The organism is Lysobacter sp. Soil_C_59 (assembly GCF_057656415.1).
In genome coordinates, this window is sequence record NZ_JBDGKK010000001.1 from 741,303 (window position 1) to 791,945 (window position 50,643).

Genomic DNA, 50,643 nt, shown 5'->3' on the forward strand with positions numbered 1-50,643 from the left:
CCGCCTCCCCTGCGCCAGCCGCAGGGGAGGCAGTACCACCCATGCTTACCCTGTCCGACATCGATTCCGCTCCGGTCGCCACCCTGCTCGCCCGCTACGGCCTGCAGCTTGAGCGCGTGGCCGATGGCCAGCCCATTCCGGGCAGTTACTGGGGCGAGTGCGAAGCCGGCCTGATCGGCCACAACGTCTATGCCCGCGGCGACACGCCGGTGCATTCGCTGCTGCACGAAGCCGCGCACCTGATCGTGTTGCCACCCGAACGCCGCGCGCAGGTGCACACCGACGCCACCGACTCGATCGAGGAAGAGGACGCGGTATGCGTGCTGCAGGCGCTGCTGGGCGATGCCCTGCCCGGCGTCGGCCGCGATCGCATCCTGGCCGACATGGACGGCTGGGGTTACACCTTCCGCCTGGGCTCGGCCCGCGCCTATTTCGAGCACGACGCCGACAACGCCTGGCAATGGCTGCACGAACGCGGCCTGGCTGACGCGGCGACCCGCACCCTGGGCCCCGCGTAGGAGCGAGCTTGCTCGCGAATGGCCGCCGGTGCCGCCTGGTTCGCGAGCAAGCTCGCTCCTACGCCATCCTGAAGGCCCCGGGCGGGACATCCGCACCTTGCACGACCGCGGACGGGCCACTAGCCTTCGGGGGCCTCGACGCAGCAGCGCGGGCCCTACCCGGAGAGAACGATGATGAAACCTGTACGCGCCCTGCTCGCGCTCGGCATTACCGCCGCCGTGATCGGATTGGCCGGTTGCAAGAAGGAACCGACCCCGGCCCCGACCACCACGGGCGGAACCGCCGCCACCGCGCCCGCAGGCGAGACCGCCGACCAGTTCATCGCCCGCGTCAACGACGAGTACCGGAAGATGTTCCCGGAGATGACCGCCGCACAATGGCTGTCGTCGACCTACATCAATGACGACAGCCAGCTGGTGGCCGCCAAGGCCAACGAGCGCTACCTCGCCCAGCTCAACAGCTGGATCGAGCAGTCGGCGCGCTTCGAAGGCCAGCAGATGTCGCCCGAGACCGCGCGTGCCATCCAGCTGCTCAAGCTGGGCACCTCGATGCCGCCGCCGAAGGATCCGGCCAAGCTCGAAGAGCTGACCAAGATCGCTTCCAGGCTCGAAGGAATGTACGGCGCAGGCACCTACTGCACCGGCGACGGCGACGCCAAGAAGTGCCGCCAGCTCGGCGAACTCGAGGACGTGCTGCGCAGCAGTCGCGACTACGACACCCAGCTCGATGCCTGGCAGGGCTGGCACTCCATCGCCCAGCCGATGCGCAAGGACTACACGCGCTTCGTCGAGCTGGTCAACGTCGGCGCCCACGATCTGGGCTTCGCCGACACCGGCGAAATGTGGCGCTCGGGCTACGACATGAGCCCGGCGGAAATGTCGGCCGAAACCGATCGCCTCTGGGGCCAGGTCAAGCCGCTGTACGAGCAGCTGCACTGCTACGCCCGCACCCGCCTTGAAGCCAAGTACGGCGACGACAAGGGCCACGTCGCCGGCAACATGCTGCCCGCCCACCTGATGGGCAACATGTGGCAGCAGGACTGGGGCAACCTCTGGGACATCCTGGCGCCGTACCAGAACGCCGGCGACCTCAACATCACCGCCGCGCTGGAATCGCAGTACCAGGCCGCGTATGACGCGCAGCTGGTCAAGCACGCCGGCCAGCGCACGCCGGCCGACCTGGCGCAGATCGAGCAGGACGCCAAGCTCGCTTCGGCCAAGCTGATGACCGAACGCGCGCAGGACTTCTATACCTCGCTGGGCATGCAGAAGCTGCCGGCGAGCTACTGGGACAAGACCCAGTTCATCAAGCCGCGTGACCGCGACGTGGTCTGCCATGCCAGTGCGTGGGACATGAACATGGCCGGCGACGTGCGCACCAAGATGTGCATCAAGCCGAACGAGGAAGACTTCACCACCATCTACCACGAGCTCGGCCACATCTATTACGACCTGGCCTACAACAAGCAGCCGCCGCTGTTCCAGCAGGGCGCGCACGACGGTTTCCACGAAGCCATCGGCGACACCATTGTCCTGTCGATGACGCCCAAGTACCTGCAGTCGATCGGCCTGGTCGGCGACCAGCAGCTGAGCAACGAGGCGCTGATCAACAACCAGATGCGCATGGCCCTGGCCAAGGTCTCGTTCCTGCCGTTCGGCCTGATGATCGACCGCTGGCGCTGGGGCGTGTTCGACGGCTCGATCAAGCCGGGCGAGTACAACAAGGCGTGGTGGGACCTGAAGGCCAAGTACCAGGGCGTGGCACCCGTCTCCGCGCGCGGCGAGGACTACTTCGACGCCGGCGCCAAGTACCACGTGCCGGGCAACACGCCGTACACGCGCTACTTCCTCTCGCACGTGCTGCAGTTCCAGTTCTACAAGGCGCTGTGCGATTCGGCCGGCTACAAGGGCCCGCTGTACGAGTGCAGCTTCTACGGCAACAAGGAAGCCGGCGCGCGCTACCAGGCGATGCTGAGCAAGGGCGCCAGCCAGCCGTGGCAGAAGACCATGAAGGAGCTGACCGGCGGCGAGAAGATGGACGCCTCGGCGGTGCTGGAATATTTCGCGCCGCTGCAGACCTGGCTCAAGCAGCAGAACGAAGGCAAGAGCTGCGGCTGGCAGGCCAGCGGCACGGCCGCGGCTGCGCCGGCGGCGAAGCCCGAAGCCAAGGCGGAGCCTGCGAAGAAGGGTTGAGTTCCTTCTTGTGCGATGAAAAGAGGCCGGCGCTTGCCGGCCTTTTTTTTCGGCGTATCTGGTGGGGGGAGGAGGTGGGGTGTATTCCGCGAACCTGCGCTTCGCTCCGTTTATTGTTCGCGAAATACACCCCACCCCCTCCTTCCGGAAGCTGTCGCTGTTTTATTGACCTCGACTGTTGCCGGGAGCGCAGTGCCCGCGTGATGCGTCTGCGACGGTCGGACTCGCACTGTGCCGGCCCTGGGCGGTGTCCGTGCCCTCGCTCATTCGCACGTCTGCTCGGTGAGCTCGGTCCCGGACGCCCGCGAAAGGAATTGGTTGTTCCGAAACCACTTGCGCCCTTGGCCCCTCTCCCTTGTGGGAGAGGGGTTGGGGAGAGGGGCCGCCGAAGACCGTGAAGCGTCGTCCCGGCCGGCGGACGACGCCACACCGCAGCAACAAGCCGTCGCGGGACATTTGCTACGGTTACGCCTCCCTCACAGCGCAGGAAACGACCATGCCACTGGTACGTGTAGACCTGATGGAAGGAAAGGATGACGCCTTCCTGCAAGGCATCGGCGATGTGATCCACGCTGCCATCGAGGACGTCCTCAAGGCACCCAGGGACGACCGCTTCCAGGTGTTCACCCGGCATCCTCGCGGCGAGTTGTCGATTGACCGCACCTATATGGGCATCGAGCGCAGCGACGACTGCATCCTCATCCAGGTCACGATCAGCCAGGGTCGCAGCGTCGAGACCAAGCAGGCCTTCTATCGCGCCGTGGCCGACGGCCTGCATGCGCGGCTGGGCATGCGCACGCAGGACGTCTTCATCAACCTGGTCGAAGTCGTGAAGGAAAACTGGTCGTTCGGCGACGGCATCGCCCAGTACGCCTAGCGAGCGGACGGCGGACTGCGCTATATAGGGGGCTATATAGCGCCAGATTTCGCCCGGAGCAGCCCCATGTCCGCCCCGCCCGTGCTTCGCCGCCTTGCCCTGATCGCACTGCTGGCCCTGGCCGGCCCGGCCGCCGCCGAGGAGCGGGTCCGCATCTTCGCCGCCGCCAGCCTCACCAACGCCCTCAACGATATCGGTGTCGCCTGGGAAAAGGCCGGCCATCCCAAGCCGAGCCTGGCCTACGCGGCCTCCTCGGCCTTGGCCAAGCAGATCGAAGCCGGCGCGCCGGCGGACGTCTTCGCCTCGGCCGACCTGACCTGGATGGATTACCTCGACCAGCGCGGCCGCATCGCCGCCGGGACCCGCGTCGACCTGCTCGGCAACAACCTCGTGCTGATCGTGCCGAAGGGCAAGACCGTCGCGGTCGAGATGAAGCGCGGCTTCGACTTCGGCGGCGCCTTCAAGGGCAAGCTGTGCACCGGCGAACCGGGGGTGGTGCCGGTCGGCATCTATGCCAGGCAGAGCCTGGAAGCGCTTGGGTGGTGGGCGTCGCTTAAGGGCCGCATCGTCGGCACCGATGACGTGCGCACGGCGCTGGCCTTCGTCGAGCGTGGCGAGTGCCCGCTCGGCATCGTCTACGCCACCGACGCGAAGGTCAGCAGCAAGGTCGACGTGCTCAAGGCCTTCCCTGCCGACACACACAAGCCGATCGTGTACCCGTTCGCGGTGGTCAAGGGCGCGCGCCCGGAGGCGCAGGCGTTCGTACGCTTCGTGCAGACCTCCGCCGCCGCTGCGGATATCTTTGACCGCTACGGGTTCACCGTCCTCAAACCCTCCGCCCGCCTCAAACCCTGATCCGCATGTGGCTGTCGCCAGAAGAGTGGGATGCATTGCGCCTGTCGGCGAAGGTGGCGCTGTGGTCGACCGCTGCCTGCCTGCCGTTCGGCATCGCGCTGGGCTGGTTGCTGGAGCGCCGGCGCTTCCCCGGCAAGTTCTGGATCGACATGCTCGTGCAGCTGCCGATGGTGCTGCCACCGGTCGTGCCCGGCTACCTGTTGTTGCTGCTGCTGGGCACCAACGGTCCGCTCGGCGCGTGGCTGCAGGCCACGTTCGGAATAGTCGTTGCCTTCACCTGGAAGGGCGCGGTGATCGCCTCGGCGGTGATGGCATTTCCGCTCATGGTGCAGCCAATCCGGCTGGCATTCCGCCTCATCGATCCGCGTCTTGAGAATGCCGCGATCACATTGGGCGCGCGACCATGGAGCGTGTTCTTCAGCGTGACGCTGCCGCTGTCGGTACCGGGGATCATCGCCGGCAGCTTCCTGTGTTTCTCGCGCAGCCTGGGCGAGTTCGGCGCGACGATGGCCTTCGTCGGCAACATTCCCGGCGAGACCCGCACCCTGCCGCTGGCGATCTACAGCCTGACCCATGTGCCCGACGGCGAAGCGGCGGCGATGCGGCTGTCGTTGCTGTCGATCGTGCTGGCCGTGGCCGCATTGTTGCTGAGCCGCTGGGTCAGCCATCGCGCGGAACGCAAGCTGGGCTTCCAGGACCACAGGCACCAGCATGCTGAGCTTTGACGTCGACTTCGCCCGTGGCGATTTCACGATGGAGGCGCGTGCCCAGGTCGGTGCCGGCGTCACCGGCGTGTTCGGCCCGTCGGGTTCGGGAAAGAGCACGCTACTGGCGTTGATCGCCGGATTGTTGCGGCCCGCACGCGGCGTCATCCGCGCCGAGGGCGACGTGCTGGTCGATACCGCCAGCGATCGCTTCGTACCGCCGTGGGATCGGCATTTTGGCCTGGTGTTCCAGGACGGCCAGCTGTTCCCGCACCTGACCGTGCGCCGCAACCTGCTGTACGGCCACGACCGCATCGCGCCACAGATGCGCCGGCATGATCTGCAGTCGGTGGCCGAACTGCTCGAGATCGTGCCGCTGCTCGACCGCCGCCCCGCCCTGCTGTCCGGCGGCGAACGCCAGCGCGTCGCCCTCGGCCGCGCACTGCTTTATTCGCCGCGCCTGCTGCTGCTCGACGAGCCGCTGTCGTCGCTGGACGAACGCCTGAAGCAGCAGATCCTGCCGTTCCTGCGCCGCATCAAGGAAGAGACACGCGTGCCGATGCTGTACGTCACCCACTCGCGCAACGAGATCGACTACCTCGCCGATGCCGTCATCACGATGGATCGCGGGCGGCTTGGCGTGGCGACTTAAGCGCCGACCGCGAGGATCACGCTGGAGGCCTTGAAGATCGCCGCGACTTCGACGCCTTCGGCCAGTTGCAGTGCCTGCGCGGAGGTGTTGGTGATGATCGCCGCGACGGAGTTTCCGCCACCCAGGTCGATCACCACTTCGGCATTGACGGCGCCAGGCTGCACGCGCGCCACCGTGCCCTGCAGCCGGTTGCGCGCCGACAGCTTCACGCCGGCATCGGCGCCGGTGGCGACGATCACGCTCGACGCCTTGACCAGCGCAACCGCGCTGGTGCCCACCGCCAGCGCCATGTGCTGCAGGCTCTCGTGGGTGATGATCGCGACGATGCGCGCGCCGCCCGACAGTTCGATTTCGACTTCATCGTTGACCGCGCCGGTGGCGATGCGTACGACCTTGCCGGCGAAGTGATTGCGTGCGCTGGTGAGCATGGCCAGTCTCCCGATGGTTTCCAGTTCCGCCGCCGCACCGGACATGCGCGCGTTGAGGCGCTCGATGAAACGTTCGTTCTCTTCCTCGACTGCCCGGTAGGTCGCAACCAGCCGCCGACCGTGATCGGTCAGGCGCGTGCCGCCACCGCCCTTGCCGCCGACCGCGCGTTCAACCAATGGCTGATCGGAGAGGTTGTTCATCGCATCGATCGCATCCCACGCCGCCTTGTAGCTCAGGCCGACGTCCCTGGCCGCTGCGGTGATGGACTCGGCATCGCCCAGCGCGGCCAGCAATGCCATCCATCGCCGGCCGCCGAACGGGCCGCGCCTGGATTCGACGGTCAGTGCGCTGTTGATGCGGAACGACGGGTCGGTCATGGCGGCGAGTCTGGCCACCTACACCACAAGCCGCAACCCCAGCCGCGCCAGCGCCGACCTCAACCGCAGCGCCCGCCCCGCGGCACCCTGCTGGCTTTGCGAGACGTGGATGCCGACCAGCCTCGCATCCGGCGTCATCCATGCCGCCCCCGAATCGCCGGCGGCGTAGGCGGCATAGCCGGTCGGCATGCCTGCTTCGGGCAATACCTGGAAACCCTCGGCATCGACCAGGCCGATGCGTGCCCGCGTCACCCCGGTCGCGAATCCCGACTTCATCACCACCATCCCGCTGACGGGCTCAACGACGCCCTGCCACGCGCCCAGTTCGAGGATGGCCGGCGTCGTGGCAACGGTGCGCGCGATGCGGAATGCAACCACGTCCAGGCCGGCGACGACCTTCATGTCGGTCAGCGATTCCGACACCAGCGCCCCGACCACGCGCAGGTCCGGCTGGAACACATCCATGCGCAGCGCATTCGTGCGCGTGAGCACGTGCCGGGCGGTAATGCCCCAGCGGTCCTGACCGTCGCTGGTCGCCAGGCAGCCCAGCGTGCCGAACGTGCCCAGTTCCGCCGACGAGATCGCAACGCCAGCGCGCAATGGCCGATAGCGCAGACGGTAGTTGGCGATCATGACCCAATCACCGCGTCCACCGGCGTCACGGCGAGTCGATCTGCCCGGCGCGCGCTTCCAGGCGCTGCGATTGCGCCGGCTCCAGCTCGGGCATGAAGTCGAGGCCCGAACGCTCCTCGATCCAGCGCACCGGCTTGATGAAATCGGCATGCGAATACGGCGACGGCGGCTTGGCATTGGCGATCACGAAAGCCACGGCCTCGACGTCGCCGTTGTCCTGCTCGCTAACCACGATCTTGAACAGGTGCGTGGGCACGGCCACGCCGGCGCCGATGGTGAAGTACTCGACCCAACCGTCGGCAGTGGCGGCCTGCTCCTCTTCCGGGTCGTAGAGCAGCGCGCCGGTGATCACCCAGGTCACGGCGCTGTCTGCGGCCATGGTGCGCACGCGTTTCTCGACCTGGCTCCAGACGCCGGAATTGAACCCGCCCAGCTGCGGGGACATGTTCGACAGGTAGAAGGTTTCGTCGAGCAGGCGCTTGCTCCAGGCGTGGTCCTCGGCCGGCGCATGATGGCCGCGCGCATAGCCCGAACCCTTGTAGTCGGTCAGCTCGGCATGCGGACCGGACAGCTCCGGGTCGGCGCGGAAGTTGTCCTTGCGCGGATAGCGGCTGGTGAGGTGCTCCGGCACCAGCCGCTCGCACACCCACAGCGGAATCCGGTACTGGCCGCTGTGCTCCAGCGCGTAGCCGTCGCGGACGACGAACTCGGTGAAGCCGTGGTCCCATCCGGGCGCATGCTGCGGCATGCCGAACGGGCACAGCTCGGCGACCTTGTCGATCTCCTGCGCGGTCAGCTCGCCACCCTGCAGCGCCTGGAAGGCAGTGTGCTGGGCGCGTTCCATGCGCCGGGTCGGCGCGTGCGTGGCGCACGATGCCAGCAACACGCACATTGCCACCACGGCCAGGCGCAGGTTCATGGTCCTTCACTCGCTCCAGGCGCACTCCACAGAGCAGACAACGCAGCGCTCGCGGCCCGACGGCCAGGCCTATGGCGGCGGCCCGTCGCTTCCCCTATGTTGTCGGCACACCCAACCATGACGGCCGCGCCACATGTCCGATTCATCCGTGCATCCGGATCACCTCAAGCGCAGCCTGTCCAACCGGCATCTCCAGCTCATCGCCATAGGCGGCGCCATCGGCACCGGCCTGTTCATGGGCTCGGGCAAGACCATCAACCTCGCCGGCCCTTCGATCCTGCTGGTCTACCTGATCATCGGCATCATGCTGTTCTTCGTGATGCGGGCGATGGGCGAGCTGCTGCTGTCGAACCTGGAGTACAAGTCGTTCATCGACTTCTCCACCGACCTGCTCGGGCCCTGGGCCGGATTCTTCTGCGGCTGGACGTACTGGTTCTGCTGGATCATCACCGCGATCGCCGATGTGATCGCCATCGCCGCCTACGCGCAGTTCTGGTTCCCCGGACTGGCGCCATGGATACCGGCGGTGATGTGCGTGGTGCTGCTGCTGTGCCTGAACCTGGTGACGGTGAAGCTGTTCGGCGAAATGGAATTCTGGTTCGCGCTGATCAAGATCGTGGCGATCTGCGCGCTCATCGTCACCGGCCTGGGCATGGTCGCCTGGGGCTTCCAGTCGCCGTCGGGCCATGTCGCCTCGCTGTCGAACCTGTGGAGCGACGGCGGCCTGTTCCCGACCGGCATCGCCGGATTCTTCGCCGGTTTCCAGATCGCGGTGTTCGCCTTCGTCGGCATCGAAGTGGTCGGCACCACCGCCGCCGAAACCGCCAACCCGGAGCGCAACCTGCCCAAGGCGATCAACTCGATCCCGGTGCGCATCATGCTGTTCTACGTGCTGGCACTGGTGGCGATCATGGCGGTCACGCCGTGGCGCGAAGTGGTGCCGGGCAAGAGCCCGTTCGTCGAGCTGTTCGTGCTCGCCGGCATCCCGGCCGCAGCCAGCCTGATCAACTTCGTCGTGCTGACCTCGGCCACGTCCTCGGCCAACAGCGGCATCTTCTCGACCAGCCGCATGCTCTACGGCCTGGCGCAGGAAGACCACGCGCCCAAGTCGTTCGCGCTGCTGTCGCGCGCGGCGGTGCCTTCGCGCGGCCTGCTGTTCTCGTGCCTGTGCCTGCTCGCCGGCGCGATGCTGGTGTACGTGATCCCGAACCTGGTGACGGCCTTCACCCTGATCACCACGCTGGCCGCGGTGCTCTTCATGTTCGTCTGGTCGCTGATCCTGTTCGCCTACATCGCCTACCGCCGCAAGCGCCCGCACCTGCACGAAGCCTCGAAGTTCAAGATGCCCGGCGGCGTGGCCATGTGTTACGCCTGCCTGGTGTTCTTCGCCTTCGTCCTGATGCTGCTGACCCTGCAGGCCGATACCCGCCAGGCGCTGCTGGCCAGCCCGGTCTGGTTCGTACTGCTTGGCATCGGCTACTTCTGGCGCCAGCGTCGCGGCGTCGCACTCGAGGCCGGCTCGGCCTGAGCATGCTTCGATGGGGGGCGCCTTGCCTCGCCCCCCTGTTCAGGTTTGCGGCAACCGTGCCGACCCTGCCAGCCAACCCGCCATCGTGACCTTCGACACCCCCCTGCAGAGCTGAACCAGTCTAATGTCCGCCGATGCCCCGCCCAGGGGACGTCGATCTATTTCCCATGCCTGACCGGCCGGAGCCATCAGTGAGCCTCAACAAACCGCAAGTCCTCGTACTTTCCCTTGCCGTCGTAACCGCGCTGGCCGCCTGCGCCAAGAAGGAAGAAGCCGCAGCGCCGGCTGCCGATGCCGCCAAGCCGGCCGAAGCCACCGCACTCAAGCTCGACGAGAGCAAGCTGCCCGGCGTGAACCGTTTCAACATCGCCGACCTCGACACGAGCAAGGACGCGTGCACGGACTTCAACGGTTACGTCAACGGCAAGTGGCTCGCCGCCAACGCGATCCCGGGCGACCGCACCTCGTGGGGCGCGTTCGAAATGCTCAACGAGCGTTCGATCGCCGTGCAGCGCCAGCTCGCCGAGCACGCCGCCGCCGACACCAAGGCCACTGGCGTCGAGAAGATCGTCGGTGACTTCTGGGCCACCGGCATGGACGCAGCCAAGATCAACGAGCAGGGCATCGCTCCGCTGAAGGGCCACCTCGACGCGATCGCCGCGCTCGACAGCCAGGAAAAGATCGCCGACTACCTGCGCACCAGCGCGGCCAAGGGTGAGAACTTCCTGTTCGGCTTCGGCGCCGAAGCCGACTTCAAGGATTCCAAGAACAACATCGCCTACGCCTCGCAGGGCGGCCTGGGCCTGCCGGACAAGGCGTACTACTTCGACGCCGACAAGAAGGACAAGCTGGCCGCCTACGAGCAGCACGTCGCCAAGGTGCTGGAGCTGAGTGGCGTTGCCGCCGCCGACGCCGCCAAGCAGGCCAAGGACGTGGTCGCTTTCGAGACCCGCCTGGCCAAGGCTTCGATCGACAAGACCACCCTGCAGCGCAACGTCGGGCTGTATTACAACCCGGTCAGCCCGGCCGACGCCGACAAGCTGGCGCCGAACTTCCCGTGGACGAAGTTCTTCGAGTCGCAGGGCGTCGCGGTGCCGAAGATGTTCTCGCTGGCGATGCCGGACTTCCACAAGGAAGTCAGCAAGATGCTGGCCGACGTGCCGGCTGCGCAGTGGCAGACCTACCTGCGCTTCCACACCATCGACAGCGCTTCGCCGTACCTCTCGGACGCGTTCGTCCAGGAGAACTTCGCGTTCTACAACCAGACCATGCGCGGCCAGAAGGAGCTCAAGGAGCGTGGCAAGCGCGTGCTGGCGACCATCGAGGACCAGGCTGGCGAAGCGCTGGGCCAGATGTACGTCAAGGTCGCCTTCCCGGAAGAGTCGAAGGCGCGGATGCAGACGCTGGTCAAGAACCTGTCGGAATCGCTGAAGGGCCGCATCGAGCACCTGGCCTGGATGGGCGACGACACCAAGAAGAAGGCGATGGAGAAGTGGGCCGCCTTCACTCCGAAGATCGGTTTCCCGGACAAGTGGCGTGAGTGGAACGGTCTGACCACCGGCCGCGACAGCTACATCGGCAACGTGCTGGCCGCCCAGGAGTTCAACTACAAGTGGAACCTGGGCAAGATCGGCAAGCCGGTCGATCGCACCGAGTGGGGCATGCCGCCGCAGATGGTGAATGCCTATTACAACCCGCTGCAGAACGAGATCGTGTTCCCGGCTGCGATCCTGCAGCCGCCGTTCTTCGATCCCAATGCTGACGACGCCACCAACTACGGCGGCATCGGTGCGGTGATCGGTCACGAGATGACCCATGGCTACGACGACCAGGGCAGCCGCTTCGGGCCGGCCGGCAACTTCGAGGTGTGGTGGACCGACGCCGATGCGAAGAGCTTCTCGGGTCGTACCGACAAGCTGGTGCAGCAGTTCAACGGTTACGAGGCGGCTCCGGGCATGAAGGTAAAGGGCGACCTGACCCTGGGCGAGAACATCGCCGACCTGGGCGGTCTGGCCACGGCCTACGACGCGATGAAGAAGGCCACCGACGGCACGCCGGATCCGAAGACCGACGGTCTGACCCGCGACCAGCGCTTCTTCCTCAACTGGGGCACGGTGTGGCGTCGCAACTTCACGCCGGATGAGCTGAAGCTGCGCGTGAACACTGACGAGCATGCTCCGGCGAACTTCCGCGCAATCGGCGCTCCGTCGAACCTGCCGGCCTTCGCTGCCGCGTTCTCGTGCAAGCCGGGCCAGCCGATGGTCCGCGAAGGCGACAAGCAGGTCGTGATCTGGTGATGTAACGCTTTACTCCTGGCCCTCGTCGGCAAGGCAGAAGGCCCGGGACCTCCCGGGCCTTCTTTTTTGCACCGTCATCCCGGCGAACGCCGGGACCCAGGCCGTCAACGCATCCGCTCCATCACGTCATCCCGGCGCACGCCGGGATCCATCTTGTTGCTGTTGGCCTCCCCAGGCTTCCGCCTTCGGAGCGGCGTCGTCCGCAGGGGCGGGGAGTGCCCCGTCCCTTAGTCAGACATCCTGTCTGATGCGGGACGCGGGACATCCATGTCCCGCTGCGGTGCACTCCCCGCCCCTGCGGCCAACGCTCTGGCGATTGGCTGCACGGTCTTCGGTAAGCGAAGAAAGTGAAGCAACGACACTGGGTTCCCGCCTGCGCGGGAATGAAGGGCAACTCACACCTCACCGTCATCCCCGCGCAGGCGGGGATCCAAGGACGTTGGCGTTGGACCGGCCTTCGGCCTTCGGCCTTTGACTCTGCCTCGCGCATTCGAGGTGAACCTCGCAGCCAGCAGCAGTCCCAGACCCGGAGGGCGCCGCACAGGACGTGCGGCGTTTTTCTAAGGGACATGGATGTCCCTTAGAAAAATCCCCTCGAGCACTCCGGTCGTAGGACTGGGTTGTCAGGGAGGCCGTTTCTTCTTGGTTACTTCTTCTTTGGGCCAGCAAAGAAGAAGTGACCCGCCGCTTCAGTGGCGGAAGCTGTTGATGTTGCTTCGCAAACCAAAGAGCAACAGCAAAATGGATCCCGGCATTCGCCGGGATGACGTGACATTGCTGATGGACTGCGGGCCTGGGTCCCGGCATTCGCCGGGATGACGGGACGTCGCGGTCAGGCCGCCCGCAGCGACCACGCACGGATGATCGCCGCGATTTCCCGCACACCATCGGTCAACGCCGCCGGACCCGGCTGCAGGATGATCGGCGACTTGATCTCGTGCAGCTCACCATCGCGCACCGCCGGAATCGCATTCCAGCCCGGCCGCGAGGCCACTTTCTCCGGACGGAACTTCTTGCCGCACCACGAGCCCAGGATGATGTCCGGCGCACGACGCACCACTTCGCCCGCATCCTCCAGGATCCGCTGCTTTGCCAGCGACTCGGCCGCGCGCTCGGGAAAGATGTCGTCGCCACCGGCAATGCGCACCAGCTCGGCGACCCAGCGGATGCCGGTGATAGGTGGCTCGTCCCATTCCTCGAAGTACACCTTCGGCCGGCGTGGCAACTTCGCTGCCTCCGCCGCGATCGCATCGAGTCCCCGCTGCAATTCGTCGGCATAGGCATTGGCGCGGTCGGCCACGCCGACCAGCGCGCCGAGCCTGCGCACGTAATCGACGATGCCCTCGACGCTGCGGTGGTTGCTGATCCACACCTCGACGCCACGACGGATCAGCTCACCGGCGATCTCGGCCTGGATGTCGGAAAAGCCGATGACGAAGTCCGGCTCCAGCTTGAGGATCTCGCCGATCTTGGCGCTGGTGAAGGCGCTGACCTTGGGCTTCTCCTTGCGCGCGATCGACGGGCGCACGGTGAAGCCGCTGATGCCCACGATGCGGTCCTGCTCGCCGAGGGCGTACAGGATCTCAGTCGGTTCCTCGGTAAGGCAGACGATGCGTTGCGGTCCCGCTGCCCCTGCAGATACGGAACTCACGGATACAGCATCCGCTGGTGCCACTCGCCGGCGCGATCGAGCTCGTAGGCCTGGCGTTCGTGCAGGCGGAAGTTGGCGCCGTACCAGAACTCGATCAGTGACGGGCGCACGCGCAGTCCGGTCCAGCGCGGCGGCCGCGGCACGTCGCTGCCATCAAAGCGCTTCTCGACCTCGGCCAGCCGGGCCTCGAAGGTCTCGCGCGAATCCAGCGTCTCGGACTGCTTCGACGCCCAGGCACCGAGCTGGCTGCCGCGCGGGCGCAGCGCGAAGTAGGCATCGGCTTCGTCGTCGTTGACGATTTCGACCGGACCTTCGATGCGCACCTGCACGCCCTCGCGGACGCGCGGCCAGTGGAACAGCAGCGCGGCGTGCGGGTTGGCCTGCAACTCGCGGCCCTTGCGTCCGTCCAGGTGGGTGTAGAAGACGAATCCGCGCGCGTCGTGCGCCTTCAGCAGCACGGTGCGGACCGACGGCCGCGCGTCCAGGCCGGCAGTGGCCAGGTACATCGCGGTCGGATCGGGTTCGCCGGCCTGGCCGGCCTCGGCGAACAGTTGCGAGAAGGTGGCGAGGGCGTCGCTGAGCAGGGCGGGGGTATCCATTGCGCTATTGTGGGCCGATGTCGCCACGGCTGCATCCCTCCGACAACGTGCCCGCGAAAACGTCGCCCGGCTTCGACACGGACCTGGTCGAAAAGGTGCTCCACGACGCCCTCGCCCACGGCAGTCGAATCCATGCGATCACCGGCCTGCAGGGTTCGGGCAAGTCGACGCTGGCCGCGCAGGTCGCCACGCTTGCGCGCGCTCGCGGCCTGCGCGTGGCGGTGTTGTCGATCGATGATTTCTACCTCGGCCGGCGCGAGCGGCAACGGCTCGGTCGCCAGGTTCATCCCCTGCTGGCCACGCGCGGACCGCCGGGAACCCACGACCTGGACCTGGCCTGCGCGACCCTCGATGCGTTGCGCGATGGCCGACAGGTGCAACTGCCCCGCTTCGACAAGCTCGCCGACACCCGGCTGCCGCCATCACGCTGGCCGTCGGCGCGCGCGGTCGACCTGACCCTGTTCGAAGGCTGGTTCCTGAAGACGCCGGCGCAGACCACGGAGGATCTGCGCGAGCCAATCAACGCGGTTGAACGCGACGAGGACCCGGAAGGCAGCTGGCGCCGGTACTGCAACGAGGCACTGGCGCGCGACTATCCGCGGTTGTGGTCACGACTGGACAGACTGCTGTTCCTTCAGCCGCCAGGTTTCGATACGGTCCCGCAATGGCGCTGGCAGCAGGAGCAGTCGCTGCAGGCCCGGGCGAAGGTGCCCGCGGCGCGGCCGATGAGTGCGGCCGACGTGCAGCGCTTCGTGCAACTGTTCGAGCGGGTCAGCCGCCAGGCGTTGCTGCGCCTGCCCGGCATCGCGGAATGGACGGTGCTGCTGGACGCGCAGCGACGGCCAATCACTGCACGACGAAGCTGACCCTCAGGTTGACCCGCCATTCGATGACATTGCCGCCATCGTCGGTGACCACCTTGATCTCGTTGACCCAGGCGCCCTTGATGTTCTTCACGGACTCGGCGCACTTCTTGAGCCCGACCTTGACCGCGTCCTCCATGCTGGTTTTGGACGCGGCGTTGAGCTCGATGACCTTGACGACCGACATGGCGGTTCTCCCGGGTTCGACGGTATGGGGAGCAATCGACCGTACGCCGCGCCCCGTCAAGATCACGCGAGCACGCGCGCGGTCGCGGCTGGCTACAATCGCTGGATGAACCCCGCCAGCAACCTCGTCCTGGTCGGCCCCATGGGCGCCGGCAAGTCGTGCATCGGCCGCCTCCTCGCCGATCGCTTCGGCCTGCGCCTGGTCGACGTCGACCGCGAGATCGAGCAACGCGCCGGCGCCAGCATCAATACGATCTTCGAATGCGAGGGCGAGGCCGGCTTCCGCGCGCGCGAGCGCAGCGTGCTGGCCGAACTGCTCGCCGACGACGGCATGGTGCTTTCGACCGGTGGCGGCGCCGTGCTCGATCCCGACAATCGCCGGCAGCTGCGCGAGCGCGGCTTCGTCGTGCACCTGCACGTCAGCGTCGAGTGCCAGATCGAACGCCTTGCACGCGACCGCAGCCGCCCGCTGCTTGCACGCGGCGACCGCGAGCAGGTGCTGCACGCCCTCGCCGCCGAGCGCGAACCGCTGTACGCGCAGGTCGCCGACCTGCGCCTGGACACCAACCACCACACCGCCACCGAAGTCGCCTCGCGACTGGCGCAGGAACTGCAGTCGCAGTGGCAACGCGGCGCCCCTGCCCCGGTCGACTCCGGCTTGCAGCGCGCGCACAGCAAGGAACCGTCATGAGCACCATGCGCACCGTCAGGGTCGAAGGCGAATCGCTTTACGACATCAGCATCGGTCCCGGCCTGCTCGCCGATCCGGTGCGGATCAGCCATGTGCTGCGTGGTCGCCATGCCCTCATCGTCAGCGACAGCAATGTCGCCCCGCTCTACGCCGACCGCGTCGAGCAGACCCTGCACGCCGCGCGCGCGGGCATGCAGGTGACGCGCTTCGTGATGCCGGCCGGCGAACAGGAAAAGACCCTGTCGCGCTTCTGCCAGTGCCTGGATGCGCTGGCCACGCTTGGCGCCACGCGCGATGCGACGGTGGTCGCGCTGGGTGGCGGCGTGATCGGCGACCTGGCCGGATTTGCCGCGGCCTGCTGGATGCGCGGCATCGACGTGATCCAGATGCCGACCACGTTGCTGGCCATGGTCGACTCTTCGGTGGGCGGCAAGACCGGTGTCGACCTGGCGGCGGGCAAGAACCTCGTCGGCGCCTTCCACGCCCCGCGTGCGGTGATCGCCGACACGACCGTCTTACGCACGTTGCCGCCGCGCGAGTTGTGCGCCGGCCTGGCCGAGGTGGTGAAGTACGGCGCGGTGTTCGGCGCCGACTTCCTGGGCTGGCTGGAATCGCATGCATCGGCGCTCGCGGCCGGTGACGACGTCGCCCTCACCGAGGCGATCGCGCGCTCGTGCCTGTACAAGGCCGAAGTGGTCTCGCGCGATCCCTACGAACACGGCGAACGCGCACTGCTGAACTTCGGCCACACCTTCGGCCATGCGATCGAGGCCGAGCAGGGTTACGCCGGTGCCGGCAGCCAGGCGCTGAACCACGGCGAAGCGGTCGCCGTCGGCATGGTCCTGGCGGCGCGGTTGTCGACCGCGCTGGGGCGTGCCTCGGCTGCCGACGCGCAGCGCCTGCAGACGCTGCTGCAACGCCTCGGGCTGCCGACCGCCATCCCGGCCGGGCTCGACCCGCAGGCCCTGCTGGCGCGCATGCGCCTGGACAAGAAGGCCGAAGCCGGCGGACTGCGCTTCATCCTGTGGGACCACGCCGGCCTGGCCAGCGTGGTCCGGGGCGTGCCGGATGAGCTGGTGCTCGACGTGCTGCGCGCCGCCTGAGCGGCGACGCCGGGCACGTCCGGCCTGCTGCCGCTCCCGTACAATCCGGCCATGCGCCTGCTACTGCAACAACGGCCGGACGGCCGAGAAGCACCACGCTTCGTGCAACTGATGCTGCAGCCCGACCTGCTCGGCGGCTGGACACTGGTGCGCGAGACGGGCCAGATCGGCGGTCGCAGCACGCTGCGGCGCGAGCAGTTCCTCGACCAGGCCAGCGCGCTGGAAGCACTGGAGCAGGCCCGCGACCAGCAGCTCAAGCGCGGCTTCCAGCTGATGTTCGTACAGGGCGCCGACGCCCCGAAGTAGCCCTTTGCCGCAACAGTCCGGTGCACGGGCGCCCGCGACGGGGTCGCCAGACAGGTGCCCGCAGCGGCGATAATGCCGCCCCGCGTGCCCGGCATGGCCGGACCACGCGCCCCCAGAACCATGCGCCCCACGCGCCCAGCGTTACCAAGGACCCGCAATGACCGCAGCCCCCACGCCCCCCAAGAACGACCGTTTCCTGCGTGCCCTGCGCCGCGAGCCGGTCGACGCGACCCCGGTGTGGCTGATGCGCCAGGCCGGCCGCTACCTGCCGGAGTACCGCGCCACCCGCGCCGCCGCCGGCAGCTTCCTGGCGATGGCCAAGAACCCGGAGCTGGCCTGCGAGGTCACCCTGCAGCCGCTGCGCCGCTTCCCGCTGGACGCGGCGATCCTGTTCTCCGACATCCTGACCGTGCCCGACGCGATGGGCCTGGGCCTGTATTTCGTCGAGGGTGAGGGCCCGAAGTTCGAGCGCCCGATCCGCAGCCACGACGACATCGCCCGCCTCGCCGTGCCCGACATGGACCGCGAGCTGCGCTACGTCACCGACGCGGTCCGCACGATCCGTCGCGAGCTGGACAACTCGGTGCCGCTGATCGGCTTCTCCGGCAGCCCGTGGACGCTGGCCTGCTACATGGTGGAAGGTGGCGGCAGCGACAACTATTCGAAGGTGAAGTCGCTCGCGCTCAACGACCCGGCGGCGATGCACAAGCTGCTCGACGTGGTCACCGACTCGGTGATCGCCTACCTCGATGCGCAGCGCCAGGCCGGCGCGCAGGCGCTGCAGGTGTTCGACACCTGGGGTGGCGTGCTGTCGCCGTCGATGTACCGCGAGTTCTCGCTGCGCTACCTCAAGCGCATCGCGCAGGAGCTGCCGCGCGGCGAGGAGAAGACGCCGCTGATCCTGTTCGGCAAGGGCAATGGCGTCTACCTCGAGGAACTGGCCGCCAGCGGCACCGAAGCCGTCGGCGTGGACTGGACGGTGGAGCTGGGCGATGCCGCGCGCCGCACCGGTGGCAAGGTCGCGCTGCAGGGCAACCTCGATCCGGTGACGCTGTACGCGCAGCCCGATGCGATCCGCCGCGAAGTCGGCCGCGCCCTGGACGACTACGCCGCCGGCAATGGCGGTTCGCGCGAAGGCCACGTCTTCAACCTCGGCCATGGCATGTCGCCGGACATGAGTCCGGACCACGTGGCCGCACTGGTGGCGGCGGTGCATGAGCTGAGCGCGCGCTAAGCGCACACTGCGGGCGTACCAGACCGGTACGCCCGTTGCCGCGACACGCGCTAGGGCAGCGTGAACTTGCGCGTCGAGCGCAACGGCCAGACTGACGTGAAGCGCGCGCCGCCGACGAGGCGGTATGCGCTGGAAACGCCCTTCACCAGACCCATGCGCTCCAGGACATCCCTGGCGCGCCGGAAAGAGTGTTTCGGGTCGGCGGTCACCATGAACAGATTGATCTCGTTCTTGCTGACGTCGTAACCATCGAGCTGGACGGTATCGCCCAGCGCCTGCTTCAACTCGCTCTCGATGGTCTCCAGGAACGTTTCGTCCTCGAGTGACCTGCGCCAGAACTTGATGACCAACTGATAATCCATCGAGTGATTGTAGACCCCTTGGTCGTTACCGAGGGAGGCAACCTGCAGATCGGCGACCCGAAGGGCGCCGCCGGTGGCTCACTTGGCGACGACGTTCGTGCCCTGCGGCACCAGGTAGCACGCAGTCGCCGCCTTGCACGCTTCGGCCTGGATCTCGGCCAGCTGGCGGGCAAGGTACAACTCGGGCGACAGGCCCATCTTGTTGCGGTAGGCGTTGTCTGCGTCGGCCTTGGCTTCCTGCTCGAGCTTGCGCTGCTGCTCGGCGATGGTGGCGGCGACCAGCGTCAGGTTGCGCTGCTGTTCGGCGGCGGTGTTGTTCATCTGCGCCAGCACGTTGTCGTTCGGTTTGGCCTTGCCGAGATTCACCGCCATCACTTCCACGCGAATGCCCGAGGCCTTGACCAGCGCGCGCAGCTGGTCGGTCACTTCCTGGTCGACCTTCTCGGCTGCCACCGGGTCGGACATCATCTGTGCCATCTTTTCCGACTTGACCGCCTTGCGGACGATCGAGTTGTACGGCGACAGCACGTTGTTCGCCCACCACTGCGGACCGAATCGCTTGAGCGTGTCCGCGGCATCGATCACGCGCAGCTGCACGCTGGTGTCGAAGTCGAGCAGGATGTTGTCCATCGACGACAGGTCCTGGAACGGCACGTGCAGGGTCTGCGGCGCGGTGGTGACGTAGATGACGTTGGTGGACCACCACGTGACGTCGCGGCCTTCCGTCAGCACCTCCGGCCGGATGCCTTCATGGCCGAAGACGTAGGGACGGTCCTGGTAGACCGCCACGTCACCCGGGTCTGGCTGGGCCACGGTGCAACCGACGGCATGGACGGTCATGCACAGCAGGGCGGCGAGCATCGCCAGACGACGAGCAGAAGGCTTCAACTGGTTTTCCCCTGGGAGTTTCTGGTTGACGCAAGCGAACTACAGTGACGGGTCGTCGATCTCGATGACGCCGTAACCCTCGCGCGCGCCCCGTGCAATCCGGCAACGGACCGCGACGTCGTCGCCGTGGACGCGCAACCTCCCCTCCACGTACAGGACATTGCTGCGGTCGTGGTATGAGGCGGACCACTGATAAGGCGTGATGTTCCGTGCGATGTAACGGGACTCCGCCTCCGACCGACACCAGGGAACCAGGTCGGATGCCTGGTCGATGGTCCGTTCGTGGCCATGGTCTCCGGCGTGAGCCGGAGCACCGAGAACCGCGGTCACTGCGATGCTTGCCAGAATTCCTGCCAGTCGATTCACGATTCCCCCTGCGTTGCGCAGCCCCTGCGTGGCCACGAGCGTAGCGCGCCGCACGCTCGACCATCAAGGAGCTGGCGAACCGCCCTGCCATACTCGGCGAATGGCGGCTTCTTCGTTGTCCCTGGCATCTTCTGACCGCAAGTCGCCGACCGGTGGATTGCGAACCTCCTGCCGATCGACCGATGGAAGCCGACCGGGCGGCGTCGCATCACGCCTGGGCGATCGGTAGTAGCGCTCGCTGGCGGCCTGCCGAAGCTCGGGCGGTGCGAAGGCCAGCGTGCAGTCCGCACTGGCGTGCGGACTGTGCAGCAATGCGGCGCACGCGCCGATGACGATGACGATCGGGGCTCTCATCCGGATCACTTCCAGCCAGGGCCCATGAGCGTCGCGACTGGCTTGTCGCCCCGCTATCCGGATCTTGCTACCGCCGCGGCACGCCTTCGAGCAGACCGGCCAGCATCGCTCCCGTCACCGGCTTGCGCAGGAAGCCATGGAAGCCCGCGGCAGTCGCCTGCGGTTCGGCATCGGCATCGGCGCGCGCGGTGATTGCCAGCAACGGCCGGCTGAAGCCCTGTGCGCGCAGGTGCTCTGCCAGTGCCAGGCCATCCATGCCGGGCAGGTCGAGGTCGAGCAATGCCGCGTCGAACGACGCTGTCGCCGCTTCGGTCAACGCCGACAGTCCATGCGCCGCATGCGTGACGCGATGACCTTGCGCGCGCAACAGGCCGGTGATGACTTCTGCAACGGTCGGGTCGTCCTCCACCAGCAGCAGCGTCAAGGGACCTCCGCGAGAGGCAAGCAACGCGTCGCCGCCATCGTGCGCGGCGGGCGCAGGTGCTTCTGCCAGAGGCAGGTCGACGATGAAACGCGCGCCCTCGCCCGGCGTGCTTTCGACACGGATGCCACCGCCCATCGCCTCGGCCAGTTCCTGGCAGATCGCCAGGCCCAGGCCGCTGCCGCCGTAACGCGCGGCGGTGCGCATGCCCTCGGCCTGCTCGAAGCGGCGGAACAGCCGTGCCAATTGTTCCTCGCTGATGCCCGGGCCGGTGTCGGCCACTTCAAAGCGAACTCCATGCGGCGACAATGCCGACACGCGCAGCGACACCGAACCCTTCTCGGTGAACTTGATCGCGTTGCCTAGCAGGTTGAGCAGGATCTGGCAGACCCGATTGGCGTCGCCGCGCAGTCCGGCCGGCGCATCCGTGCCGAGGTCGGTGTTGAATGCCAGCCCACGCTGCTGCGCCAGCGGCGCCATCAGCGAGGCGGCCTCGTCGACCACGCCGTGCAACGCAAAGGGAGCATCGGCCAGCTCGAGCCTGCCTGATTCGATCCGCGCCAGATCGAGTGCATCGTTGACCAGTCGAAGCAGGTGGCGTCCGGCGCGCCGGATCGAATCGACGTATCCGCGCTGGCGGCCATCGAGCGGTGTATCCAGCAACAACTCGCTCATGCCCAGCACGCCGGTCATCGGCGTGCGCACTTCGTGGCCGAGCGTGGCCAGGAACTGGGTCTTGGCCAAAGAGGCTTGCTTGGCCAGTTCGCGCTCCTGCTGCGCCAGTTGCCAGTCGTGCCGGCGCTTGAGCCGACGACGGTAGACGTCGGCAGCCCACCAGCCGAGCAGCGCCGCCAGCCCCACGAATCCGGCGATCGCGGCCCACGTCTGCCACCACGGCGCGGCCACGGTGAAGGCAATCGTCTGCGCCCGCGACCAGACGTTGTCGGCGGTGCGTGCGGCCACCTGCAGTTCGTATTGGCCCGGCTTGAGCTGCGAGAAGACGCGCTCGCCGACCGCGCCCACGTCGACCCAGTTGCTGTCGTAGCCGGCCAGTCGAAATCGATATGCGTGATTGCGGGCGTCGTTGAACGACAGCAGCCGCGCGACGATGCGCAGGTCGCGGTCGTCGTGGTTGATCTCGAACGGGCGCGCCGGGACGAAGGTGATGCGACGGTCGTTGCGACGGGCATCGATGCTCTCGATCACCAGGTGCGGCGCCTGCGTGTTCGGCCGCACCGTCGCCGGGTCGAACAGCACCAGTCCTTCGGGGCTGCCGACCAGGATCTTGCCGTCGCGCGGACTCGTCACCGGCGCGATGTCGAACTCCTGGCTGGGCAGGCCGTCGCGCACGCCGTACACCCGCACCGCGCGCCGCTCCGGATCGATCCGGGTGAGGCCGCGCACACTAGACATCCAGACGATGCCGGCGGCATCCACGCTCAAGCCACCGGCTGCGACCAGCGGCAGGCCATCGTCGGTGCCCATGCGCCATTGCCGCTGCAAGGTGCCACCGGCCCAGCGATAGGACTGCAGCTCGCCCAGTCGCGCCAGCCAGACCTGGCCGCGGGCATCCGCGGCGAAGCCGTGGACGCGGTCGCGTCCGGCACCCGGGATCGGCTCGAAACGGTGCTTGCCCGGATTCCAGCGCGACATGCCATTGCTGCCGGCCAGCCACAGGGCACCGTCGGGGCCAAGCCCGGCCTGTTCGATGAAGACGTCACTGTCCAGGCCGATAGCCGCACCGGGGACCAGCGATTCGCGGATGCTGCCGTCGGGCGAGCGCACCTGCATCACCCCGTCCTCGGTGATCAGCCAGATCATGCCGTCGCCGGTTTCCACCAGCTTGCTCTCGCCGGCCGGTGCCGGGTCGTTCTCCTCGTCCACGCTCCAGCGTCGCAGCCGGTGCGCGCCAGCTTCTATCCGCGCGATTCCGCCGACGTAACTCACCCAGATGGTGCCGGATCGATCCTCCAGCACGTGCGAAAGGATGTAACCGTCGCCGACATCGCGCACGACGTGGGTGACCGTGCCGCTGTCGGGATCGAGACGATCGAGCACGCCACCGCTGCCCACCAGCCACATCGCGCCGTCGGCGGAGGGAGCGATGCCGCGAACGTGCGCGTTGGCGAGCGAAGTGACGTCGTCGATGCGGCGCGACATCACCGCGAACTGTCGCCAGTTCGCGGCCAGGTACCACAGGCCGTTGCTGCTGCTGGCGAACCACAGCCCGCCCTCGCGGTCCTGGTAGGCACCTACCCAGCCCGGGCGCACCAGTCCCTGCGCGGTGCCGCTGTAGAGCGGCACGACGCTCAGCTTGCCGTGCTCGTCGCGCCCGAGTCCTTGCGGTACGTCGAACCAGTACATGCCGCTGCGGTCGCGCAGCAGCACATGCAGGATCGAGTCCTTCATGCCGACATCCGCCCACGGCGTCGCCGACACACTGCCGTCGACACGACGCACGCCGACGCCGCGCGGTGTCGCGAACCAGAGCGTGCCGTCGGATTCGGCGGTAATGCCGTTGACCAGCGGCGAACTCAGCGCGTTGGGCGGCAGGCGCTCGAAGTCGCGACCCGTCCAGCGTGCGACGCCGCCCTTGGTGCCCGCCCACAGGCTGCCATCGGGCGCGACCACCAGTTGCCCGACTTCGGCATCGGGCAGGCTGCGCGGGTCGCCGGCCTGCGGCATGAAGCGCGTGACCTTGCCATCGGCGTCGAGCCGATGCAGACCACCGAAAGAAGTACCGAACCAGATCGCGCCATCGGGTGTGGAGGTCACCGCCCATACCGTGTCGCTGCCCATGTGCGGCGTGTTGCTGCGGTTGAAATAGCGGAACTGCTTGCGGTCGGCGTCGAGCATCGCCAACCCCGCCTGGCTGGTGCCGATCCAGACGCGGTTGCGCGCATCGACGTGGACGGCCCAGACGAAGTTGTCGCGCAGGCCGTTTTCGGCACGCCAGATGCGGAAGCCGATACCGTCGTAACGCGCCAGCCCGTCACTGGTGGCGATCCACAGGTAGCCGTTGTGGTCTTCGGTGATGCCGTTGATGCGGTTCGACGGAAGGCCATCGGCCACGGTGATCTGGCGCGGCCTCGGGGTTTCCGGGATGGCGGCCTTGGCAGGTACCAGGGTTGTGCACGCCAGCAACAACGCAAGCATCACTGTCGGGATTGCTGGTGTCCGCATTGCCCCTTTCCGGCTTCCTGTCCCCGCCGCTAGGCTGGGCGAAGCGCTGTTGCAGCGCAAGTCCGTGGGCCCGGCCCGGTGGCTGCAACGATCCGTTGCGGCGGTCCACCGACCCGTTCACCCGCCTGCGCCTAGAATCGCTGCCTTGGATTCGCCTTCCGGAACCGCCCGCCATGCGCCCCTGCCCGATGCCGAGGATCTGCCCGATCAGCCTGGCCAGCGTGCTCGCCGTGCTTGGCATTGCGCCGGCGCTGGCAATGGCCGCGCCACCGCAGACCTGGTCGCTGGACCCGGTGCACACCCGCGTGATGTTCGCGGTCGAGCACGCCGGCTTCTCGCATGCGCTGGGCACGGTCTCGGGCAGCACCGGCACACTGGTGTTCGATCGCGACGACTGGAAGTCGGCACGGCTGGACGTGCAGGTGCCGCTGCAGCGCCTGGACCTGGGCGACGCCAAATGGAACAAGGCGGTGCTGGCGACCAACCTGATCGACGCCGAGCATCACCCGCAGGCGCACTTCGTCTCATCCAGCGTCGAGCCGGTCGATGCCGACCACGCCAAGGTATGTGGCGAGCTGACCCTGCGCGGGGTGACAAAGCCGCTGTGCATGGACGTGACGCTCAACGCGGTCAAGCGCCATCCGCTGCCGCCGTTCCATCGCACCGCCGGCTTCTCCGCGACGGCCACGCTCAGCCGCGCCGAGTTCGGCATGACCGCATGGAAGAACGTGATCGGTGATCGCGTCGACCTGCGCATCGAGGCCGAAGCCCTGCGCGACCGCAACGCAGGCGAGCCAGCCGATGAGGCCGCACCACCTGCCGACGATGCACCTGCGCCCGCCGAGCCGATCACTGCCGAACCTGCCTCGCAAGAGCCGGCCACCCAGGAACCCCCTCCGGAACCGACCCCATGACCCTGAAGAACACCGCCGACCGCTGGGGCTCTGTCAGCCAGTTCCTGCACTGGCTGATCGTGCTGTTGATCCTGGGCCTGGGCGTGATCGGCCTGGTGATGGTCGAACTGCCCAAGTCGCCTCGCTACTTCTGGGTCTACGACCTGCACAAGTCGTTCGGCATCACCGTACTCGCGCTGATGGTGCTGCGCCTGGTGTGGCGCCTGTTCGCCGGCGCGCCGCATGCCGTGAGCGGAACACCGAACTGGCAGCATCGCATCGCCACCGTCACCCATGGACTGCTGTACGCACTGACCTTCGCCGTCCCGCTGTCGGGCTGGCTTTACGACTCGGTCAGCGGACTGCGTCCGATGCGCTGGTTCGGGCTGTTCAAGATGCCCAAGATCGCCGCGCCCAGCCAGCAACTGCAACCGCTGGTGCGTGACTGGCACGAGTGGCTGTTCTGGATCCTGATCGCGCTGGTTGCCGTGCACGCGGCGGCGGCGCTGTACCACCACCTGTTCCAGCGCGACGACACCCTGTCCCGGATGCTCCCGGGCCGGCGTCGCGCCTCCTCCCCCGTTCCGGAGATCCGTTGATGTCGATTCTTGCCGTTAGGCGCTTCACCCTGGCCACCGCGACGGCCGCCACCCTGCTGGTCGCCGCGCCCTCGTTTGCCGCCGATTACCTTCAGGCCGCCGGCTCCACCCTCACCTTCGCCAGCAAGTACGAAGGCGAGGTATTCACCGGCCGATTCCCCGGCTTCGTCAGCAACTTCAGCTTCGACCCGGCGCAGCTGGCCACCGCCAAGCTCGACGTGACCATCCCGCTGGCGTCGGCGACCACGGCCAACACCGATCGCGACGATGCGCTGAAGGGCAGTGATTTCTTTGCGTCCGGCAAGTTTCCGCAGGCGCGCTACACCGCGACGAAGTTCCGCAGCCTCGGCGGAAACCAGTACGCAGCCGACGGTTCGCTGAGCCTGCGCGGAGTCAGCAAGCCGGTCACGCTGACCTTCACCTGGACCCCGGGCGCGCAGCCGGTGCTCAACGGCAAGGCCACGGTCAAGCGCCTGGACTTCGGCGTGGGCACGGGCGACTGGGCCGATACGGCACTGATCCCGAATGAAGTGGCAATCAGCACCAAGGTCGTCTTCGCCCCGGTGAAATAAGCCTGGTGTAGGAGCGAGCTTGCTCGCGATCAGGCGTATCGACCGCGGTCAGGCCTGATCGCGAGCAAGCTCGCTCCTACCTACTACGCCGGCGTTTCCACGGCCAGGAACGCCTGCAGCCGCTCGACGTCGAACGGCCAGTCCAGCTCGATGCCGCGACCTTCGTCGCGCAGGACCGGCACGCGCACGCCGTAGCGCTGCTCCAGGCCGTCATCGGCATCAATGAACACGCTCTCGAACTCCGGGGAGCGCGCCATCGCAAGCACCTCCAGCGCCAGGTCGCACAGATGGCAGTCGTCGCGCTGGAACAGCGTCAACGCCGGTGCGGCGGCGGGGATCGAATCGTGCAGGGAATGGGGCATTGGCAATCGCTCACTGTTCCGGGCATCGGCATTCGGCAGGGTATGGCCGGGCCGTCCTGCCGGGGCGCGTAGAATAGCCGGATTGTCAGCGCGCATCCCGCCGGAGTAGCCCCACGTGGCCGTCAGCAGTTTCGACTTGTTCAAGATCGGCATCGGTCCGAGTTCGTCCCATACCGTAGGCCCGATGCGCGCGGCCGCGCGCTTCGTCCAGCGCTGGCTGGTCGAAGGCGGCAATGGCGATGCCGGCAACGACCTGCAGCGCACGGCCCGCATCCGCGCTGAAGTGTTCGGTTCGCTCGCCCTGACCGGCCGCGGCCACGGCACCGACAAGGCGGTATTGATGGGCCTGGAAGGCCACCTGCCCAACCAGATCGATCCGGACATCATTCCGCCGGCCCTCGAGCGCATCCGCAACAGCAAGCGCATCAACCTGCACGGGCAGCACGAGATCAGCTTCGACGAGAAGCACGACCTCATCATGAACAAGCGCCAGAAGCTGCCGTTCCACACCAACGGCATGCGCTTCACCGCCTTCGATGCCGACGGCAACGTGATCGCCACGCGCGATTACTACTCCGTCGGTGGCGGCTTCGTCGTCAACCAGGACGAAGCAGCCGAGGATCGCATCGTTGCCGACGAGACCGAACAGCCCTACCCGTTCCGCTCCGGTGACGAACTGCTCGCGCAGGCGCGAGAAAGCGGCCTGAGCATCGCCCAGATGATGTACGCCAACGAGAAGGTCTGGCGCACGGCCGAAGAGATCGATGCCGGCCTCGACGAAATCTGGGAAGCCATGCAGGCTTGCGTCGGCCGCGGCATCCGCGCGCACGGCACGCTCCCCGGCGGGCTGCATGTATCGCGACGCGCGCCGACCCTGCACGCCGAGCTGACTTCGCGCCCGGAAGCGGCCATGCGCGATCCGCTGACCACGCTCGACTGGGTCAACCTGTACGCACTGGCGGTCAATGAAGAGAACGCAGCCGGTGGCCGCGTGGTCACTGCGCCGACGAACGGCGCGGCCGGCATCATTCCGTCGGTGCTGCATTACTACGACCGCTTCTGCCCGGGCGCGAACATCCAGGGTGTGCGCACGTTCCTGCTGACCGCCGCCGCGGTCGGCATCCTCTACAAGGAAAACGCCAGCATCTCCGGTGCCGAAGTCGGCTGCCAGGGCGAAGTCGGCGTGGCCTGCTCGATGGCCGCAGCCGGCCTCACCGCCGCCATCGGCGGCAGCTCCAGCCAGATCGAGAACGCCGCCGAGATCGGCATGGAGCACAACCTCGGCCTGACCTGCGATCCGATCGGCGGCCTGGTGCAGATTCCGTGCATCGAGCGCAACGCGATGGGCGCGGTGAAGGCGATCAATGCCAGCCGCATGGCGATGCGCGGCGATGGCAAGCACAAGGTCAGCCTCGACAAGGTCATCAAGACCATGCGTGACACCGGTCGTGACATGCAGGACAAGTACAAGGAAACCTCGCGCGGCGGACTCGCGGTCAACGTGATCGAGTGCTGACGCTGCGCCCGCCTCTGCGCGGGCCGGATGCACCAGTAGCAAAACCGGATCGATTCTACAGTCGCCGATAAAAACAACAGATTGCGATCTGTTGTCACTCCGGTAGGGAACGCCGCGCGCGACCGCGTTACAAATCCCAGGATCATCGTCGCGCATCCAGTGACCTGGTTGATGGCCACCGGCGCCGCCGGTCGGTTGACCTGATCCTTCACTCGCATCGCCTTGTGTCGCCCTGCAACGGGGCGACCGGTCGCGCGTGGCCATCTCAAACATGGAGCAAGTCATGAGATTACAGGCAGGGAAAGTTACAACCGTCGTTTTGCTGTCCATCCTTCTCGGCATTGCCGTCGCGCCGGTGGCGCCAGCCCAGACCGTTGCCGCCAACGCCATTCATTCCGGCGTGGCCCCGCAGGCGTTCCGAGGTCCCGACGCCCGCAAGCGCGTGGTCGGTTACTTCACCCAATGGGGCATCTACGAGCGCAACTATCTGGTCAAGGACATCGTCACCAGTGGCTCGGCGGCGAAGATGACACACATCAACTACGCCTTCGGCAATGTTCGCGACAACCGCTGCGAAGTCGGCGTCACCCAGGCCTCCGACCCCGACACCGGCGCAGGCGGCGATGCCTACGCCGACTACACCCGGGCCTTCGACGCGAGCGAAAGCGTGAGTGGCCGATCCGACATCTGGAACCAGCGACTGCGCGGCAACTGGAACCAGCTCAAGCAGCTCAAGGCAAAGTACCCGAACGTTAAGGTGCTGATCTCGCTCGGTGGCTGGACCTGGTCGCGCGGATTCTCCAGTGCCGCTCGCCCGGAGAACCGCGTCGCCTTCGTCGCGTCCTGCATCGATGCCTACATCAAGGGCAACCTGCCGGAAACCGACTACGCCGGCGGCCCTGCCGCGGCACGCGGCGTGTTCGACGGCATCGACATCGACTGGGAATACCCGGTCGCTTGCGGCCTGGCCTGCGGCTCACCGGAAGACCGGGACAACTACACCGCCCTGCTGGCGGAGTTCCGGCGCCAGCTTGATGCCGAACGCCCCGGATTGCTGCTGTCGGTCGCGGTTGGCGCCGGCATCGACAAGATCCGCGTCACCGACCCCGGTGCATACGCGCAGCACCTGGATTACATCAACGTGATGACCTATGACTTCCACGGCTCGTGGGAACCGCAGACCAACCATCACTCCGCACTGTTCGCATCGCCAGCTGATCCGTCCACCGGCGATGCCAGCCTCTACAACAGCAACGACGCCATCGAAGCGTTCCTGTCGCGCGGCGTGCCGGCGGCGAAGCTCAACCTGGGCATCGGCTTCTATGGCCGCGGCTGGACCCACGTGCCGGCCCTCAACAACGGGTTGTATCAGCGCGGCACGGCGGCGCCCGGCACCTACGAGGCGGGCATCGAGGACTGGCGATTGCTCAGCCGCCTGGGCTGGCCGAGCCATGTCGATGCCGATGCACGCGCGCAGTGGATCTACAACGGCAACACGTTCTGGTCCTTCGACACGCCTGCGCTGGTCACGGAGAAAATGGCCTACGTCAAGGCGCAGAACCTCGGCGGCGCGTTCTTCTGGGAGCTGGGCGGCGACGACGCACGCGGAACGATGGTCGACGCCATCAGCGCCGGCCTGAGGTAGTTCTCATCCGACCCCGTGGCGCCGACCTTCGCGGTCGGCGCCATGACAATCACATCGCGGCAATCACATCGCGACAAGACTCGCGCGGTTAGCATCGGCCCGGCCAGCCGGAGTGCCAGCCCATGCCAGCCAACCTGAGTCGCCGCGACTTCCTCAAATGCTCCGTGGTCGCCGGCATCAGCGTCTACATCGCGGCACCCGGCAGTGCCGCGCTTGCGGCGCTGTTCGAGAAGCAGCGGAACCGGCCGCTGCCGTGGGATCCGGGCACCGGCAAGATCCGTTACCGCACCGATGCCACCGCCAAGGTAACCGGCGAAAAAGTCTTCAGCTTCGACATGCGCGGCCGCGACCTGCCCGGCTGGCCGGACCAGCAGGCACACGCAATGCTGCTGCGGGTCACCCATGCCGACCGCGCCTATGCCGGCTTCGACCTGTCGATCCTCGGCGACGCGCTGCGGCCCGACCGCATCGTCACCGCCGCCGACCTGCAACGCGACGGCGTGCAGTTCCCGCCGTTCTACGGCGAAGACATGCTGCTGCCCGAAGGCAAGACGCCGGCCTACCTGGGCCATGCGGTGGCGCTGCTGGTCTGGCATGACTTTCCGCGCTTTCGCGCCGCCAAGACCGCACTGAAGTTCCGCGACGACATCATCCGCTACGGCGCTGTCACCGGTCCGCTTGAACGCGACCCTTGGGCAGCATTCCGCTATGTGCGCGTCGGTGGCGCGACCGCGTTCGACGACGATGCCTATTCCAGCCTCAAGGACACGCCGCTGTTCCCGACCGCCTACAGCAAGAAGCGGCCGCAGTGGCCGCAGGCCAATCCGCGCGGCGGGCTCGACGCGCAGGGTGCCGCCCACGCCTCCGCGATCGCCGCGGCCCTGGATGCGCCCGGCGCAGACCAGCTGGTGTTGCAGCGGGAATACTTCTCGCAGTCGATCGACACCGCCGCGCTCGAACTCGACAACGGCAACGCCTGGTTCGATGCCGCCACCGCGACACTGCACCTGGTAGTTGCCACGCAGTCGCCACAGGAGATCGCGGCGGACGGTCCGCGCATGCTCGCCGCGAGCGGGCTGGGCGTGAAGAACCTGGTGCTGCACCCCTGCTACACGGTTGGCTACGGCTCCAAGGACCACAACCCGTTTCCGTTCTACGCACTGATGGCCGGGCTGTACGGCGGTGGCCGGCCGGTGCGGCTGGCCAACGACCGCTACGAGCAGTTCCAGGCCAGCCTGAAGCGGCATAGTTTCCGCATCCGTTATCGCATCGCGGTCGACCGCAAGACCGGGAAGTTCGGCATCTTCCAGGGCGACATGGTCGGCGATGGCGGCGGTCGCCAGAACTTTTCACCGTCGGTGTGCCTGGTCGCGGCAACGGCGGCGCAATCGATCTATTACTTCCCGCAAAGCGATCTGGCCAGCACCGTGATCGCTTCGCGTGCGCTCGATGCGGGATCGGCGCGCGGCTACGGCACGTTGCAGAGCATGGGGGCGACCGAGATGCTGGTCGACGAGGTGGCGGCCGAACTCAGGCTCGACCCGATCGAGCTGCGCCAGCGCAACGTCTTCACCTCCGGCATGAAGAACACCCAGGGCGCCATCCCCGGCGGCGCGCAGCGCGCCGACGAAGTGCTGGCGCGCTGCCGCGCGCACCCGCTGTGGCGCGATCGCGACAAGCGCAAGCGCGAGTACGAAGCCGCGCATCCGGGCAAGCATTACGGCGTCGGCTTCGGCTGCGTGCAGAAAGATTTCGGCACCGGTGCCGAGGCCGCGTTCGTCGAGGTGTCGCTCGCGCCCGACGGCCGCCTGCTGCTGCGCCATATCGGCGTCGACATGGGCACGGGCATGGCCACCAGCCAGTCGGCCTTGTGCATCCCGTGGCTGGGCAAACCCGCCGACGATGTGCGCACCGGCGAGACCGCGTGGCCGGAACTGCCGATGATCGCCACCGGCGATCCGTGGCTGATGCAGCAGTCCGAACAGGACCGCAATGTCGGCAATCCACGCTGGACACCGAACCTCGTCAGTCCGAGCAGCGCCAGCAACTCGGCCTACTTCTTCGGCCATGCCACGCGCGAAGCGGCGCGCCTGTTGTTCACGCAGGGCCTTTGGCCGGCAGCGAAGGCGATCTGGGCCGAGGGATTCGGCGGCGGCCAACTGGCGCCGCTGTCGGTGCGGCGCGAAGACGCGCACTGGGTCGATGGCCGGCTCACCGCCGGCGGGCTGGTCGGGCTGCCTTTGCAACAGATCGCCGCCAAGGCTTACGAGCTGGGCCTGGCCACCGGCGCGATCGTGCACACCTTCAATCGCTGGCAATGGGCCGAGGCGGAGTTCCCGCTCGACGGCGAAGACGCGCGACTGCCGCTGGACGCGATCGCACTGCGCTGGGGCGCGGATGGCAGCAGCGGCAAGGGAACGCCGACCGCCAATGGCTACCGCATGATCGAACGCACCCGTGCCCATTACCCGCCGACCCAGCGCAACAACGCCGGCGTCGTCTACTACAGCGCCATCGGCACGATCGCCGAAGTGGCGGTGGACACTGCCAGTGGCAAGGTAGCGCTGCTCAACCACCACTCCGTGCTCGAGTGCGGCAACGCGATTGTGCCGGAACTGGTTTCCGGGCAACTCCAGGGCGGCCTGGCGATGGGCATCGGCCACGCCCTGCACGAGTACCTGCCGTTGTACGAAGACGGCCCCGGTAACGGCACGTGGAACTTCAACCGCTACACGCTGCCGCGCGCCGCCGACGTCGCGGTGTGGAAGCAGACCGGCGAAGTGCTGCCGGCGCTGTCGTCCAGCGATCCACCCAAGGGCATGGCGGAGGTGGTGATGATCGCGGTGGTGCCAGCGATCGTGAACGCCATCGCCCACGCCACCGGCCTGCGCTTTCGCGAACTGCCGGTGACCGCGGAGAAGGTCCGCACCGCATTGAGCACGGGACGCGTGCAGGAGCAGACGGCATGAGCACGCTTCCGGCAAGGCTCCGGCCGCTGTCGTTGCAGATCAACGGCGTCAGCCACGGGCCGATCGAAGTGCCCGAGGACATGATGCTGCTCGATGTCCTGCACGAATACCTGGGACTGACCGGCACGCGCCTGGGCTGCGGCCAGGGCGTTTGTCGCGCTTGCACGGTGATCGTCGACGATGAGCGCGGCCCGCGCGAAGTACGCAGCTGCATCACCGGCGCGCACTATTTCGCAGGCAAGCGCATCCGCACCGTCGAAGGCCACGCCAGGCGTGATGCGGCGGGCACGATCGTCGAACTGTCGCCGGTGCAGCAGGCCTTCCTCGACCACTTCAGTTTCCAGTGCGGCTATTGCACGCCCGGCTTCGTCAATGCCGCCACCGTGCTGCTGGAGCGCCTGCGCAAGTCGCCGATCAACGCCGACCAGGTCGAGGACACCATCAGCGAGGCGCTGAATCCGCACCTGTGCCGCTGCACGGGCTACGTGCGTTACTACCAGGCGGTCAAGGCCGTGGTGCTGGCGACGCCGGGACTGGTTCACTCTGGTCAGGAGCGCGCTGGTCAGGAGCGCGGCGTCAACAAGGAGCGTGCGCCATGACCCGCGTCGGCTGGAGGCGGATCGTCGCCTGGCTGCTGCTGATCTTGCTGGTCGTGCTGCTGATCGGCTGGATCTCGCGCTGGTGGTCCAACCGCGGACCGTTGCAGAAGTTCGCTGCCACCCCCGAGCAGATCGAGCGCGGGCGCTACCTTGCCGATGCCGCGGACTGCGCCGGTTGCCACACCGCGTACGACGGCGCGCCGCTGGCCGGCGGACTGCCGCTGCACACGCCCTTCGGCACCATCCATGGCACCAACATCTCGCCCGACGCCGAGCACGGCATCGGCCGTTACACCGCCGACGATTTCTTCCACGCACTGACCCATGGCGAGGCGCGCGACGGCCACCAGCTGTATCCGGCGATGCCTTATGTGTCGTACCGCACGATCACGCGCGCCGACAGCGACGCGATCTACGCCTTCGTGATGAACCAGCCGGCGATGAACGTACCCAACCGCAGGAACGGCGTGCACTTCCCCGCCAACATCCGCACCGCGATACACGGCTGGAACCTGCTGTTCGCCCGGCCCGAGGTGCGTTCCGCGTCGCAGGGCAGCAGTGCCGACTGGAAGCGCGGGCACTACCTGGTGGAGACCCTGGGCCACTGCGGCGAATGCCACAGCCCGCGCGGCAGCCTCGGCCAGATCGATCGTGACAGGCCGCTCGCTGGCAGCAGCAAGCTTGGCCGCTTCGCCGCGCCCGACATCACGCCGCAGGGCTTGGCCGCACGCGGCTGGGACGCGGCGTCGTTGCAGCAGTACCTGGCAACCGGCGTCAGCGCGCAGGCAGTGGCGTCGGATGAAATGCTGCGCGTGGTGAGCCTCTCGACCAGTCGCCTGCGCCGCGATGACGTCCGTGCCATCACGGTGTACCTGCTCGGCGACACCCCGCTGCCGCCGAAGACGGTGAGCACTGCCGCGACCGCCGCGGGCCCGGGGCAGCGCCATTACCTGGACCTGTGCTCCGGCTGCCATGGCCGCGATGGCGAAGGCGTACCCAATGTCGCCGTGAGCCTGCGGCGCAACACCGCGGTGCACGACAGCAACCCGCACAACCTGATCGTCGCGATCCTCGACGGATTGCCCGAGCACGATTTTCCCGGCCTGGCCCGCATGCAGGACATGCCCGGCTTCGGCGACGACCTCGACGATTCGCAGGTCGCCCAGCTCGCTACTTGGCTGAGGCAGCGGCATGGCGGGCAGGCAAAGCCAGTCGAAGCCGCAGCGGTGGCCGATCTGCGGAAGTAGGACCGCGTGTCCGTCGGCCGCCCAGATTGTCCGCAGGACAATTGTTAAAACACCGTCTGTCCTGCGATCCGAAACAGGACGTCTCCAGCCGTTCGTCGCCACGGCCATCCGCCCCGACAAAAATGTGCGGAGCAACACATTTCGCCCTGACCTGATCTGACAACGTTGTCAACAGACGCACGGCCCGAGGCCGTCGACCTTCCCGGAGGCGAAGCGTGTTGGATCAACAAGGATCGGATCAGCACCTTCATTCGCCCCGCGCACGCAGGCACTGCCGCGTCGCCGCATCCACTTCTGCAAGGAAATAGGAGCCAGCCCGGAAGGGCCGGCATGTGTGGTGGTCAATCTCGTATGGGAGGGATGCTCGTGAAATACGCACCAGGGAAAGTTGCACGACCCGCCGGTTTGTTGCTGTCCGGCATGCTCGCACTCGTGGCCTTGCCCACGGCCCAGGCCCAGTCCGCGTCCTGCGCGGCAGTGCCGGCGTGGACTGCTTCCACCATCTACAACCCGGGCGACAAGCTCGTCTACCAGAACCATCTTTACCAGGCCAACATCCAGATCTGGAACGCGCCGCCTACCCACTGTCCCACCTGCGGCTGGTACACGGACCTGGGCGTTTGCGGCACCGGTGGAACCAACCAGCCGCCAAGCATCAGCCTGACCGCGCCCGGCAACGGCGCCAGCTTCACCGCCGGCAGCAATATCGCCGTCAGCGCCAATGCCAGTGACAGCGATGGCAGCGTCAGCCAGGTCGAGTTCTTCCGCGGCACGGCATCGCTGGGTGTCGACACCAGCGCGCCGTACACGGTGACCTGGAGCAACGCCAGCACCGGCACGCACGCATTCAAGGCCGTCGCCACCGACAACCAGGGCGCCAGTACGACGTCGGCCACCAGCACCATCACCATTACCGGCACGCCGCCGGTCGATACCACGCCGCCGAGCGTGCCGACCGGACTGGCCGCCAGCGCGCTGTCGTCGAGCAGCATCGGCCTGAGCTGGAACGCTTCCACCGACAACACCGGTGGCACCGGCGTGGCCGGTTACGACGTCTACAGGAACGGCAGCCTCGTCGCCTCACCCACCGCTACCAGTTACACCAGCAATGGCCTGGCGGCGAACACGACGTACTCGTTCACCGTTCGCGCACGCGACAACGCCAGTCCCGCCAACGCCTCGGCGCAAAGTGCCGCGATTAGCGCGACCACGCTCACCGGCGGTGGCGGTGGCAACAAGCGGGTGATCGGCTACTTCGTGCAGTGGGGCATCTACGGCCGCAACTACCGCGTCAAGAACATCGACACCAGCGGTTCGGCGGCGAAGATGACGCACATCAACTATGCCTTCGGCAACGTCCGCAACAATCGCTGCGAAGTCGGCGTCACCCAACCCACCGACCAGAACACCGGCGTCGGCGGCGATGCGTTCGCCGATTACACCAAGTCGTTCGGCGCGGGCGAAAGCGTCAATGGCACCGCCGATACCTGGAACCAGCCGCTGCGTGGCAGCTGGAACCAGCTCAAGCAGCTCAAGGCCAAGTACCCGAACCTGAAGGTGCTGATCTCGCTTGGCGGCTGGACGTACTCGCGCAACTTCTCCAGCGCTGCCAGCCCGGCCAACCGCCAGGCCTTCGTCGCCTCCTGCATCGATGCCTACATCAGGGGCAACCTGCCGGTGACCGACAGTGCCGGTGGCCCGGGCGCGGCGGCCGGCGTGTTCGATGGCATCGACATCGACTGGGAGTACCCGGTGGCCTGCGGACTGAGCTGCGGCACGCCCGCCGACAACGCCAACTTCACCGCGCTGCTGGCCGAGTTCCGCCGCCAGCTCGACGCGGTGCGGCCGGGCCTGTTGCTGACCATCGCGGCCGGCGCCGGCGTCGACAAGGTCCGCGTCACCGACCCGGCGGCCTACTCGCAGTACCTCGATTACATCAACGTGATGACCTACGACTTCCACGGCACGTGGGATCCGCAGACCAACCATCACTCGTCGCTGTTCGACTCGCCCAATGATCCGTCCACGGGCGACCAGAAGTTCTACAACAGCAACGATGCGATCGAGGCGTTCCTGAGCCGTGGCGCACCCGCCTCCAAGCTCAACATCGGCATCGGCTTCTACGGTCGCGGCTGGACCGGCGTGCCGAACGTCAACAACGGCCTGTACCAGAGCGGTACCGCGGCGCCTGGCACGTATGAAGCCGGCAACGAGGACTTCAAGGTGCTCAAGGACCGCCCGGGCACCGTCTACACCGATGCCAATGCGCGTGCGACCTGGAAGTACGACGGCAACACGTTCTGGAGCTACGACACGCCGGCCATGGTCACCGAGAAGATGGGCTACGTGAAGGCACAGAACCTGGGTGGCGCGTTCTTCTGGGAGTTCAGCGGAGACGATGCACAGGGCACGCTGGTGAACACGATCAGCAACGGGCTCAAGTAGACACTCTCTCCAGAACGTCCTCGGGTTTCTACCCTCAGCGCCGATCGATTGATCGGCGCTTTTTTTTTTGCGTGGACGATGCAGGCTTGCGCGTGAGCGCATCGCGACTTCTTCGCGGATGACTCTCGGAATGCCTGCGAGAAATTCCCCTTATCGCATTCATTGACCGGCGCGATCATGAAAGCGCGCCTGCACGATGCTGGCGCCTTGAGTTGCACTAACAGGAGTTCAAGGATGCTACCCAATCACAACGGGTTCCGTTACCGAAGACAGCGCGGTCTGTGCGTGTCGATCGCAATCCTCCTCGCCTCTGCTGGCATGTCCACCGCTGCGATGTCGGCGCCCAGGGTCAATGTTTCCGGATTGAAGCAAGGCCAAACCTACAACCGATTCATCGTCCGCTATCACGACAATTCGGCCACGTTCAAGGATGCGGCTGTGCAGCGTCGTAGCCTGGAATCGGCCGCCAGCAGCAGCGCCCACGGCAAGGCGCTTGGCGTGAGGAAACTTCGTCGCACGTTCAACGGCGCGGACGTGATCACGGCCGATCGCAAGCTGGACCGCGTTGACGCGCAAACGCTGATGCAGCAGATCGCGACGAATCCGGATGTGGACTACATCGAGGTTGACAATCTCGCCCAGGAAGCGCTCTCCCCCAACGATCCACAATACGGTTCACAGTGGGGTTACTCGGGTACGTACGGCATCAAGACCGACCAGGCGTGGGACGTGACCAGCGGCTCAGGCGTCGTGGTTGCGGTGCTCGACACCGGCATCACCAACCACAGCGACCTCAACGCCAACGTGCTACCGGGTTATGACTTTGTCAGCGATCTCAGCCAGGCAAACGATGGCGATGGCCGGGATAGCGATGCCAGTGATCCGGGCAACTGGTGCGGTGCCAAGCCGTCCAACTGGCATGGCACCCACGTGGCTGGCACGATTGCCGCGGTGACCAACAACAGCAAGGGCGTGGCGGGCGTGGCGCACGGCGCGAAGATTGTGCCGGTGCGTGTATTGGGTGCATGCGGAGGTTATGACTCCGACATCGCCGACGCAATAATCTGGTCGGCTGGCGGCGCGGTGGCAGGCGTGCCCGCGAACGGGAACCCGGCGGAGGTACTCAATCTCAGCCTCGGCGGCCAAAGCACCTGCGGCACGACGATGCAGGACGCGATCAACCAGGCCGCGAGCCTGGGTTCGACAATCGTCGTGGCGGCCGGCAACGACAACACCGACGTCGCATCTCATTTCCCGGCCAATTGCAGTGGCGTCATAGCGGTGGCTGCCACCACGAGCACTGGCGAGCGTTGGAGCTCCTCCAACTACGGCTCACTGATCGACATCGCTGCGCCAGGTGCGAACATTCTGTCCACGCTCAACTCCGGCACCACCACCCCTGGCAGCGAAGCCTATGCCAATTTCAGCGGCACTTCGATGGCGGCCCCGCACGTGGCCGGTGTGGTCGCGTTGATGCAGGCGGCGGCGGACACGCCGAAGTCGCCCGCGCAGATCGAGGCGTTGCTCAAGTCGACGGCCACGCCGTTTCCGGCGATCCCGTCGCAGCCGATCGGACCGGGCATCGTGAATGCGAAAGCTGCCGTGGATGCGGTGCTCCCGCTGCCGCCGGCCAACTCTCTCATTCGAGGCATGGCGAAGACGGGGCTCGAAGGCGCGGCGAGCGCGTGGCTGGATTTCACCATGACGGTGCCAGCCGGTGCGACCAACCTTCAATTCGATCTTTCCCCGAACAGCGGGGACGGGGATGCCGATCTGTACGTGAAGTTCGGAAGTCAGCCGACCGAGACCAGCTACGACTGTCGACCGTACAGGGCTGCCAGCGTAGGGGAAACGTGCGCGTTTGCGGCGCCACAAGCGGGCACCTACTACGTGCGCGTGCACAACTTCTCGAGAGTCGCAGGGTTCTCGGGCGCGAGCCTGGTCGGGAACTACCAGAGCGCAAGCCCTTAGTCGTTCGGATGCATTGGCGCGATACAGACGGCTTGCTCGAATGAACACGCCCGACAGCCCCGGCCGTGCCGGGGCTGCTGCGCACGACGGTGCAGACTGATTCGCCGGGAGACTTGATAAGGGCGCCCGGAACGTGCGCTCAGTCGGGACCTCGCGGATCACCTTGTCAATGAGGCGAGATTTTCCGCAACGCCGCCCGGAGGGTCCCTTACAATACGCACCCCATGCGCGCCCCCGCCTTCCACCGCCGAATGAGCCTGCTGGCGCTGGCCGCCATGCTGCTGCTCCTGCTCATGCCGACGGTCGGACGATTGCTGGCGGGGGTATCCGGCGCCCGCGACGGCGGCGTCTGGACGCAGATGTGCACCATGGCCGGCCTGAAGCTGGTGAAGGTGTCGGCGGGAGACGCCAACCCGATCGATCCGATCGCGCCCAAGCCCGGTGGCGACCTGCCGATGCAGGACTGCGCCTATTGCCCCGTGCTCAACTCCCTGGTCGCGCTGGCGCTGTGCGTGGTGTTCGCCTTTGCCGCGCCCGCACGGCAAAGGCAGGCGCCCCCGCGGCGGACGCCATTGCCGTGGGCACGTTGGCATCCCTGCGGACTGGGCTCGCGCGGGCCACCGCTCGCCCTCTGAAACACAAGACGCCTTCCTGATCCCTGCATGCGGCGACGCCGCGTGCTTCTTGTGCTTTGGAGTTTTCGATGTCCTCCCATTTCCGCTCGTCGCGCCTGTGCGCGACGATCTCGACCGCGCTCGCCTGCGCGCTACCGCTCATTGCCCAAGCCGATGACGCCATGGGTGATACCAACCGTGATGCCAGGACGCTCGATCGCATCGAAGTCGCCGCAATGGCCGATCCACTCGACGCCTCCGCCGCCGCCGGCACGCGCCTGAAACTGTCCGTGCAGCAAACCCCTGCATCGATCACCGTCATCGACCGCTCGACCATGGACGACCGCGGCGTCCGCAATACGCAGGAAGCGCTGTTTGGCATTCCCGGCCTGGCGGTGGCCTCGCCGCCGGGCAACGGCAACGCGGTGACCTGGCGCGGATTCTCCGGCGCGCAGATCAGCCGGCTGTTCAACGGCATCGGCGTGCAGTACGACGCGATCGCCGCGCGCCCGGTCGATGGCTGGATCTACGAACGCGTCGAGGCCATCGGCGGCCCGTCGAGCTTCCTCTACGGCGCCGGCGCGGTGGGTGGCTCGATCAACTACGTCAGCAAGGTGGTCCGGCTCGACCGCGACAGCACGCAGCTACTCGCCACCGCCGGCTCCTTCGGCAGTGCGGTGATCGCGGGTGGAACCAATCAGCGCATCGGTGGCGACAACGCCATCCGCGCCGACGCGGCGTGGTCGCACAGCGATGGCTGGGCCGATCGCAACCGGCGTGAGGCGGCCACGCTGGCGCTGTCGTGGCTCGACCAGATCAGCGACACCGTCAGCCACACCCTCGCGCTGGAGTACCAGGACGAAAACAGCGAGCGTCCGTACTGGGGCACGCCTGCATACCGCCAGGACGGCCACCTGCGAGTCCTCGATGCCACACGCACGAGCAACTACAACGTCGCCGACGGACATTACGGCCAGAAGGTGCTGTGGGCGCGCTCACTGCTGGAATGGCAGGTGTCCGAGCGCACGCAGCTTCGTAACACGCTGTACCACTACGATGCGCTGCGCGATTACCGCAACGTCGAGTCGTACCGCCTGACGCCCGACCGCCAGGGCGTGGTCCGCTCCGGTGCACTGCTGCAACGGCACGACCAGCAACTGTTCGGCGACCGCGTCGAGTGGTCGCACGACGGCACGCTGGCCACGCTGTCGACGCAGTGGAGTGCCGGCGTCGACGTCAGCTACAACCGGCAGACGCGCTTCCCGCTGTCGCTGCCGGGCGTGGTCGACACGGTGGCGATCGATGCGATCACGCCGGGCAGCTTCTTCGACGTGCCGGGCGCCGAGCAGGTCTATCGCCCGGACCGCACCAACCGGCTGCACACGCAGGCGCTGTTCGTCGAGAACCTGACACGGCTGACCCCTGAGCTGTCGCTGCTGACGGGCTTGCGCCATGACTGGATCGACCTGGATGTCGTCAACCATCGCGCGATCAATGCGACCAACCCGGCGCGCTTCCAGCACGACTACTCGCCGACCACCGGACGTGTCGCGCTCGACTACGCGTGGACACCAGGCCTGAGCACGTACGTGCAGGTCGCTACTTCCGCCGATCCGCCCGCAGGCATCCTGACGACGGCCAACTTCGCGACCCTGCGCGATTTCGACCTGAGCACCGGTCGGCAGGAGGAAGTCGGAGCCAAGTTCCAATCCGCCGATGCCGGCAATTACGCCACGCTGGCCGCGTACCGGATCGTGCGCGAGAACCTGGCGATCACCGACCCGGCCAACCCGGGGCAGACGCTCCCGGTGGGCCGGCAGTCCTCGCGTGGTGTCGAGCTGGCCTTCGGCCTGAAGCCGCTGCGGGATCTGTCGATCGAGGGCAATCTGGCCTGGGTCGATGCCACGCTCGACGACTTCTACGAGAACGTCGGTGGCGTACCGGTGTCGCGCGCCGGCAATCGTCCGACGAACACGCCCTCGCGGATCGCCAACCTGTGGCTGGACTATGCATTCGCACCGCAGTGGACGACCGGCATCGACCTGCGCGCGCTCTCTTCGCGCTACGCCGACTCGGCCAATACGACCAAGGCGGCTGGATACGGTGTGTTCGGTGCGCACCTGCGCTGGCAGCTGGACGCGGCCACCAGCCTGACCGTGCGCGGGCGCAACCTGGGCGACCGCGACTTCATCGCCTATGCGATCAGCAACGACATGGCCTATCTCGGCGAGCCGCGCTCGTGGGATCTGGAGCTGCGCAAGGAGTTCTGAGTCGCGATGCCCGGGGCAGACCTGCTGCCCCGGGCCTGAAGCGAAGCGATGGTTACTTCTTCAGCGCCTTGACCGCGTCGAGGGTTTCCTTGACGTGCTGATTCGGCTTGAGCTCCGAATAGGCATGCACGATCGTGCCCTGCTGCGAGATCACGTAGGACGTGCGATCGGACCACTCCGGCTTCTGCGCCAGGATCGCGTCGTACTGCTTGGCGATCCTGGCGCCGTTGTCGGCGGCGACCGGGAACTTGCCGCCGCAATGCTCGGTTTCCTTCGAGAAGGCGGCCAGCTCGCTGGTGTTGCCTGCGGTGATGCCGATCAGCGTCGCGCCCTGCTTCTTGAACTCACCGGCCGCCTCGGAGAACAGGTGCGCCTCGAGGTTGCAGCCCGGCGTGTGCGCGGCCGGGAAGAAGTAGACGACGACCGGCCCCTTCTTCAGGGCGTCGGCGAGCTTGAAGGTGAAGGGCTCGCCGGCGAGGTAGGCCGGCGCGGTGAAATCGGGAGCCTTGGCGCCGGCCTTGAGCGCGGCGTAGGTCGGTGCGGCGAAAGCGGCGGCGGCGATGAAGCCGGCGACGGACAGCTTGAGCAGGGAGTTCATGGCGGGCGTCCGGATGGCGGGTGCGGCATACGATACGACCGCGCGGGTGAAAAGGTCCAAGAAACGGGGTCAGAGTACCTTTCCAGCCGCTAACGGATCAGGGGAGGAGGAAACGTACTCTGACCCCGATTTTCGGAGAAAAGGTACTCTGACCCCGCTTTTGGTCTTAGCGGCTGGTCAGGCGCAGTGCGTCGTCCAGCAGGCCAGCCGCGGTTACTTCGGCACCGGCACCCGGTCCCTGGATCACCAGCGGCTGGTTGCAGTAGCGGTCCGACCAGATCGCCACGCGGTTGTCGGTGCCAGCGCCGCCGGCCAGCGGATGATCGGCGGGCAGAGACTCCAGACCGACGCGCGCGACGCCGTCCTCCAGGCGGGCGATGAAGCGCAGCTTCTCGTGCCGCTTGTAGGCGCTGGCATAACGATCGCGCAACGGCGCGTCGAGCGCGGGCAAGGCGGCGTCCAGTGCGCAGCGCGACAGGATTGCGAGTTCCGGCGGCACCAGCGAGGTGACTTCGACATCGCCGGCGTCGAGTTCGACGCCCGCACTGCGCGCGAGGATCAGCAGCTTGCGACGCACGTCCTCGCCGGAGAGATCGTCACGCGGATCGGGCTCGGTGTAGCCCGCATCGCGCGCCTGCCGCACCAGCGCCGAGAACGGCCGCATGCCGTCGTAATGGTTGAACAGCCACGCCAGTGATCCCGACAGCACGCCGGCGATGGAATGGATGCGGTCGCCGCCGGCCTGCAACTCGCGCAGCGAGCGCAGCAACGGCAATCCCGCGCCGACCGTGGCGCTGTCGCCGTAGCCGGCATTGCCAATCGCCGCGGCGGTGCGGATCGAACGCCAGCGCGACAGCGATGTGCCCTGGCCGATCTTGCATGCGGTGACAACATGAATCCCTTGCTGCAGCCAATGCGCGTGTCGCTCGGCGACCACTTCACTGGCCGTGGCGTCGATGACGATGCGCGCACCTTCGCCCTTGAGTGCCGCTTCGATAGTTTCAAGCGAGCTGCGCTGCGGTGCCAGCGCAAGCCGTTGCGCCGCTTCGGCCGGCGCCAGCCCGGAACGGTCGCTGGCCGACTGCCGTGAGTTGGCGACATGCACCAGTTGCAGGCGCTGGCCGAGGTGACTTCCCTGCCATGCCGCCAGCCGCTGCAGCACGGCGCTGCCGACGGTGCCAGTGCCTAGCAGCGCGACCCGAGCCTGGGCATGGCGCGGTTGCGCGACGACGGCGCGGGCGACGACCACATTGGCGACGTCCAGCGCGGCCGCACTCATCGTTTGGCGCGCTCGGCGGTGGCGACGGCGAGTTCGGCGCGGGCGAGCGCGGCTTCGATGTCGGCGACCAGGTCGTCGGCATGCTCGATGCCGACCGACAGGCGCAACAGGCCGTCGCCGATGCCGGCCGCGGCGCGCGCCTCGGCCGACATCGCCGCGTGCGTCATCGTCGCCGGGTGGGCAATCAGGCTCTCGACACCGCCAAGCGATTCGGCCAGCGTGAAGCACTCGAGTCCGTCGACGAAAGCGCGTACTGCTTCCTCGCCACCTTCGAGCTCGACACTGAGCATTGCGCCAAATCCAAGCTGCTGCCGCGCCGCCAGGGCATGGCCCGGATGCGATTCCAGCCCCGGGTAATGCACGGTGCGCACCGCCGGATGGCCGTCGAGCAGCGCCACCACGGCCTCGGTGTTCTCCTGGTGCACGCGCAGGCGCGCATCCAGCGTGCGCAGGCCGCGCAGGGTCAGGAAGCTGTCGAACGGCGAGCCGGTCAGGCCCAGCGCGTTCGCCCACCAGACCAACTGCTGGTGCTGTTCGGCATCGCGCGCAACCACGGCGCCACCGACCACGTCGCTGTGGCCGTTGATGTACTTGGTGGTGGAATGCAGGACGAAGTCGGCACCGAACTGCAGCGGCTGCTGCAGTGCCGGCGACAGGAAGGTGTTGTCGACCACGGTCAACGCACCCTTGGCCTGCGCGGCCTCGATCACGAAGCGCAGGTCGGTGATGCGCAGCAGCGGGTTCGACGGCGTTTCGATCCAGACCACGGCCGGGTCGGTGGCGAGTGCATCGGTCAGCGAGCGCGGGTCGGTGAGGTCGGCGGTGATCAGCTCGAACGCGCCCTTGGCGGCCAGTGCATTGAACAGGCGCCAGCTGCCGCCGTAACCGTCGTGCGGGACCACCAGGCGGTCGCCGGGCTTGAGCAGCGCGTGCAGCAACAGCGTGATCGCGCCCATGCCAGTGGCGGTGACGACGCCGCCGGCGCCGCCTTCCAGTTCGCTCAACGCGTCGGCGAGCAGGTCGCGGGTCGGGTTGCCGCTGCGGGTGTAGTCGTACTGACGCTTCTGGTTGAAGCCGGCAAAGCTGAAGTTCGACGACAGCACGATGGGAGGCGTGACCGCGCCGAATGCAGGGTCGCGGTCGATGCCGGCGCGGACGGCGGCGGTACAGCGGCTGCGGGTGCTCATGCCAGCACCTCCGCGCGCGCATCGGCAACGCAGTCTTCGAGCGCCTCGCGCAGGACGGCGGCGACTTCGGCCTCCTCCTTCAGGAACGCATCGTGGCCATACAGCGAACGCAGCACGCGCAGGCGGGTCTCGCCGCGCAGGCGCTCGACAAGATCGTAGGCATCGGACAGCGGCACCAGCCGGTCCTCGGCGACCGCGATGACGGTCACCGGCAGGCGGATCGCACCGGGGTCGAGCGCCTGCAGGTCGATCGACTCGGACAGACGCAGGTAGGCCGTCGGCGAGGTGCGCTCGACATACGTCGCACCGCAATGATCGAGGTAGTCCTCGGCACCCACGCGCACGCGGCCATCGCTGACCTGGGCGGCGTCGAAACGGGCAGCGAATTCCTCCGGCGTGCGGTAGCTCAGGATCGCCAGCTGGCGAGCCAGCGCCAGGCCGTGGGTCTCGTCGCACTGCAGCGCGCCGAGCGCGACGGCGCGCCGCTGCAACGCGCGCCAGGCACTGGCGTAGGGATGGGCGCGGTGCACGCCGCTGATCGCGACGAGCTGCTGCAGGCGCTCGCCATGACGCGCGGCGAACTGCAGTCCGACCATCGCACCGTAGGAGCAGCCGACGAAGGCCTGCAGGCGATCGATGTCGAGCACGTCGAGCAGCGCGGCGATCGCATCGGCCTGGTCGGCCGGATCGATCGGGGCATCGAGGCTGCCGTCGGCGCCGAGCCAGTCGAAGGCGACCACGCAGTGCTGGCGCGGATCGATCGTACGACCCTCGCCGACCTGGCCCTGCCACCAGCCGGCCTCGGCAAATGCCGCGGTCGCGGTGACATGCCGGTGCGCGGAGATGCCACCGGCGACGAACACCGCCGGCAACGTGCGGTCACCGACGATTTCGTAACGCAGGGCGAGGCGCTGGCGGCCGGCATGGCGCAACAGCAATTCGATCGTGCACTCGCCACGCTCGGCGGCAACCGCGGGGGCGGCGACCGCGGACTTGGCTCCCTTGACCCAGGCAGCGGCATGGGCGATGGCATCCAGCGTCGCCGCGGTGTCGTGTTCGTGGGTGGTGGTGGGGGCGTTGGCGAGACTCATGGCGGGCATCCGAAGTGACGGGGCCATCGAGCCTGCGAGTCGCGAAGCGCCCCGGCCATCGATCGGCGGGGCGCACTCACAACCATCTTCCGACCGGCGCGGACGCCTGTCGCAGGAATTGGCACCTTCACCTCACTGTCCCTGCGCATGCGGGGTTGGTGGGTTGGGTTGCCCCGGCTTCAAAGGGCCTGTCCCTCTGCCGGTCTCGATGGATGGCCGCAGTCTGCCAGCCCCCGTCGGCGCCTGTCAATCGCTCTATCCGCATATAGCGATTTATTATTTCGGTCACGTCTTGGCGCCACATTGTTAAGGCCACGCGAATACACTTCGCTCATGACTCAACGCCTTCTCCCTACTGTCGCCACTGCTGCATTGCTGGCGACCCTGATCAGTGCCTGCTCGACCACGCCGCCCGCCGCCGCGCCGGCGCTGCCGACTACGACGCCGGCCAACGCCCCGGCGACGCTGACCGTGCCCGAGCGCTATGTGGCGCCTGAAAGCCCGCAGGACGAACTCGATTCGCTGACCACCTGGACCAGCGAAGAGGGCCGCACCCTGCTGATCGCTTCGGCCAAGTCGACCCACCGCCTGGTGGTGTTCGATGCCGACACCGGCAAACGCCTGCGCGAGGTCGGCGGCGAAGGCCAGGCCGCGGGCGAGTTCAACCGCCCCAACGGTGTCGCTGTCTACGGCGACTATCTTTTCGTGGTGGAGCGCGACAACCACCGCGTGCAGGTCTTCACCCTGCCCGACTTCAAGCCGCTGGGAATCTTCGGCGACCAGGAATTGCGCAGCCCCTACGGCCTGTGGCTGACCGAGACCGAGCCGGGCGAGCTGGAGGTCTACGTCACCGACAGCTTCATGTACGGCAAGAAGTTCGACGAAGTGCCGCCGCTGGCCGAACTCGACCAGCGCGTGCGTCGCTACCGCGTGCACTTCGACCAGAACGGACGCCTGCGCAGCAGCTACGGCGGATCGTTCGGCGACACAACGCAGGCCGCCGGCCTGCGCATGGTGGAATCCATTGCCGGCGATCCGGACAACGACCGCCTGCTGGTCGCCGATGAAGACCGTCGCCACGAATCGACCCTGCGCGAGTACAGCTTCAGCGGCAAGTACACCGGCCGCAGCCTGCCGCAGGACAGTTTCGCCGCAGAAGCCGAAGGCGTGGCCTTGTGGACGTGCGCGAACGGCAACGGTTACTGGATCGCGGTCGACCAGCTGGCGCCGCTCACCGTGTTCCACCTGTTCGACCGCGCGACGCTGGCGCCGCGCGGCAGCTTCGAGGGCGAGGTCACCGCGCATACCGACGGCGTCGCCCTGCATGCCGCCTCCACGCCGGCATTTCCCGATGGCGCGCTGTTCGCCGTGCACGACGACAAGTCGGTGACGGCTTTCGACCTGTCCGAGGTCGTGCGCGTGCTGGGCCTGTCGGCGGACTGCACCCGCTAGCGCGATGGCAACCAGGCGCCACCTGGCAGCAGTGATCCTCGGCAGCGCGGCGCTGCTGCTGGCGTTCGGCGCGGGCGCGGCCAAGGTGTACCGCTGGACCGATCGCAGTGGCATCACCCATTACGGCGATCACGTCCCCGACGCACCGCCGACGGAGGTGCGCACGATTCCGGTCTACACCGAGCCCAGTGCGATCGCGCGCCTGCGCATCGAGAACGACGGCGAACGCTTCCTGGCGTTTGCCGACAACCGGCTGTCGGGTCCGATCGAAGTGCAGCTGGACTTCAGCCGCAGCGACAACGTGGTCGGACGGCCGCTGCTGCCGGCGCGCGCCACCGTCGCCGCGCGCGGCAGTGCGCTGGTGGCGGTGCTGGAATCGGCCGACCCCGAACGTGGCTTCGATTTCGAACTGAACATGGAGAGCCTGCCCGGCGATCCCGACGCGCGCCCGCGCGATGTCGACTACCTGCTGCCGCTGCAGCAGGCGGCGTTCCGCATCGACCAGGGCTACGGCGGGCACTTCAGCCACAACGACGGGCAGAGCCGCTATGCGGTCGACTTCGCCGCCGACATCGGCACGCCGGTGGTGGCCGCGCGCGAGGGCGTGGTGATGCAGGTCGAGTCGGATTTCGACAAGGCCGGCCTCAACCGCGAGAAGTACGGCGGTCGCGCCAACTTCGTCCGCATCCTGCACGACGACGGCAGCATGACCCTGTACGGCCACCTCAAGGCCGACGACGGCGTGCTGGTGCGGGTCGGCCAGCGCGTCCGCGCCGGCCAGCAGATCGGCCTGTCGGGCAATACCGGCTTCACCACGGGCCCGCACCTGCACTTCGCGGTGCAGGTGAACCGGGGCATGCGTCTGGAGTCGATTCCGTTCAGGATGCGCGGACCGACCGGCCCGCTGCGCATTGCCGGGGGCCGGGGCGGCCTTTAGGCCGCGTGTAGCCGCGTATAATCGCCAGCCTCACCCGCTTCCCGACTCGCGGACCGGTCGCCCGACCCGCCCGCTTAAGCCATGTCCGACGTTTCCCTAGAAGCCGCCCGCCGCCGCACGTTCGCGATCATTTCGCATCCCGACGCGGGCAAGACCACGCTCACCGAAAAGCTGCTGCTGTTCGGCGGTGCGATCCAGATGGCCGGCTCGGTCAAGGGCCGCAAGGCCGCGCGCCATGCCACCTCGGACTGGATGGCGCTGGAAAAGGAACGCGGCATCTCGGTGACCAGCTCGGTGATGCAGTTCCCTTACGAGGGCCGCATCGTCAACCTGCTCGACACCCCCGGCCACGCCGACTTCGGCGAGGACACCTACCGCGTGCTGACCGCGGTCGACTCGGCGCTGATGGTCATCGACGTCGCCAAGGGCGTCGAGGAGCGCACCATCAAGCTGATGGAGGTGTGCCGCCTGCGCGACACGCCGATCATGACCTTCATCAACAAGCTCGACCGCGAGGGCAAGAACCCGATCGACCTGCTCGACGAAGTCGAGTCGGTGCTGGGCATCCAGTGCGCGCCGATCACCTGGCCGATCGGCATGGGCCAGCGCCTGAAGGGCGTGGTCCACCTGGTCACAGGCGAGGTGCACCTGTACGAGCAGGGCCGCAACTTCACCCGCCAGGACTCGACGATCTTCTCCTCGATCGACGACCCGGCGCTGGCCGAACGCATCGGCGAGAACATGCTCAAGGAGCTGCGCGACGAGCTGGAGCTGGTCGAAGGTGCGTCGCATCCGTTCGACCCGGCCAAGTACCTGTCGGGCGAGCAGACCCCGGTGTTCTTCGGTTCGGCGGTCAACAACTTCGGCGTGCAGCTGCTGCTCGATTTCTTCGTCGAGCATGCGCCCTCGCCCAGGCCGCGCGAAACCACCGGCCGCGAGGTCGGCGCCTACGAACCCAAGCTCACCGGCTTCGTGTTCAAGATCCAGGCCAACATGGACCCGCAGCACCGTGACCGCGTCGCGTTCATGCGTGTGTGCTCGGGCGCGTTCCATGCCGGCATGAAGGCCTTCCACGTGCGCACCGGCAAGGAGGTCAAGCTCGCCAACGCGCTGACCTTCATGGCCTCCGACCGCGAGATCGCCGAGAGCGCGTTCCCGGGCGACGTGATCGGCATCCACAACCACGGCACCATCTCGATCGGCGACAGCTTCACCGAAGGCGAGGCGCTGAACTTCACCGGCATCCCCAACTTCGCACCGGAGCTGTTCCGTCGCGCACGCCTGCGCGATCCGCTCAAGCTCAAGCAGCTGCAGAAGGGCCTGGCGCAGTTGTCGGAGGAAGGCGCCACGCAGTTCTTCCGCCCGCTGATGAGCAACGACCTCATCCTCGGCGCGGTCGGCGTGCTGCAGTTCGACGTGGTCGCTTACCGCCTCAAGGACGAGTACGGCGTCGATGCCAGCTTCGAGCAGGTCGCCGTCTCCACGGCGCGCTGGATCCGCTGCGACAACGACAAGAAGCTGGAAGAGTTCCGCGACAAGAACGCGATGAACCTCGCGATCGACGCCGCCGGCCAGCTGGTGTATCTGGCGCCGACGCGGGTGAACCTGCAGCTGGCGCAGGAGCGCGCGCCGGACGTGACGTTCATGGCCACGCGCGAGCACGCGCACGCCACGGCGATCGACTGAGGTCACGCGGTGCCGGCCTGGGCAGCGTGGTTGCTGGCGTTCAACGCGGTGACCGTGCTCGTTTACGGCTACGACAAGGCGATCGCCGGCGGCCACCGCCGGCGCGTATCAGAACGCACGCTGCTCGGCTTGGCCCTGTGCGGTGGCACAGCCGGCGCACTTCTGGCGATGTGGTTGTTCCGCCACAAGACGGCCAAGCGCAGCTTTCGTAACGGGTTGGCGCTGGTGATTGCCGTGCAGTTGATCGCGGCAATCGCGCTAGTCGCACTCACGCGCTGACCGCCGCCACCGCGCGTCATTCCTGCAAGCAGCACGCAGCACGTCATTCCGCCACCCGTCACCGTCATCCCGGCGCACGCCGGGATCCAGGCCGACACGCCGTCCGCCCTGTCACCGTCGTCCCGGCGAACGCCGGGATCCATCTTGACGTTGCTGTTGGCCGCTTCAGGCTTCCGCCTTCGGAGCGGCGTCGTCCGCAGGGGCGGGGAGTGCCCCGTCCCTTAGTCAGACATCCTGTCTGAT

44 protein-coding genes and 1 riboswitch are annotated in these 50,643 nt (G+C 67.2%); of the genes, 29 read left to right on the forward strand and 15 right to left on the reverse strand.

The window, feature by feature from the left end; translation table 11 throughout:
- The first annotated feature begins 41 nt into the window (after nt 1-41).
- From AC3A3Q_RS03320 to AC3A3Q_RS03345, 6 genes are all read left to right on the forward strand, one after another.
- The gene (locus tag AC3A3Q_RS03320; protein WP_487584862.1) at nt 42-518 is read left to right on the forward strand and encodes a hypothetical protein; all 477 of its coding nucleotides are present in this window, start codon (nt 42-44) and stop codon (nt 516-518) included.
- 174 nt (nt 519-692) lie between these two features.
- Nucleotides 693-2,711 carry a M2 family metallopeptidase gene (locus AC3A3Q_RS03325; protein WP_487584863.1) on the forward strand — a complete coding sequence of 673 codons (2,019 nt, stop codon included), beginning with the start codon at nt 693-695 and terminating at the stop codon, nt 2,709-2,711.
- 496 nt (nt 2,712-3,207) lie between these two features.
- Nucleotides 3,208-3,588, forward strand: a complete 381-nt coding sequence (locus AC3A3Q_RS03330) for a tautomerase family protein (RefSeq protein WP_487584864.1) — start codon at nt 3,208-3,210, stop codon at nt 3,586-3,588.
- A 66-nt stretch (nt 3,589-3,654) separates the two neighbouring features.
- Nucleotides 3,655-4,443 (forward strand): molybdate ABC transporter substrate-binding protein, encoded by a 789-nt coding sequence (modA, locus tag AC3A3Q_RS03335; protein WP_487584865.1) that lies wholly within the window; start codon nt 3,655-3,657, stop codon nt 4,441-4,443.
- 5 nt (nt 4,444-4,448) lie between these two features.
- Nucleotides 4,449-5,168: a molybdate ABC transporter permease subunit gene (gene modB / locus AC3A3Q_RS03340; protein ID WP_200604500.1), complete on the forward strand. Its 720-nt coding sequence runs from the start codon at nt 4,449-4,451 to the stop codon at nt 5,166-5,168.
- Nucleotides 5,155-5,799: an ATP-binding cassette domain-containing protein gene (locus tag AC3A3Q_RS03345; protein ID WP_487584866.1), complete on the forward strand. Its 645-nt coding sequence runs from the start codon at nt 5,155-5,157 to the stop codon at nt 5,797-5,799. Before modB ends, AC3A3Q_RS03345 begins: the two co-directional genes overlap by 14 nt.
- Here AC3A3Q_RS03345 and AC3A3Q_RS03350 read toward each other — a convergent pair.
- From AC3A3Q_RS03350 to AC3A3Q_RS03360, 3 genes are read right to left on the reverse strand one after another with little or no spacing between them, the layout of a single operon-like run.
- Nucleotides 5,796-6,605: a TOBE domain-containing protein gene (locus AC3A3Q_RS03350; RefSeq protein WP_487584867.1), complete on the reverse strand. Its 810-nt coding sequence runs from the start codon at nt 6,603-6,605 to the stop codon at nt 5,796-5,798. The two genes, AC3A3Q_RS03345 and AC3A3Q_RS03350, sit on opposite strands and share 4 nt — an antisense overlap.
- Nucleotides 6,606-6,623: 18 nt before the next feature.
- Nucleotides 6,624-7,238 carry a hypothetical protein gene (locus AC3A3Q_RS03355; protein WP_487584868.1) on the reverse strand — a complete coding sequence of 205 codons (615 nt, stop codon included), beginning with the start codon at nt 7,236-7,238 and terminating at the stop codon, nt 6,624-6,626.
- A 25-nt stretch (nt 7,239-7,263) separates the two neighbouring features.
- Complete coding sequence (locus tag AC3A3Q_RS03360; protein WP_487584869.1) at nt 7,264-8,157, reverse strand: DNA/RNA non-specific endonuclease; 894 nt, start codon at nt 8,155-8,157, stop codon at nt 7,264-7,266.
- A 133-nt stretch (nt 8,158-8,290) separates the two neighbouring features.
- Between AC3A3Q_RS03360 and cycA the strand changes: the two genes are divergently transcribed.
- Complete coding sequence (gene cycA / locus AC3A3Q_RS03365; RefSeq protein WP_487584870.1) at nt 8,291-9,685, forward strand: D-serine/D-alanine/glycine transporter; 1,395 nt, start codon at nt 8,291-8,293, stop codon at nt 9,683-9,685.
- Nucleotides 9,686-9,852: 167 nt separating this feature from the next.
- Complete coding sequence (locus AC3A3Q_RS03370; protein ID WP_487584871.1) at nt 9,853-11,982, forward strand: M13 family metallopeptidase; 2,130 nt, start codon at nt 9,853-9,855, stop codon at nt 11,980-11,982.
- An 832-nt stretch (nt 11,983-12,814) separates the two neighbouring features.
- Here the strand turns inward: AC3A3Q_RS03370 and AC3A3Q_RS03375 are convergent.
- Together AC3A3Q_RS03375 and pdxH are read right to left on the reverse strand one after the other, a co-directional pair.
- Nucleotides 12,815-13,633, reverse strand: coding sequence for a cobalamin-binding protein (locus AC3A3Q_RS03375; RefSeq protein WP_487584872.1), 819 nt, complete (start codon nt 13,631-13,633; stop codon nt 12,815-12,817).
- A complete protein-coding gene (pdxH, locus tag AC3A3Q_RS03380) occupies nt 13,630-14,232 on the reverse strand; it encodes a pyridoxamine 5'-phosphate oxidase (RefSeq protein ID WP_487584873.1) in 603 nt (200 codons plus the stop codon). The genes AC3A3Q_RS03375 and pdxH overlap by 4 nt, the downstream gene beginning before the upstream one ends.
- A 17-nt stretch (nt 14,233-14,249) precedes the next feature.
- On the opposite strand from pdxH, the gene AC3A3Q_RS03385 reads away from it, so the two are divergent.
- Nucleotides 14,250-15,098: a kinase gene (locus AC3A3Q_RS03385; RefSeq protein ID WP_487584874.1), complete on the forward strand. Its 849-nt coding sequence runs from the start codon at nt 14,250-14,252 to the stop codon at nt 15,096-15,098.
- Here AC3A3Q_RS03385 and AC3A3Q_RS03390 read toward each other — a convergent pair.
- The gene (locus tag AC3A3Q_RS03390) at nt 15,079-15,282 is read right to left on the reverse strand and encodes a dodecin family protein (protein ID WP_487584875.1); all 204 of its coding nucleotides are present in this window, start codon (nt 15,280-15,282) and stop codon (nt 15,079-15,081) included. The genes AC3A3Q_RS03385 and AC3A3Q_RS03390 overlap by 20 nt on opposite strands.
- 105 nt (nt 15,283-15,387) lie before the next feature.
- On the opposite strand from AC3A3Q_RS03390, the gene AC3A3Q_RS03395 reads away from it, so the two are divergent.
- The 4 genes from AC3A3Q_RS03395 to hemE all read left to right on the forward strand — a co-directional run bounded on the left by AC3A3Q_RS03395 (nt 15,388) and on the right by hemE (nt 18,615).
- Nucleotides 15,388-15,972 (forward strand): shikimate kinase, encoded by a 585-nt coding sequence (locus tag AC3A3Q_RS03395; protein ID WP_487584876.1) that lies wholly within the window; start codon nt 15,388-15,390, stop codon nt 15,970-15,972.
- Nucleotides 15,969-17,075, forward strand: a complete 1,107-nt coding sequence (gene aroB, locus AC3A3Q_RS03400; protein ID WP_487584877.1) for a 3-dehydroquinate synthase — start codon at nt 15,969-15,971, stop codon at nt 17,073-17,075. The genes AC3A3Q_RS03395 and aroB overlap by 4 nt, the downstream gene beginning before the upstream one ends.
- 51 nt (nt 17,076-17,126) lie before the next feature.
- Entirely contained in the window at nt 17,127-17,381 is a 255-nt protein-coding gene (locus tag AC3A3Q_RS03405; protein WP_200604265.1) for a WGR domain-containing protein, read from the forward strand.
- Nucleotides 17,382-17,538: 157 nt separating this feature from the next.
- Nucleotides 17,539-18,615, forward strand: coding sequence for a uroporphyrinogen decarboxylase (gene hemE, locus AC3A3Q_RS03410; RefSeq protein WP_487584878.1), 1,077 nt, complete (start codon nt 17,539-17,541; stop codon nt 18,613-18,615).
- A 50-nt stretch (nt 18,616-18,665) separates the two neighbouring features.
- Here the strand turns inward: hemE and AC3A3Q_RS03415 are convergent, their stop codons facing one another.
- The 4 genes from AC3A3Q_RS03415 to AC3A3Q_RS03430 all read right to left on the reverse strand — a co-directional run bounded on the left by AC3A3Q_RS03415 (nt 18,666) and on the right by AC3A3Q_RS03430 (nt 24,189).
- Entirely contained in the window at nt 18,666-18,977 is a 312-nt protein-coding gene (locus AC3A3Q_RS03415) for a hypothetical protein (RefSeq protein WP_487584879.1), read from the reverse strand.
- Nucleotides 18,978-19,055: 78 nt separating this feature from the next.
- On the reverse strand, nt 19,056-19,838 hold the full coding sequence (locus AC3A3Q_RS03420; RefSeq protein ID WP_487584920.1) for an SPFH domain-containing protein: 783 nt from the start codon (nt 19,836-19,838) through the stop codon (nt 19,056-19,058).
- Between the two features lie 66 nt (nt 19,839-19,904).
- Entirely contained in the window at nt 19,905-20,231 is a 327-nt protein-coding gene (locus tag AC3A3Q_RS03425; RefSeq protein WP_487584880.1) for a hypothetical protein, read from the reverse strand.
- Nucleotides 20,232-20,652: 421 nt separating this feature from the next.
- Nucleotides 20,653-24,189, reverse strand: a complete 3,537-nt coding sequence (locus tag AC3A3Q_RS03430) for a sensor histidine kinase (protein WP_487584881.1) — start codon at nt 24,187-24,189, stop codon at nt 20,653-20,655.
- A gap of 188 nt (nt 24,190-24,377) precedes the next feature.
- On the opposite strand from AC3A3Q_RS03430, the gene AC3A3Q_RS03435 reads away from it, so the two are divergent.
- Genes AC3A3Q_RS03435 through AC3A3Q_RS03445 form a run of 3 tightly spaced genes read left to right on the forward strand, consistent with a single transcriptional unit; the run spans nt 24,378 to nt 26,253 of the window.
- Nucleotides 24,378-25,103 (forward strand): YceI family protein, encoded by a 726-nt coding sequence (locus AC3A3Q_RS03435; RefSeq protein ID WP_487584921.1) that lies wholly within the window; start codon nt 24,378-24,380, stop codon nt 25,101-25,103.
- Nucleotides 25,100-25,681 (forward strand): cytochrome b, encoded by a 582-nt coding sequence (locus tag AC3A3Q_RS03440; protein ID WP_487584882.1) that lies wholly within the window; start codon nt 25,100-25,102, stop codon nt 25,679-25,681. The genes AC3A3Q_RS03435 and AC3A3Q_RS03440 overlap by 4 nt, the downstream gene beginning before the upstream one ends.
- Nucleotides 25,681-26,253: a YceI family protein gene (locus AC3A3Q_RS03445; RefSeq protein WP_487584883.1), complete on the forward strand. Its 573-nt coding sequence runs from the start codon at nt 25,681-25,683 to the stop codon at nt 26,251-26,253. The genes AC3A3Q_RS03440 and AC3A3Q_RS03445 overlap by 1 nt, the downstream gene beginning before the upstream one ends.
- A gap of 83 nt (nt 26,254-26,336) precedes the next feature.
- Here AC3A3Q_RS03445 and AC3A3Q_RS03450 read toward each other — a convergent pair whose 3' ends face one another.
- Complete coding sequence (locus tag AC3A3Q_RS03450) at nt 26,337-26,615, reverse strand: glutaredoxin family protein (RefSeq protein WP_487584884.1); 279 nt, start codon at nt 26,613-26,615, stop codon at nt 26,337-26,339.
- A gap of 115 nt (nt 26,616-26,730) precedes the next feature.
- Between AC3A3Q_RS03450 and AC3A3Q_RS03455 the strand changes: the two genes are divergently transcribed.
- From AC3A3Q_RS03455 to AC3A3Q_RS03495, 9 genes are all read left to right on the forward strand, one after another.
- Nucleotides 26,731-28,131 (forward strand): L-serine ammonia-lyase, encoded by a 1,401-nt coding sequence (locus AC3A3Q_RS03455; protein WP_487584885.1) that lies wholly within the window; start codon nt 26,731-26,733, stop codon nt 28,129-28,131.
- A 388-nt stretch (nt 28,132-28,519) separates the two neighbouring features.
- Complete coding sequence (locus tag AC3A3Q_RS03460; protein WP_487584922.1) at nt 28,520-29,776, forward strand: glycoside hydrolase family 18 protein; 1,257 nt, start codon at nt 28,520-28,522, stop codon at nt 29,774-29,776.
- A gap of 122 nt (nt 29,777-29,898) precedes the next feature.
- On the forward strand, nt 29,899-32,745 hold the full coding sequence (locus AC3A3Q_RS03465; protein WP_487584886.1) for a xanthine dehydrogenase family protein molybdopterin-binding subunit: 2,847 nt from the start codon (nt 29,899-29,901) through the stop codon (nt 32,743-32,745).
- Entirely contained in the window at nt 32,742-33,344 is a 603-nt protein-coding gene (locus tag AC3A3Q_RS03470; RefSeq protein ID WP_487584887.1) for a (2Fe-2S)-binding protein, read from the forward strand. The genes AC3A3Q_RS03465 and AC3A3Q_RS03470 overlap by 4 nt, the downstream gene beginning before the upstream one ends.
- Nucleotides 33,341-34,591, forward strand: coding sequence for a c-type cytochrome (locus AC3A3Q_RS03475; protein WP_487584888.1), 1,251 nt, complete (start codon nt 33,341-33,343; stop codon nt 34,589-34,591). The genes AC3A3Q_RS03470 and AC3A3Q_RS03475 overlap by 4 nt, the downstream gene beginning before the upstream one ends.
- A gap of 420 nt (nt 34,592-35,011) precedes the next feature.
- Nucleotides 35,012-37,036, forward strand: a complete 2,025-nt coding sequence (locus tag AC3A3Q_RS03480; RefSeq protein WP_487584923.1) for a glycosyl hydrolase family 18 protein — start codon at nt 35,012-35,014, stop codon at nt 37,034-37,036.
- A 234-nt stretch (nt 37,037-37,270) separates the two neighbouring features.
- Complete coding sequence (locus tag AC3A3Q_RS03485; protein ID WP_487584889.1) at nt 37,271-39,007, forward strand: S8 family peptidase; 1,737 nt, start codon at nt 37,271-37,273, stop codon at nt 39,005-39,007.
- A gap of 224 nt (nt 39,008-39,231) precedes the next feature.
- Nucleotides 39,232-39,642, forward strand: a complete 411-nt coding sequence (locus AC3A3Q_RS03490) for a DUF2946 family protein (protein ID WP_487584890.1) — start codon at nt 39,232-39,234, stop codon at nt 39,640-39,642.
- A gap of 68 nt (nt 39,643-39,710) precedes the next feature.
- A complete protein-coding gene (locus AC3A3Q_RS03495) occupies nt 39,711-41,891 on the forward strand; it encodes a TonB-dependent receptor (protein ID WP_487584891.1) in 2,181 nt (726 codons plus the stop codon).
- 52 nt (nt 41,892-41,943) lie between these two features.
- Here AC3A3Q_RS03495 and AC3A3Q_RS03500 read toward each other — a convergent pair whose 3' ends face one another.
- The 4 genes from AC3A3Q_RS03500 to metX all read right to left on the reverse strand — a co-directional run bounded on the left by AC3A3Q_RS03500 (nt 41,944) and on the right by metX (nt 46,046).
- Nucleotides 41,944-42,489 carry a peroxiredoxin gene (locus AC3A3Q_RS03500; protein ID WP_487584892.1) on the reverse strand — a complete coding sequence of 182 codons (546 nt, stop codon included), beginning with the start codon at nt 42,487-42,489 and terminating at the stop codon, nt 41,944-41,946.
- A gap of 166 nt (nt 42,490-42,655) precedes the next feature.
- Entirely contained in the window at nt 42,656-43,768 is a 1,113-nt protein-coding gene (locus AC3A3Q_RS03505; RefSeq protein ID WP_487584893.1) for a homoserine dehydrogenase family protein, read from the reverse strand.
- Complete coding sequence (locus AC3A3Q_RS03510) at nt 43,765-44,955, reverse strand: O-succinylhomoserine (thiol)-lyase (protein ID WP_487584894.1); 1,191 nt, start codon at nt 44,953-44,955, stop codon at nt 43,765-43,767. Before AC3A3Q_RS03510 ends, AC3A3Q_RS03505 begins: the two co-directional genes overlap by 4 nt.
- Nucleotides 44,952-46,046 carry a homoserine O-succinyltransferase MetX gene (metX, locus tag AC3A3Q_RS03515; RefSeq protein ID WP_487584895.1) on the reverse strand — a complete coding sequence of 365 codons (1,095 nt, stop codon included), beginning with the start codon at nt 46,044-46,046 and terminating at the stop codon, nt 44,952-44,954. Before metX ends, AC3A3Q_RS03510 begins: the two co-directional genes overlap by 4 nt.
- A 79-nt stretch (nt 46,047-46,125) precedes the next feature.
- Nucleotides 46,126-46,261: riboswitch (SAM riboswitch) on the reverse strand.
- A gap of 118 nt (nt 46,262-46,379) precedes the next feature.
- Between metX and AC3A3Q_RS03520 the strand changes: the two genes are divergently transcribed.
- The 4 genes from AC3A3Q_RS03520 to AC3A3Q_RS03535 all read left to right on the forward strand — a co-directional run bounded on the left by AC3A3Q_RS03520 (nt 46,380) and on the right by AC3A3Q_RS03535 (nt 50,400).
- The gene (locus tag AC3A3Q_RS03520) at nt 46,380-47,498 is read left to right on the forward strand and encodes a phytase (protein ID WP_487584896.1); all 1,119 of its coding nucleotides are present in this window, start codon (nt 46,380-46,382) and stop codon (nt 47,496-47,498) included.
- A gap of 4 nt (nt 47,499-47,502) precedes the next feature.
- The gene (locus tag AC3A3Q_RS03525) at nt 47,503-48,435 is read left to right on the forward strand and encodes a peptidoglycan DD-metalloendopeptidase family protein (protein WP_487584897.1); all 933 of its coding nucleotides are present in this window, start codon (nt 47,503-47,505) and stop codon (nt 48,433-48,435) included.
- Nucleotides 48,436-48,516: 81 nt separating this feature from the next.
- A complete protein-coding gene (locus AC3A3Q_RS03530; protein WP_487584898.1) occupies nt 48,517-50,121 on the forward strand; it encodes a peptide chain release factor 3 in 1,605 nt (534 codons plus the stop codon).
- 9 nt (nt 50,122-50,130) lie between these two features.
- Nucleotides 50,131-50,400: a DUF1294 domain-containing protein gene (locus AC3A3Q_RS03535; RefSeq protein WP_487584899.1), complete on the forward strand. Its 270-nt coding sequence runs from the start codon at nt 50,131-50,133 to the stop codon at nt 50,398-50,400.
- Nucleotides 50,401-50,643: the final 243 nt, after the last annotated feature.

Coding starts and splice junctions, on each gene's coding strand:
- AC3A3Q_RS03350 (WP_487584867.1), bottom strand. CDS start 6,605: ATGACCGACCCGTCGTTCCGCATCAACAGCGCACTGACCGTCGAATCC.
- AC3A3Q_RS03435 (WP_487584921.1), top strand. CDS start 24,378: ATGCCGAGGATCTGCCCGATCAGCCTGGCCAGCGTGCTCGCCGTGCTT.
- aroB (WP_487584877.1), top strand. CDS start 15,969: ATGAGCACCATGCGCACCGTCAGGGTCGAAGGCGAATCGCTTTACGAC.
- AC3A3Q_RS03330 (WP_487584864.1), top strand. CDS start 3,208: ATGCCACTGGTACGTGTAGACCTGATGGAAGGAAAGGATGACGCCTTC.
- AC3A3Q_RS03395 (WP_487584876.1), top strand. CDS start 15,388: ATGAACCCCGCCAGCAACCTCGTCCTGGTCGGCCCCATGGGCGCCGGC.
- AC3A3Q_RS03490 (WP_487584890.1), top strand. CDS start 39,232: ATGCGCGCCCCCGCCTTCCACCGCCGAATGAGCCTGCTGGCGCTGGCC.
- pdxH (WP_487584873.1), bottom strand. CDS start 14,232: ATGGATACCCCCGCCCTGCTCAGCGACGCCCTCGCCACCTTCTCGCAA.
- AC3A3Q_RS03495 (WP_487584891.1), top strand. CDS start 39,711: ATGTCCTCCCATTTCCGCTCGTCGCGCCTGTGCGCGACGATCTCGACC.
- AC3A3Q_RS03445 (WP_487584883.1), top strand. CDS start 25,681: ATGTCGATTCTTGCCGTTAGGCGCTTCACCCTGGCCACCGCGACGGCC.
- AC3A3Q_RS03345 (WP_487584866.1), top strand. CDS start 5,155: ATGCTGAGCTTTGACGTCGACTTCGCCCGTGGCGATTTCACGATGGAG.
- AC3A3Q_RS03475 (WP_487584888.1), top strand. CDS start 33,341: ATGACCCGCGTCGGCTGGAGGCGGATCGTCGCCTGGCTGCTGCTGATC.
- modB (WP_200604500.1), top strand. CDS start 4,449: ATGTGGCTGTCGCCAGAAGAGTGGGATGCATTGCGCCTGTCGGCGAAG.
- AC3A3Q_RS03440 (WP_487584882.1), top strand. CDS start 25,100: ATGACCCTGAAGAACACCGCCGACCGCTGGGGCTCTGTCAGCCAGTTC.
- AC3A3Q_RS03470 (WP_487584887.1), top strand. CDS start 32,742: ATGAGCACGCTTCCGGCAAGGCTCCGGCCGCTGTCGTTGCAGATCAAC.
- metX (WP_487584895.1), bottom strand. CDS start 46,046: ATGAGTCTCGCCAACGCCCCCACCACCACCCACGAACACGACACCGCG.
- AC3A3Q_RS03370 (WP_487584871.1), top strand. CDS start 9,853: ATGCCTGACCGGCCGGAGCCATCAGTGAGCCTCAACAAACCGCAAGTC.
- AC3A3Q_RS03390 (WP_487584875.1), bottom strand. CDS start 15,282: ATGTCGGTCGTCAAGGTCATCGAGCTCAACGCCGCGTCCAAAACCAGC.
- AC3A3Q_RS03510 (WP_487584894.1), bottom strand. CDS start 44,955: ATGAGCACCCGCAGCCGCTGTACCGCCGCCGTCCGCGCCGGCATCGAC.
- AC3A3Q_RS03500 (WP_487584892.1), bottom strand. CDS start 42,489: ATGAACTCCCTGCTCAAGCTGTCCGTCGCCGGCTTCATCGCCGCCGCC.
- cycA (WP_487584870.1), top strand. CDS start 8,291: ATGTCCGATTCATCCGTGCATCCGGATCACCTCAAGCGCAGCCTGTCC.
- AC3A3Q_RS03415 (WP_487584879.1), bottom strand. CDS start 18,977: ATGGATTATCAGTTGGTCATCAAGTTCTGGCGCAGGTCACTCGAGGAC.
- AC3A3Q_RS03320 (WP_487584862.1), top strand. CDS start 42: ATGCTTACCCTGTCCGACATCGATTCCGCTCCGGTCGCCACCCTGCTC.
- modA (WP_487584865.1), top strand. CDS start 3,655: ATGTCCGCCCCGCCCGTGCTTCGCCGCCTTGCCCTGATCGCACTGCTG.
- AC3A3Q_RS03355 (WP_487584868.1), bottom strand. CDS start 7,238: ATGATCGCCAACTACCGTCTGCGCTATCGGCCATTGCGCGCTGGCGTT.
- AC3A3Q_RS03505 (WP_487584893.1), bottom strand. CDS start 43,768: ATGAGTGCGGCCGCGCTGGACGTCGCCAATGTGGTCGTCGCCCGCGCC.
- AC3A3Q_RS03360 (WP_487584869.1), bottom strand. CDS start 8,157: ATGAACCTGCGCCTGGCCGTGGTGGCAATGTGCGTGTTGCTGGCATCG.
- AC3A3Q_RS03485 (WP_487584889.1), top strand. CDS start 37,271: ATGCTACCCAATCACAACGGGTTCCGTTACCGAAGACAGCGCGGTCTG.
- AC3A3Q_RS03430 (WP_487584881.1), bottom strand. CDS start 24,189: ATGCGGACACCAGCAATCCCGACAGTGATGCTTGCGTTGTTGCTGGCG.
- AC3A3Q_RS03520 (WP_487584896.1), top strand. CDS start 46,380: ATGACTCAACGCCTTCTCCCTACTGTCGCCACTGCTGCATTGCTGGCG.
- hemE (WP_487584878.1), top strand. CDS start 17,539: ATGACCGCAGCCCCCACGCCCCCCAAGAACGACCGTTTCCTGCGTGCC.
- AC3A3Q_RS03420 (WP_487584920.1), bottom strand. CDS start 19,838: ATGCTCGCCGCCCTGCTGTGCATGACCGTCCATGCCGTCGGTTGCACC.
- AC3A3Q_RS03530 (WP_487584898.1), top strand. CDS start 48,517: ATGTCCGACGTTTCCCTAGAAGCCGCCCGCCGCCGCACGTTCGCGATC.
- AC3A3Q_RS03385 (WP_487584874.1), top strand. CDS start 14,250: ATGTCGCCACGGCTGCATCCCTCCGACAACGTGCCCGCGAAAACGTCG.
- AC3A3Q_RS03450 (WP_487584884.1), bottom strand. CDS start 26,615: ATGCCCCATTCCCTGCACGATTCGATCCCCGCCGCCGCACCGGCGTTG.
- AC3A3Q_RS03480 (WP_487584923.1), top strand. CDS start 35,012: ATGCTCGCACTCGTGGCCTTGCCCACGGCCCAGGCCCAGTCCGCGTCC.
- AC3A3Q_RS03525 (WP_487584897.1), top strand. CDS start 47,503: ATGGCAACCAGGCGCCACCTGGCAGCAGTGATCCTCGGCAGCGCGGCG.
- AC3A3Q_RS03325 (WP_487584863.1), top strand. CDS start 693: ATGAAACCTGTACGCGCCCTGCTCGCGCTCGGCATTACCGCCGCCGTG.
- AC3A3Q_RS03465 (WP_487584886.1), top strand. CDS start 29,899: ATGCCAGCCAACCTGAGTCGCCGCGACTTCCTCAAATGCTCCGTGGTC.
- AC3A3Q_RS03405 (WP_200604265.1), top strand. CDS start 17,127: ATGCGCCTGCTACTGCAACAACGGCCGGACGGCCGAGAAGCACCACGC.